Genomic DNA, 57,314 nt, shown 5'->3' with positions numbered 1-57,314 from the left:
AACTCTCCTGTCTTATAAAGCCCTCCGAAAAATCCTTTTAACATTTTTGTTTCCCTCCCTTAAAATTTTTTATACTTTACTAACTAAAATTCTTTTGAGCGAAATTACTCTGTCACCTCCTCGAATCGTTTATAAAATTTATTCATAAATTTTATTTGTATTAATGATAAAATTTAGTTATATAAAAAAATAGTTGGGGAAAGATGAAGTTTTTATTAGGGAAAGCATTGTATTAATGTAAGCAAAATCCCTTACGACATAGATTTTTATTTTTTTTGTATGTATAACTAAAACACATAAATTCCATAAGAATATGTTATAATTGACATTAAGATTTACTACATCATGTAGGTGTTTTTACTTTATTAAAATTAGCTTTTGCCATTACTTATAATTTATAGACAAATAAATTTGAAGGGAGTTTTGGGTTATGGAAAAAACTGCTAGCAGTATCGGGCAGAATATTGAAACGCCAATCGATCAAAAGAAATACGCTACTGTTCTTAAGTGGTCGGCAAGAGTTGGCCTTTTTTCTATTTTGCTTACTTTTTTTATCTATCTTTCTGGATTGATTTCTCCCGTAATACCTTTGGATAAGCTGCCGCGCTTATGGGTAAAAAATTCTGCGCTGCTTAATGAAAGCTTTGGAATTGAAACAGGCTGGGGTTGGATGAATTTAATTTTTAAATCTGATATGATGGCAAAGGCAGCGCTTACTTTTTTGGCTTTTGTGCCAATTTTGTGCTACTTAACAGTTTTGCCAATATATATTAAGAAGAAAGAATTTGCAATGATTTTTATAGTAATATTGGAGATATCCATTCTTGCTTTGGCAGCTAGCGGATTTCTCAAAGTAGAATAGGAGGCATACTGTGAACTCTTCAAAGAATTTAGTATTGTTTTTTTCCTTTTTTATGTTTTTATTTTTTGTATTTTTTTTAGTACCACATGCATTTGCTGCAAAGGATATAATCCTTGCTGAAGAGACATCGGTCGGAATTCCATGGTGGATATGGCCACTGTCTTTGTTTGTTTTTTGTTTTGGTTTAGGCATTGTAGCAGTCTTGGCAGGTGTTGGAGGCGGTGTCCTTTTCGTGCCTATACTTGGCACATTTTTTCCTTTTCATATGGATTTTGTAAGGGGCGCTGGTTTGATGGTAGCTTTGGCAGGATCGCTTTCTGCAGGTCCTGGACTTTTGATGAGAAATCTTGCTTCTCTGAGACTTTGTATGCCTATGGCTCTGATTGCATCAATCTCTTCTATTATGGGTGCTATGGTGGGGTTGGCCTTGCCACAAAACATAGTAAGAATTGCATTAGGATTAGTTATTCTTGCAATTTGTTTTGTGCTTCTTACATCCAAGAGATCTGAATTCCCTGAGATAACCAAGCGTGACAAAATTGCTCAGATTCTTGGTATACACGGTATTTACTATGAAATTACACAAAGAAAAAATATTAATTGGCAAATTCAAAATTCTCACATTGGGCTTGTACTGTTTTTTTTGGTTGGGTTTATTGCTGGTATGTTTGGTTTAGGCGCTGGCTGGGCCAATGTGGCAGTTTTTAACCTGGTTCTTGGAGCTCCTTTAAAGATATCAGTAGCTTCTAGCAACTTTTTATTATCTATTACCGATACATCGGCAGCCTGGATATACCTAAACAATGGCGCTGTGCTGCCCATTATTGCAGTGCCATCAGTAGTAGGCATGATGCTGGGCTCTCAGGTGGGAGTCAGATTGTTAGCTCTTACAAAACCTAGAATTGTAAGGTGGCTAGTAATTATTTTGCTTTCTGTTTCTGGCTTAATGAGCATTCTCAAGGGGTTTGCAATTATATAATCATTTCTTAGGAGGAGTAATGTTTAAGAAGATATTGTTTGCAGTTGATTCGACGCCTAAAAGACATGATGTTATGAGTATAGGCTATGAGTTGGCAAAATTAAGTGGTGCAAAAATAATACTCTTTCATGTTATTGAAATGCCTACACAAGTTGCTGACCTTAACCCTGATGCCGAAGAAGCGGGATATAAAAGGGCTAGTGCTCTTGTAGATGAGCTAAAAAAAGAAATAAAAGACCCAGATATTATAGATGAAATTTCAATCCAAGAAGGGGAGAGCCCTTCAATGGAAATTTATAACGCTGCAAAAAAATTTAATGTTGACCTGATCGTGCTGGGTAGAAAAACTGGCTTTGAGGCGTCTATTATGCACCACTCCATTGCTAGATTCTTGATTGAGAAATCAAAAATCCCAATACTTATAGTTTGACATACCCCTACTACCTACGCTAACGCTTATAGTTTAATTTTATGACTTTCTTTTAAGCAAGAACCTTGATATATTTAAAGCAATTATAATATATATTATCAATCCGACTTCCCATTGCCAAAGCTCGAAAAAGCCTAAACCTTTTAAGATGATGCCTCGTACTACCACCAGGAAGAATGTGGCTGGTGCGATATAGCTTAAATAATATATTATGCCAGGCATAGCCTCTCTTGGGAACATAAAGCCGCTCAGCAAGAAGATGGGCACCATAAGAAAGAATGACATTTGGAGAGCTTGCTGTTGGTTTTTTGCAAGAGTAGAAATTATGTATCCAAGGCTTAAATTGGCAAGTATAAAGGGTAGTGCGAAAATGTACAATAAAAATAAATTCCCCTTAATGTTGAGATTAAATAGCGCCACTGCGGCTATTATAACAAGAGACATTTGAGCATATCCTATAATTGCATAAGGCATAACCTTCCCGATGGTCAGCTCAATTGGCCTAAGCGGGGTAACTATAAGCTGCTCGTATGTGCCTCTTTCCTTCTCTCTCACAATCGCCATTGCTGTTAAAACCAATGTCGATAAGCTTATTAAAACAGCGATTAAACCTGGAACAAGAAAATACGTTGACAGTAGATCGGGGTTATACCATGCCCTAACATCCACTTCAAAGGGGTTTTTATTGGGCAATATTATTCCGTTTTGTTGAAGTTTGTTTGTTAATATCTCTTGATTTTCCATCAGGCCTATCATCTGAGATGCCGATAGGGCAGAGCTTGATGACATAGGATCGGATGCGTCAATTATTACCAATATCTGGCTTGACTTGTTGTCCAATATGTTTGATTCGAGTTTTGGCGGAATAATAATTCCCACCTTTGCTTGTCCATTGTCAATTGCTTTGCCGACTGCATTTGAACTATTTAGAAATCCCTTTATGTCAAAATATTGTGAGCTTTGAAACTTGTATAGTATGTCTCTTGACATCACTGATTTTGATTGATCGTATACTACTGTAGACTGGTGTTTTACATCTGTATTTATTGCATATCCGTATAAAATCAGCTGTATTAAAGGGATAGCAATGGCCGTTATAAAGGTAACCTTATCTCTGAAAAATTGGATGAATTCTTTAATGAATACAGCCCATATTCTTTGAAGCGATGCGCTCATCTAAATGATCCTTCTTTAAAAACGATTGTGCCAGAACTAAATGCAGCTCCTTTTTTTACACTGCCTATAATGTATCCATCAACTCCATTGTCTTTAAGAAATTTTAATACATCGTCTACGACATCTGGATTGTAAGTAGAAAGAAGCCCACCTGAGGTCTGTGGATCATAAATGACGTATTTATAATTTTCATCAATTTTGCCTATTTCAACGACATTTTCTTTATAAAAATCAATATTTGCGAATATCCCAGCAGGGAGCACGCTATCGTTTGCAAGGTTTAAAACTCCTTCAAATATAGGTAGTGATTTAGAAAATATCTCAAATACGACTTTGCTGGATCTTGCTATATTTGCTGCGTGTCCGACCAGGCCAAAACCTGTTATATCTGTGCCAGAAGTTGCTTTAAACCTTTTTTGTGCTTCACCAGCAAAATAATTTAGCTCTTGCATAGATTGAAGAGCGTCTTTCATATCCTCTTCATCTATCAGGTCAATTTTTAAGGCAGAAGTGAGTATTCCTGTACCAAGCGGTTTTGTAAGGATGATTATATCGCCTGGCTGTGCTCTGTTGTGGGCAATCAGCTCATCCTTTTTTGCAATTCCAGTAACACTAAGTCCATATTTTAATTCTAAATCGTCGACAGTGTGCCCACCAAGAATCAATGCACCGGCTTCTTTAACTTTTTCGTGAGAGCCTCTAAGTATTTCGTTTATCACATCGAGTTCAATATCATATCTTGGAAATCCGAGGATATTTAATGCAGTTATCGGCTTTGCTCCAACGGCATATAAATCCGAGAGAGAATTAGCAGCGGCAATCTTCCCGTATAAGTCGGGGCTGTTTACTACAGGAGGGAAAAAGTCAACAGATTGAACAATGGCTAAATCATCTTTTATCACAAAAGCTCCTGCGTCATCAAGGCCATCAGAGCTAAAAATTAGTCCAGGATGCTCAAATTTTGGTAAATCTTTTAAGACCTCACCTAGGTCCTTTGGATTGAGTTTTGCTGCTCAGCCAGCACAACGAACTAAAGAAGTAAGCTTTGGGAAACTGTTCACTTTTTCACCTCCTCTGAGAATAATCTTTATCTATCAATTATACAAAGAAAAAAATAATAATTATAAAATTTATTATAGAAACCATTTTAATATATAATTAATGCATGAACTTACATTATATATCTTTTATCAAATTCAAATATGTTTAGTTTTTCTTACTTAAACATTTTAAACCATCTTTTGGTTTTTGTTTGGCCTCTAATCCCTATGTATTGGCTATTTGTACATTTTTTTACCAACTTTGCAAAAAAAATTAAATTTTTAACTTTTATATTAATATGCATATTATATATTCCATATCTATATTTTTTGATCAACAATCAAAACTTATTAAATATGTACATTCCGATTTCATTTACCTTACAACTGTTTGGTTTTTTTATATTTGTTGTTGGGGCATTTCTTCAACTCTTAACTTTGTCGATCTTAAAGGGCAGAATTCTTGGTTTAAATGAATTCGTATTAGAGGATCCAGGCGACTTGGAAACGAGATTTATATATAAATATATGAGGCATCCAACATATCTTTCGCATTCCTTGCTATTTTTTGGAGTATTTCTTATTAGTGGGGGAACAATGTCTCTTGTTGTGAGCATATTTGATTTTTTAATAAATAATTTTTTGGTAATCCCTTTTGAAGAGAGGGAACTTACAAAGAGATTTGGTTATAAATATGAATCTTATAGGAAGAAGGTTAAAAGATACTTTTTTATCTAATTAGTTTTCCATAAACCACAAAAAGGCATCTTCGAGATTTCCAATTTTGTGTGAGTTGTCATAGTAGATTTTTTTTGCGTTGTTTGGGCTGCCTATAAACTTTAGCTTTCCCGAAATGATGAATCCTATCTGGTTGCAAAATTCAGCTTCATCCATATAATGAGTTGTAACTAAAACTGTTCTGCCTTCTCTTGCGTAACTGTAGATAGCATCCCAAAAGTCTATCCTGGCATCTGGATCTACACCGCTTGTCGGTTCATCAAGGACCAGTATGTCTGGGCTGTGAAGAATGGCTGTGCAAAAGGCGACTCTTTGCCTTAGACCTCCAATATCTCTTACCATAGTGTTTTTTACTTCTGTAAGGTTGTATGACTCCAGCAAAAAATCTATTCTTTTTTCTAAATCTTTTCTTGAATAACCGTAAATAGAACCATAAAAAATCATATTTTCAATTACTTTTAGATCTGGATAGAGCGAGAATTTTTGAGACATATAGCCCAATCTCTCTTTTGTAAATTTCTCTATATCGTCTCCAAAGATCTTTATTTTGCCACTAGTTTTGTTGATAAGTCCCAGAACTAACTTTATAGTTGTCGTTTTTCCTGCTCCATTTGGGCCCAAAAAACCGAATACCGTGCCTTGTTTTATTGAAAAACTTATGTTATCAACTGCAGTGAAATCTCCAAATTTTTTTGTGAGATTTTCAACTTCAATTGCATTTTCTATGCCGAGTGCCATAGATAGATATCTTCCAGGTCGGGGTTATCTCTTTTTATTAAGTCTCTATTTATAGAAATTTTTTCTGACAGCGTATCAATTTCTATATCTTTACGTAATAGGACTCTTATGTGTTCGTTTTTCAACCAGAATTTAAAATCTAGATGTTTCTTTTTTAAGTCAAAATAAAAATCTTGTAAGTTATCTCCATTTACGATGTACGGTATAAAATCAAGATTTTCTAAAAGATCTTTTGGTCTGCCAAACAATACGATTTTTCCATTTTTAATAAAAGTTACTTTGTCTGCCAGATCGCCTTCTAAGAAGTAAGGGGTAGTTAATACAATTGTCTTGCCAGACTTAGTGAGATCTCTTAAGAGTTTCCATACGCTCTTTCTTGAGGCAGGATCTACGCCTACGTTTGGCTCATCCAATAAAAGTACTAGGGGGTTGTGAACAAGGGCGCAGCCAATAGCAAGCCTACTTTTCATCCCGCCTGAAAGTGCTTCTGCAAATCTTTGCTTAAAGTCCTTTAGGCCTATAAAGTCGAGTATAAAGCTCTCCCTTTCATCAAGGTCTTTGCCAGAAAGCGCATATAGACTTCCGAAGAATCTTATGTTTTCACTGACTGTAAGATCTTGATATAGGGAAAATTCTTGTGCTTTATAACCCAATAATTCTCTGGTAGAGGAAATGTCTTTTGTTATGTCTATATCGTTTACTGATATTTTTCCTGAATCAGGCTTTATCATTCCAATAATAATTTTTATTAAGGTTGATTTTCCTGAACCGTCCGAGCCAAGTATTGCTAAAATCTCTCCTTTTTCTACATTTATATTTATATCATCTAATACTTTTTTGTTTCCAAAACTTTTGCATATATTCTCTATTGATATCATTGTGTTTTTTCGATCATGGTGTCAGCTGGCATGCCTGGTTTTAGAACTCCATCTGGATTATTGATTTTTACCTTTACCCAGAACATATATTTTACCCTTTCATCCTTAGTTTGGATAAATTTAGGGGTATATTCTGCTTTGTCTGATATTGCCTCTACATAGCCGCTAAAATTTTTATTTGGGAAGGAATCAACTTTTATTGTGCAGGGCGCGTTCAATTTTACAAAGCCAATGTCTTTTTCGCTAACATATACCTTCACATATGTGCTGTTTAGATCGTATAAAGTTAGGACTGGAGTTCCAGAAGAAACGAATTCCCCTGGTTCTGAATCTTTGGAAAATACGACTCCATCAATAGGCGAATAAATCGCTGTATAGCCTAAAATCGTCTTGGCTTGTTCCACCTGAGAGACGCTTGCCTCATATGCTTCTTTCGCAGACTTAATTTCTTCTTCTCTGTAGCCAATTTGTAATTCTTTGAACTTCTGTTCGCTTGAATTTAGTGCCTCTTTAGATGAGAGATAGGTACTTTTTATGCTATCAAAACTTGATGCAGGTATTGCGTCCTCTTTATATAGTTTTTCATATCTAATATAGTCATTTTTTGCCTTTTCAAATTCTGCGAGCTTTGCGTCTCTATCAGCTTGAGCCATTTTTATATCCTGAGATCTATATCCTGAAAGATATTGATCGTAGAGAGCTTTTGCTTTGTCTTTATTGTGTATAGCTGCTTGAAGAGAATCCGCAAGATCCTTTCTTGAAAGAGTGGCAAGTAGCTCGCCTTTTTTTACCTTGTCGCCTTCATCTACTTTTAAGGAGGATAGGGTTCCATAAACCTGAAAAGAAACGTTGTACTGATCTGCTTCAATGTTGCCAGAAACTTCTAAATAATTGCTTGGCGATTCCCTGTTGAATATAATCCAATATATGCCAACACATACTGCCAATATTAGACTAAAGATAATTAATGTTTTTTTGTTTTTCAACAATACACCTTAATGTTTTATTTTGATTACATTATACCATTCCATGAAGTTTCTTTTTCAACGAGTAATGCATTGTGGATCCCCAAACCTTCAAGCGTCATAGCGAATTCGATTTTGTAACCATTTTTTATCCTGTAATTTGGTTCTTTAGTTTCTGGAAAAGTGACGCATTTAGGAATACCAACAACAGTTGACCATTTAAACTTTTCTCCATTCCTAAATGAATTTTTCATAACAAACTCCTTCCAAAAATTTATTTATAAATAGATGTTATAATTTAGGACAAATCTTGTATATCACTCAAAAGGGGTTATTTGGTTGATTTTAAGGTATTATTTATCCTATCTTACAAAAGAGAGAGTTCACCTCTCTTTTTCATTAGGCTTGTTATTTGTTATTCTATGGCTATTTTTCCTTGGTGGTCCCTTTTTATATGTGGTGGCGGATCGGTGGCAGATTTCACATGCTCTCTTGTTTAGGGTTTTTTTGTTTACTCAGTCCATAACTTTATTATTTATCATTAAATTTTTTGAAAATAAGCATATTCTCTCAATAATTAAATTTTTAAATAAAATTTTTTCTATCCTTTTTTCTACTTTTCTACTTGCGCTATTTTTTGGGCACTCACTGATAAATTTTATTTTTTTACCTATAATTTTGGTTATTTTTTGTTCCATCTTTTTCTCATATTTTTTTGTCTTAATACTCACCACGTTTTTCAAAGAAAAATTTATTTCTTGGGCAATAATATTTGCTATATCAACTCTTTTTGCTACAGTTGCTATGTTTTTATTAAGTGCATTAAACAATAATGCGGCATATTTTATCTTTTCATTATTTCCACTATTTTTATTTATTTTGCCAAAATATGATTTAAATTTATTTTTTTCAAGAAGCTTTAGTAAGTTTAGCTTTAATATTTTTCCCAAAAAGGTTATTTTTCTATTTTTTGGATATTATTGTTGCGGTGGGGCGGTATACAATTATCTTTTAAGTTTTTCTTCCACCTATATTTATTTTTTTACAAGCATAGCTTACTGCCTAACTATTATGTTGTTGCCTTCGATAATTTATTTTAGGAAATTGGAAATCTCAAGCCTGTACAGACCGTCTCTGGCTCTCCTGATAGCTGCCTTTTTTTGGCTGCCGGTTTATTTTGCACATCCATTCTCTAACATAATTTTTGCTATTTTTCAGATTGGATTTGCAATTTTTGATTTTTATTCTCTGTCACTAATACTCTCTTTTGCAATTAGGGAGAAAAATGACATAAGGGTATTGTCTTTTGGCTATTTTATAATCACCATCTCTCTATTTTTTGGAGAAGTTCTCTATTTCTTTATTCATAACATTTCGCAAAATTATGAGATATTTAACTTTGCGTCTTATGCGGTAAGCATAATGTTACTTTTGTTCTTTGTCTTTGTAAAAGCCGATGATTACAATCCTTTTTTGTTCTTCGGACAAGAAATGCCCCCTATCTTGAGTGAAAACGCCTTATTTAAACTGGATTTTGATAAAAGTTTCGCTATTTTTGGATTAACCCCAAGAGAAAAGGAGATTGTTAAATATATATTGATGGGCAGGAATGGTAGATATATTGTTGACAATTTGCACATTTCAGAAAACACTTTTAAGACTCATATGAGAAATATATTTAGAAAATGTAATATTTCTAACAGACAAGAATTGATTGATATTATAAGAAAAAATTAATTAATTTTTTTAAAATCTGATATAATATTCCTATGAAATTTAGGAGGAGTTATGAAAAAAAGAAGTATTGACCATTCGAATAATGACTATAAATTGGAAGCCCTGTCTCTTATAAATTGCACTTTTAAGATGAAACCATTGCATGCCCCTGAGAGTTCTATTTCTGTAGACATAAAGCCTTTGATAAAAAATACAGTAGATAGGACACATGAGGTGGAAATTGTTACGAACATTAGAGGCACAGAGCTAAATGAAGACTTAGAAGAAGTTGGCACCAGAAGAAAAAAACCTTGGCTTGAGTTTTCAGCTACCTACTTTTTGGTAATAACAGAAAATCAAAAAATAAAAGAGAAGGACAGTCTTGTTATTGAGGCGTCCGTTAAGGCCATTTGGCCATTTATAAGAGAGTTTTCACAAAATATGTTTTTCAGAGCTGGCATTCCTGCAATTATAGTCCCTATGAATCTCTTAGAGGTTGAAAAATAAGCTTATTCTTTCGACCTTAATACCTCTTTACCCCTTCTAATAGAAGTTAGAAGCTTGTCAACTTCAGATTCGAGCTTTATCAAGACATTTTCTGAATAGTCTTTGGCTTCTTTCATGAGTTTGTTAGCTTCTTTCCTTGCCTCATTCCTTATTTTTTCTGATTCTTCCTTTGCCTTTATAACCAGGTCGTTCTCGTCTAATTTTTGTTTAGCTTTTAAGTCGGCGTTAATGATTATCTCGTCAGCTTTTTTTTTGGCGTCGTTTATAATATCTTCTTTTTCCTGCAAGAACCTCTGGGCATCAACAACCTCTTGCGGAACGTTCATTCTTATTGAATCGATGATTCTAAAGATTTCTTGTTCATTTACAAAAACCATATTTGTAAGCGGTATCTTCGGAGAGCTCATTACTAGAAGTTCAAGATCTTCAATGACCTTTAAAAAAGTTTGACTCATTATTTTCCCTCGCTTTCGATTAATTTTGTGTTTAGTGCATTTTTTACGATATCAGTTACCCAAGGAGTTACATTTCCATTTAAAGACGCAATCTCCTTTATTATAGTAGAGCTTATATACGAATAATCTTCATGAGTCATCAAGAAGACAGTTTCTATTCTTGGTTCCATTCTCCTGTTGGTGAGGGCCATCTGGAATTCAAACTCAAAGTCAGAGATTACCCTTAGCCCCCTTATTATTGAATTTATGCTTAATGATCGCGCGAAATCAATTGTTAGGCATGTATAGCTCGTTACTAAAACATTTTTTGGCATATTTCTCTCTATTAGTGATTCCTTAATGAGGTTTACCCTCTCTTCCATATTAAAGAGGGCTCGTTTTTTTTCATTGTATGCTACTGCAATAATTACCTCGTCAAATAGATGTGATGCGCGTCTGGCTACATCTAAATGACCAAGCGTTATCGGATCAAAACTGCCAGGATAAAGCGCTTTCTTAATCATCTACAGAAAGTTTTTCTGGAGTATAAAATGTAATTGTATTGCTCGAGTAAGTCCTTGAGTCTGATATTTTCCAGCAACCTACCTGCTCCTTTGGCTTTTTTTTGAAAAAATGATGCAAAATAAATATTGAATTTTCATGGTAACACTTAAAGTCAGAAAAATTATTTAATAAAGCGTCTAAATCATAAGAAAAAGGTGGATCCACATAGATTATATCAAATTTTATGTCATGACAATTAAGCATAAACCTTTCAACAGAATAATTTAATATTGTACATCTGTCTAGCAGGTTAAAATTGCTTAAGTTTTTTTCAAGAAATGATGCGATCTTTGGACTTTTTTCAACACTAATTACGCTCTTTGCGCCACGAGATAAAAATTCTATGGAAACCGATCCTATACCGGCAAAAAGGTCTAACAAGAGACAATTGTCAACTGTGTTACCAAGAATATCCATTAGAGATTTTCTAACCCTAGAGCTAAGGGGCCTAACCTCATTGGTTTTTGGGCTTAGCAAAGATCTGTTCTTAAATTCTCCTCCAACTATTGAAGTCTTCAAATTGCTTTTATTACCTCTCTATCTTTAAATGTTTTTTCCATTTTAAATTTTAATTCTTTGAAGTGTAGCAGATCTGGATCTTTTTGCATAATTACCTCTGCCACTTTTTGTGCCACTCTCATTATGTCTGTATCCTTTAAGGGATTTGCAACTTTTAACGTTTGATCGATACCGCTTTGTTTGGAGCCAATTATCTCGCCCTGACCTCTTAATTCTAAGTCTTTTTCTGCAAGTTCAAACCCATCGCTTACCTTTTCAAAGATTTGTATTCTTTTTGAGGAATATACCTCTTCATCTACCAGGAGATAACAGGTTGAGCCGAGTTTCCCTCTGCCAATTCTTCCTCGAAGCTGGTGCAGTTGAGCTAAGCCAAATCTTTCTGGGTTTTCAATCACCATGATATTTGCCTGAGGTATGTCAATTCCCACTTCAATGACCGTAGTAGAAACCAATATTTTAATCTTTCCTGTCCTAAAATCTTGCATAACTTTATCTTGTTCGCTTTGTTTGATTTTCCCGTGTATAAGACCAACTTCAAACTCAGGAAAAAGGTTCACTAATTCTTTGTGTCTCTTTTTTACTGATTCTAATCTAAGGGAGTCTGAATCTTCTATCAGCGGGCATACATAGAAAACTCTTGAGTCGTAATTTTTCAAATTTTCTTTTATTATTGAGTATAACTTTTTGACATCATTTTTATTTATTATTTTTGTAACTATTTCCTGTCTTCCTTCTGGCATAGTTTTAATCTCAGAATAATCCAGGTCAGCGTAAAAAATTGATGCTAATGTTCTTGGTATCGGAGTGGCTGTCATAACTAACGTGTGTGGACAGATACCCTTTTCTATTAAGCTCAATCTCTGTCTTACACCAAATCTGTGCTGCTCGTCTATTACAACCAAGCCTAAGTTTTTTAATTCAAGGCCTTCGGTAATAAGAGCATGTGTTCCTGTCAATATTAATGGCACGCCTTTATTTATCTCTTCTATTATTAGATTTCTTTCTGATTTTTTGGTTGAACCCGTTAAAAGATAGATTTTTACCCCCATAGGAGCCAGCCATTCTCTAAGTTTTTCAAAGTGTTGTTTCGATAATATTTCTGATGGCACCATAAATGCCGCTTGAAAACCAGAAGAGATCGCACATAGTAGTGCGCTAACTGCAATTACGGTCTTCCCGGAGCCAACATCTCCCTGCAAGAGTCTGTGCATTGGTTTGCTGCTTTTAACATCTGAAAAAACTTCTTCCACTACTCTCTTCTGATCTATGGTCAATTTAAATGGCAATGAAGAGATAAAATTTTTTATTAGTTCGGAATCAGGATTTAATATTGGAGCATTTTTTGAATTGTATTTTTGTTTCTCAGTTAGGATTGTCAGCTTCCACTGCAAAAGCTCATCAAATGCAATTCTCTTTCTAGCCCTTTCCAGATTCGATAGATCTTTTGGAAAATGCATTAAATAAAGCGCATCTTTAAGCTTCATTAGTTTTAGCTTATTTATTAACGACTCTGGTAGCGTCTCCTTTATGATCCCATTATCATCAAATACATTCTTTATGATCGTTCTAACTTCATTGTCGTTAACTTCAAGGCAATATTCCGGATATATCCCAGAATTTTGGTATATGGGTTCTCTCCCGACCATGGGGTGGTAGAAAACAATCTCTCTATTGTTAGCTACTGCTTCTCCGGCAAAATAGGCACTGGGCTTTAATTTTAAAATTTGAATTTTTTTATAGGGTTGATTGAACCAGCAAGCGCTTGCTCTTTTCCCCTCGATGTTTAACTCTACCTTTACTAGCCTTTTCCTCTCTGGATAGTATATAGGCATGCCTATCTGAGCCTTAAAGGCAAGATTTTTCCCTGGGATTACGTCTTCTGCTGATTTGACTACCGTAAATTCTTTATATTTTTTTGGAAATGAATAGACAATATCTTCAATAGAATCCAGAGAGAGGTCTCTTATAAGGTCAGACGGTTCTCTATTTTTTATTGCCATAAATATTGTAGGTTATTTCGTCTAAATCCGAATTAACCATCCATAGACGCTATCTTCAATAGCTGTATAGTTTCAATTAAAGAAAGTGCTGAGTCGAATCCCTTGTTACCTGCTTTTCCGCCAGCTCTATCAAAGGCTTGATCCATGGTGTCAGTCGTGAGTACACCAAAAGAAATTGGGAGCTCTTTTTCGAGAGAAACCAAAGCAACACCTTTTGATGTCTCTGAGGCCACATAATCAAAATGCGGGGTTTCTCCTCTTATTACGGCTCCCAGGGCGATAAGCCCATCAAATTTCTCTAATTTTGCCAGCTTTTTTAGCGTGAGGGGTATTTCCCAAGCTCCTGGCACATAATAAATGCTTATGTCCTTATCCTTACATTCGTGTCTGCCCAAACAATCTAAGGCTCCATCTAATAGTTTCGAAGTAATTATGCTGTTGAACCTACTGACAACTATGCCTATCTTAAGATCTTTTGCAATCAGCTTTCCTTCATTTATTTGCATTAAAGCTCCTCCTAATTAAAAATTGAAATATCTTATTAATTGCCTTTAAAATATGTGTCCCATTTTTTCAACCTTACACTTAAGATAATCCTTGTTGTATGGGTTTGGATCAGTTTTTATTGGCACTCTTTCTGTTATCTGAAGCCCAAAGCCCTTTATACCAAGCAGCTTTTTTGGATTGTTTGTTAGAATTCTTATTGTGGAGAGCCCTAAATCTTTTAGCATCATTGCACCCATACCGTATTCTCTTAGATCTGGCGGAAAACCGAGTTTTATATTTGCTTCTACGGTATCTAAGTGACAGGAATCTTGCAGGTGATATGCTTTAATCTTGTTTGCAAGCCCTATTCCTCTTCCTTCTTGCCTCAGATAAAGTATTACGCCAAGACCTTCTTCGTTTATCATTTTCATAGCGGCATGCAGCTGGTCGCCGCAATCACACCTGAGAGATCCAAAAACATCTCCTGTAAGACACTCTGAATGAACCCTTACGAGTACATTTTCTTTATTTCTTACATCACCTTTTACAACGGCGACGTGTTCACTTTTGTCCATCAAGTATGTATAAGCATAAATTTTAAAATCTCCATATTTAGTGGGAAGATGAGCTTCGGCCATTCTTTGTACCCATATTTCGCTTTGTAATCTATATTTTATGAGATCTGCGATAGTTAATATTTTTATGTTGTGCTTTTTAGAAAATTCAATTAAATCTGGCATCCTTGCCATCGTTCCATCGTCTTTCATAATTTCACATATAACGCCTGCGGGGGACATGCCAGCAATGCTTGCGAGGTCGACTGCTGCTTCTGTGTGCCCTGCTCTTATTACGACTCCACCCTTTCTTGCCCTGAGTGGGAAAATGTGGCCTGGCTTGACAAAGTCATCTGGCGTTGCATTTGGATCAATTGCCATCTTTGCAGTTTGGGCTCTGTCAAAGGCACTTATTCCTGTGGTTGTATTTTTCTTGGCATCAATTGGCATAGTAAAGGCAGTATAAAATGGATCTGGACTGTTTGACTCCAATATCTCAATTCCCAGCTGGTTTAGTCTTTCTTCGGTTAGCGGAAGACATATAAGACCTTTTCCATAAGTTGCCATAAAATTAATATGCTCAGGAGTTACCTTTTCTGCAGGTATAAATAGATCTCCTTCATTTTCCCTATCTTCATCGTCAGTTATAATGATCATTTTTGAATTTCTTATATCGTTTAGGGCCTCTTCCACAGATGAAAATTTAAAATCTTTCAATTTTATTCCTCCTTAGATTTTTGAGAACTTAAAAAATTTTTTCAAAGCTTTTTAAACAAATAATTAAAAGTAGCATATGATTATTATGATAAAATGGCTTATAAATTATTATATATTATTTTTCAATTTTAAGGAGGTTATATGAAAACAATAGTTTTAGCTATTCTATTTCTCCTAATTTTACAAAAGCCTGGAATATCGAAAGAATTGGATAATATTAGTAACGATTTGAGCACAATAGTAAGAAACAATACCACCTTGGAGACTGGGCAGAGGGCGTCAGTCTATATTGTCTATGGTGACAAGAATTTTTCGCAGAATTTTGGTAAAGATTCTGATAGCGTAAACGAAAGTTATGATGTAGGAGACCTTTCCAGATTATTTATAGGGGCACAAATAGTTAGACTTAGCGAGCTTGGAAAGATAAGTTTAGACGATTCGATATTTAAATATCTGCCAGAGCTAAAGAACGAATACAAAACCAATATCAAAATATCCGATCTTTTAAAAGATCACACATATCTTCCTTATACCTACCCATATAAAATAAAATCTACTGGAGATGTATTGAACTTTCTAAAAAGCAATGAAGATATTTTAAAATACGATAACGTTTATAACAGATCCCAAATTGATAGTGATATCTTGCTTTTAATAATTGAAAGAGTTGAGAAGAGCAATTTTAATGATTCTATGGACAGTCTATTTAAAAAATTTAATCTTAGCAATACTAACTTTATTGATAGCCAAAAAAGCAATCGACTTTCTATTTCTGACAGACTTTATAGCTCGCCTGAAAATATTGGCCAGTTTATAAGTAGTATCATGTCAGATAAAAATCTTTCAAAATCGGTCTTCGCAAGGTTTGAGAGCACTTCCTATGATCAAGACCTGTACTTTACCCCATGTTTTGAATCTCAGAATATTACTTTAATAGATCAAAATAATAGTTATGATAAATACACTCTCTTTTATCAATACGATAAAGAAACAAATTCTTTTATATTTGCAATTCCAGAAAAAAAATTTGCTGTTATCTTCCTTTCAAATTTTCCTGTTAGCATTGCCAGGGAGGAATACTTTTCAAAAGAATTGCTAAAGACTACAGTAAAAGATTTTCTTAAAATGGACATTTTTGACTATAGATCTACCTTATCATTGAAAAAAGTTGACGAAAAAGATGATTATCTAAGTTCTTATATGGGGTTTTTTGAAAATAAGAACGGAATAATAGAATTTCATGTCGTTGATAACAATTTGATGTGCAATATGGATAAAAAATTTTACAATGTAAAATTTTATGATGACGGTAGCTTTAGTCTATATCCTGTAGATAGCTCAAATGATTATATTAAAGAATTTAGGTTTAGGTTTACATATATTAATGGAACCAGATATCTTAGTTTATTAGATTTTGGGCAAAGTTTAACTTTTGCAAGAGAAATTGAACAGCCAAAATACGATGATGCATGGGAAGACAGGCTCGGTAAGTGGATTGGCTCTGACAATAACAGTGCTATTAAAGAAATGGATATTGAAAAATTTAGGGGATTTTATATTTTGAAATACGATGAATCAGCAGGGAAAGAGACGAATTTGGTATTGGTGCCGGTCTATGATGACAGTGCAAAGATTTTAGATTTTGGCGATCAGATAGTAACCTTTCGGTCAGAAGACCAAGATAGTAGCTTCAATTTCTTGGGAATTAAATTTATAAAAAAGAAGTAGTTTTATTTATAAATACTATTTCTGATCCCTACTCTTATATGCTGAAACCATAAAATTGGAACATAGCAGCCCTGTAACAAGTGCTATTGCCCTCAAGCTCATATTGAATGCAATCATAATCCCTTCGCTGATATCCTTTGATAAAAAGGATGAAAGGCTTTGATATCCTACAACGCCAGGTACGAGTAGTATTAAGCCTGAGATTAGTGGGATGTACTGAGATCCCTTGCTGAGTCTTGCCCAGGAATTTGAAAATAGCCCAAGGATTAATGCCGCAAAAAAAATTCCAATTTGATCGCTTACAATTCTATTTCCAAAATAAAGACCAATTTGTGCAAGCAGGGAAGAAAGAAGCATTACAGGAGCGTCTTTGAACCTTGCATTTAGTATGGCTATAAAAGTTAAAGGAGCTAAAAATGTAGCAATGTATTGAAGATATATTGGGAGTGATAAATTCTTTATGTTAAAAATGTATGAATTAGTTTGTGGAAAAAAGAAATTGCTACCTAGTGCTACTCCAAACACTATAAACATAAGAATGAAAAGTGCAGAGCTTAGTCTCGTGGTTCCAGATAAAGGATTTCTGTTAGCAATTTCGTCGATTCCTGATATCAGTGTAAGTCCTGGAAAGAGTACTATCAAGCCAGATATGATTGCTATAGACTGATCGTAGGGGCCGATTAGTGTATATAAAATATTTGATAGGGCTCCAACTGAAGCCGCACAAATAAATTCTAACAACCTTGTGAGATTGAACTTATTGGATATTATAAATATTATTCCAACTATTAAACCCAAAAAACAAGAAACAAAAAGTTCTTTCAAACCCCCGCCAATAATAGTAGAAACCATAACAGAAATTGCAGCATATGACAGAATGACTATCCAAAAAGGAAACCTATTTCCTTTGGACATCACTCTTTTTAAGAGATCTAAGCCCTCCTTAGCTGTCGTCTTTTTATCGAGAACTCTGTTTGATATTTCATTTGTCAATGCGATTTTTTCGAGATCAAGAATTCCTGGCTCAACCCTTAAGATGGTAGTGGTAAAGGCATCCTGGTCTTCAAAAGATAAAAAAATACCTGTTGGAGAGGAGTAAACTTGCAATGAAATGTCGAAATTAGAGGCAACTTCCATGAGCCTTTCTTCGAGTGCATAAGATGAGAAGCCGCATTTGTGAAATGATCTGCCAAGTTCTACTATAAATTTTACTTCTGGACTGTTTTTGCCTGGAAAAGTTGCTTTTTTGCTATTCATTTTTAATAGAATCTGATATATTTATTAGTTGAAATAAATATATCAGGAGGTAAAATGAAATTTAAAGACGCACTTATCTTATATCTACCAGCTATCCTATTTTCCTTTATTGGCATTCTATTAGGTTCTCTCCCATTTTGTAAATTGTTAACTTCGCAAAACGTTTTGACACAGAATCTGACTTTTAATGCTATAACAAGCAATCAAACGATATCTTCCCTGATAAATGCACAAAAGACCAATCTTGGCCTTATATCAGAGGTTATATACTTCTCCACTGCTTTTGGAACTCTTTTTTGCTTAATAAAACCAGTTGCAAAACAAACTAGATTGGTGTGCGGAATCTTGAGCGTTGTTCTGCTCGCATCTTTTTTTGTTTTTTCTTTTACCATTGGCATTGTAGCAAAGTCTGCTGGGGTTTCTGTCCAATTTCAGTGGGGGTTTTTTGTGACATTGGCATTTATTGTTGTTGTAAATTCATATTATATGTTTTATTTTTTAAATGCGATTTTACCGGGCAAACCTAAGGCGTAGGATTTGAATACTGAGCTTTTATATTGTCCCACTTGGTGTATTGGTCTTCTAACTTCTGTTTGCTAATTGAAAGCCAAGATGCAAGAGTTGCATCGTCTATTTTCAATTTTTTCTGTAAATCTCTGGTAATGGTGTAGTGGTTTAGGGCAAATTTTACCATTTCTTTATCAAATGGCCCGTTCAATGACTGCAATATTAATCTGAGTTCTTCATAGTTAAACGCACTGTAGTTAAATCCAAGCTGAAAAAAACTTCTCTTTTTGTCTTCTTTTGTGAAGCCTTTTTCCTTTGATAATACACAGCTTTCATAATCATATTCTTCTTTATTGTTTTCAAACCTATTTGTAGATGATTCGAAGCAAGACTTGGCTAAATCATAGCCAGAACTAAACTCCGAAGAAATTTCTTCAGAGTTTAATCGGCTATTGGATAAGAAAACTATTGTGCTTAGAATAAAGATAAAAGAAACAGCTATATATTTATAACTGAAATTTTTCATTTTCTATCTAGGTTTTGCTTGCTCTGCATGAATTCTGTGCCCTTTTATGATTGATTTGTGCAACACAGCAATTATTCTTTCTGATACCTCTTCGGGCACTTCAAGAAAGGTGAACTTGTCAAGTATTCTTATATTCTTTATATCCTTCTTCTTCATATCTCCTTCTTCGCAAATATAATTTAAAATATCATCTTTTGAAATATTTTTTTCCTTGCCAATGTTAATAAAAAGTCTTGACATGCCTTGCTTTGCACCTGTTTTTGCGAATTTTTCTCTGTCAACCTCTACCTTTTCTGTTGGTTCTCCTTCTTGATATAGTCTAATGGCAGCAGCTGCAATTTTTTCTGGCTCAAACTCTTCCGTCATTTCTTCGACTATTGAGATATAATGCGATATATTCTCCTGTTTAATTATTTTAAATATCAAACTTTTTAACTCATCTTTTTGTTTCTCTAAAAGATCTGATATGCTTGGGACTTCTTTTCTCCTAATCGTTACTCTGATGACCTTTTCGATCAATCTTAACTGTCTAAACTCCCTTGGCGTTATAAACGTTATAGCGATACCAGATTTTCCTGCTCTTCCTGTTCTGCCAATTCTGTGAACATAAGATTCTGGATCCTGAGGTATGTCAAAATTTATAACATGACTTACGTCTGAGATGTCAAGCCCTCTCGCTGCTACATCTGTGGCCACAAGAACTTCTAATTTTTTCTCTCTAAAGGACTTCATTACTCTATCTCTCTGAGATTGAGTCAGATCTCCGTGCAAGCCTTCTGCGCTGTAGCCTCTTGTGTTTAGCGATGCTACCAGCTCATCTACTCCCTTTTTTGTTCTACAGAATATGATTGTCTTATCCATATCTTCTGTTTCAAGTATTCTACAAAGCGCTTCAAGTTTATCTTTTGATTCACAATAAAACTGATCCGTTAAAGGTACTGTCAGTTGTTCCTTGCTTATCGAAAAAACCTTTGGATTGTTCATATATTTTTTCGTAAGAGATAAGATCGGACCTGGCATAGTAGCAGAAAACAATAGCGTTTGCCTATTTTCTTTTTGGATAGATTTTATAATTGTTTCTATATCGTCAATGAAGCCCATATCAAGCATTTCGTCAGCTTCATCCAATACCAGGATTGAAATCTTAGATAAAAATATAGTTCCTCTTCTGATGTGATCAAGAAGTCTCCCTGGGGTGCCAATTATTACCTGAGCTCCATTCTTTAGTGCTTTTATCTGCCTTTCAATAGATTGTCCGCCATATATTGGCACAACTCTTAGTCCTTTGTATTTTGCAATTTTGGATATTTCTTCTGCTACCTGTATTGCGAGCTCTCTGGTGGGAGTAAGTACTAAAGACTGGGCCACCTTTTCGTTGGTGGTTTTTTCAACTATTGGTATTCCAAATGCTGCTGTTTTTCCTGTTCCAGTTTGCGCCTGGCCAATTACATCCGCTCCTTGCATTACAATTGGTACTGTTTGTTTCTGAATTGGGGATGGCTCCTCAAATCCCATTTCTTTTAATGCTAAAAATGTTTTTTCGCTTAATTCAATTTCTCCGAAATAAGAACTTTTTGACAATTTATTTCTCCTTTTTTCTTTTTCTTTTTATTGCTAAAATTGTATCATTAAATCTATAAACGTAGAATGGAGGACACAATGAACTTAGAGATCAAGAGGTTAACTTTTCCAAGTGATTCCAACGTAATACTAGGCCAAGCTCATTTTATCAAAACAATTGAGGATCTTTATGAAATTATAATATCCATCAGCCCAAACGCTAAATTTGGCATTGCATTTTCAGAGGCATCTGGAGATTGTCTGATTAGGACTGAGGGAAACAGTAATGACCTTGTTAACGTTGCCGTAAAAAATCTCATCGAGTTATCTTGTGGGCACAGCTTTGTCATTATACTAACAGATGCATTTCCAATAAACATCTTAAACGCCATAAAAAACTGCCAGGAAGTTGCATCTATCTTTTGTGCAACCGCAAACGACGTTAAAGTTGTGGTTTCCTACGATGAAGATGGAAACGGTGGTATATTGGGAGTCATAGACGGGCTCAAGCCTAAAGGTGTCGAAGATTTAGATGATAAGGGAAAAAGAAAAGCATTTTTGAGGAAGATTGGATATAAACTTGTTTAATTTATAGATTCGAGCGTGCTCTCAGCCCAGCTTATTGCTTCCATATAAAGATTGCCCATCCTTTCATGTCTAATCCTAAGATCATAACATATTGCTATCACTTTGTCCCAATCTCCCTTTTCATAGAACTCGACAAGTTTTAGGGCTTGGACATATCCTCTAGTTTGTGGATTATCAACGCCTCTTATAGAATTTGAAACCGTATCGCTAAGAGGCAGATGCACCAAAAGATTATCTTTTGAGAAACCGGTTATGACGTCAAAGAGAGAGAGCAATCCTATGAGGTAATATTCTTCTTCTTTAAATTTTTTTGATGTTTCCTGTGCCAACAGCTGCATAAGCCTTGCTCTTGTCAGCGTAATTTTTATAAGCTCTAAAGGTGCTGAGGTTTTTTCAATAATAAGGATCATCACTATCCACTTTACCATTTGCTTTCTTCCCAACAAAACTATAGCTTGTAGTATCGAATTAACCTCACATCTAAAACCAAAAAAAGAAGAATTGACAAGCTTAAGTATTTTAATTGTTAAATATGCATTTTTCTTTATTTCCTTTTCAACTTTATCCCAATTTAGATCTTCTGATAAGAGCATTTTTAAAATATTCAAGAGTTCAACTTGTGAAGCCGTAAAGTCTTTTTTTGACAACGTCTCTGGCTTTGAAAAATAAAATCCCTGAAATAGTCCGTAGCCTTCTTCCAATGCCTCTTCATAAACTTTATGATTTTCTACCTTGTGTGCAATTAACAGTATATTTGGAGCAATGAATTTGGGAAGAGCTTTCCTTTTATCTTTTGGAGTGGAGGTGAAGTCAATTTTTACGACCTTAAAGAAGTTTATGATTGATGGATGAGGCAGATCTGTTCCTTCATGTGATAGGTTAAATCCTGCATAGAACAGGTCTCTTAAAAAGGCAAAGTCTTTTTGAACGTCAATGTCTTTTTGGTTAATTTCAAAAAAAACAGACTCTTTGGGCGTAGGCGGAATAGATCTTTTCAGGGTATCAAGGGGGATATTTATAAATACAGGCAATCCCTTGCCTATGTAATTTATTCCGTAATTTGTAAATAGATCAACCAGAACTCTTAATGTAGCTTCTTCCGGATTTTCTTGGGCGTATTCATTTTTTGATGAGCTTCTAAATAAAACTTCGTACCCAAATGTTTTTTTATCGCTATTTAATATTGGCTGCCTTGCTATAAAAGAATCCACCGTATGCCTCTTTAAGATATAATTTATTTCTAAATATTTTGCAAATAAATTTAGAAAGTTGTTTAGAGGTTTTCATTATAACACAAAAGAATAATTATTATTTTAAGAGCCAAAAACCTCTTTTTTAAAATTTTCTATGCCAAACTTTTCGATGAATCTTGCACTCCTATCTTTTGGGTTAGCCTTGTCTGTATATATTTTTATAGCCCTTTTAACCAGATCCACTGCATCCTCTTCAGATAGCTCTTCTTTTATGACGTCACCAATCCTGGGAGCCCTGCCAGAATTGCCTCCAAAAATCAATTTCCAACCTTTAACTGTTCCAATCAAACCTATGTCTCTTGTGAAAGCTTCACCACAGTTAAATGGACATCCTGATACTCCAATTTTTATTTTTGCAGCAGTAGGCAAGCCGTATAAAATATTTTCTAATTTCATGCCCATTTCAAGAGAATTTTTTTGCCCAAATCTGCAAACGCTTGTCCCAGGACATGCTTGGACATAGTGTAGACAAGGCTCAAGCGCCCTGCCAATTCCTGTTTTTAGATCTGCCCAGACTAGATCAATTTCGTCAGGCTTGATCCCAACTAACACAATTCTTTGTCCTGATGAGATTTTAACTATTGGTATAGAATACTTTTTTACTACTGATGAAATTGTTTCCATAGTTTCAAGAGAGAGTATCCCACAAGGGATCCTTGCTACTACGGCGTATGTTTCTTTATCTCTTTGTAAAATTGCACCATTTTTTTCAACTTCCATTTTTATCCCCCTTAATTTTCATATGTTTAATTAATTATACAACACCAATCTTGATAATTTTAATTAAAATTTCTCAACAGCATCAACCACTGCAAGCTGTTGTGTTTAGAGTTAAAATTTTTCTAATTGATACCTTATTACTGTGTTTTTTATGAAATTATGCCAATAATTTTAGGAGATTTTCTTTCAGAATAGGTAGCATATTTGCAAATTATGAATAACATATGTTTGGATTAGTTCGTCAGCTATAAAATCACATTCTACTTTCATAATAAAAAACCCCGCTCAATAGCGGGGTTTTTTATGTAAAGCACTTGTTTTTTAAATAAATCTATCTCATAGACATTAAAACTCTTTGGTCGGGGGTTAGCACTTCTAATATTTTAATTCTATAATCTGTGTTCAAATTTAACATCTCAACTTTTGCGCTATTTATCTCCTTTATCTTTGATTCAAGGGTAGACATATCTGCCTTATTAGCTACTAAATTTCTGTAGTCATTGTTTAGATTCCAGAGCTTTGTTCTTACAACCTTAGCTTGGGAATACTTGTTATCGAGCAATGATTTAATCTGTGTAACCTGGTCATCTGTCAAGCTTAACTTTGCTTTCAACTTATCGAGCATAAAGTTTTCTCTTTGCTCGTAATTAAAGCCCTGTCCATTATGAGCCTGATCCATTGCATAACCATGACCCGAACCTGGACCAAAACCTCCTGTACCAAAAGCAAACGAATTTCCCATAAACCAAACAGATGCAAGTAGAGCTAAAGCCATAACGCCTACGAAAAACTTTTTCATTCTTTTCCTCCTAAAATATCAGATTTAAAACTCTCTTGATACTTTTATATACGGTAGCTTTCATTAGAAAGTAACAGAATTTTTTAATCTTTAATTATTGCAATATGCTACAATGTAATAGTTTTTAATCACAATTGTGTAATATAAGGAGATGATTTTTGTGCCAAGACCGAAATTGAAAAGATTTATTCAAATGGAGCCTAAGTATAGCGTATATGCTCCAAAAGGTGCAGGCAAAACAAAAGAAGAGGTTTTGATGGATCTTGATGAAGTCGAAACTCTCAGGCTTGTTTTTGGTGAAGGCTTAGATCAGGATGGAGCCGCAAAGAAGCTTGGCGTTTCCAGACAGACTGTCGGAAGAACAGTAGACATCGCAGGAAAAAAGCTGGCTGACTTTCTTGTCAACGGCAAAGTTTTGAAAATCAAAACTGATGGCAATTATGAATTTATCAATCAGGATGTTGACAAAGAGGTAGCCAAATAGATTTATTTTGTGCCCTTTATTAAAAAAAGAGGGGCGCTTTGCCTGTCTATTACGGCTTCAGGGTCAGAAAGTGCTCTTAGATATCCACGCGAAGTATAGGTGGATATATTTTTAAAGTTGGTTCTTTTGTAATTATCTTGCAAATATCCAAGCCTTTCGAAATCATTTAGCTCGGACCATAAAAGTATTGATTTAGGTTTGAAGTATCTATTTGTAAATATTGTTATAAAGGAACCACCAGGTTTTAAAATCCTATTTACCTCGTTCACAAACTCTTGTGGACGAGGTAAATATTCGAAACAGAAGCTACATATTACAAAATCGAATTGGCCTTCATAATATGGCAGGCGTGGATCTTTTACAATATTTTTATTATTGATTGATGAAATCTTTTTGTCTATTGAGGATATTTCTTTGTTTAAGCCAATTATTGTTATATCAGGATTATTCTTTAAATAGGGAGAGGTTCTGCCCATAATATCTAAAATTTTGGAGCTATTATCAATCATGTTTTCTAAAACTTCGCTTATTTTATTTTTTAGCACAATGTCTACATTTATTATTGAGGAATTATTTTCATAAAATATTCCACCTTCTTCTGTGTCTCTTACTTCAAACGAGTTAGCTGAATAAAAATCAGTGTCAATTTGTTTAAATTTTCCCTGCATTCCTATGCCATTTCCGATGTCAGATATCCAATCAAAACACATTCCGCCTGTGCCAAACTGAACCTCTGGTTGTTGGGCAATCCTCATTACTTTAGCCGTAAGAGTACACTTTATCTCTGATAGTGGGTGATTGAAATCAGCAAAGAACAGATCGTCTCTTTTCTCTATACACCTAAACAAAGGCTTTTTAATAGAATTTTTACCTTCTCTGCCCATTAGAGCCTCTATTCTATAAAACCTGCCAACTTTAAAAATTTGCTTTTCTTCTTCTGAGAACCACTTTATTGGTATTATATTTTTGGATGAGTAAGGTGAAAAAAGCTCTCCTGCACCATAAGTAAACTCAAATACCTCTCCAACTTCTTTTCCGGGTAACCATTCATGTAAATTGTCTGGTAAAGTATTTGCATCAAGCCACATGTGTGGTCTTGCAAAATAATTTTCTACATGCTTAATATTGTTCTCTTCCCATGTTAAATCTATTGATAACGAGATCCTTGAATCTTTATTAATTTTTTCCATTATTTCACCTCTTAGAAGTAATTCTCATTTCTATTGACTTTTATCTATTGTTAACTATAATTTATTATAATAAAAAATGAAAGGGGGAAATTTATGGACGTTGTAACATTGTCAAGACTGCAATTTGGAGCTACTGCAATGTACCACTTTATTTTTGTCCCATTAACTTTGGGCTTGGGCATCCTTGTGGCAATAATGGAAACTCTTCATTACAGAACAAAAAATGAAATTTATCTGAAGATGACAAAATTTTGGGGAAGGCTATTTCTAATTAATTTTGTTTTAGGCATTGTCACTGGTATTACACTTGAATTTCAATTTGGTACTAACTGGGCTCAATACTCTATTTATGTGGGTGATATTTTTGGCGCGCCTCTTGCAATAGAGGCTACACTTGCTTTCTTCCTTGAATCTACATTCTTGGGAGTTTGGCTTTTTGGGTGGAAAAGGATATCGCCAAAGATGCACTTAATTAGTATCTGGCTTGTGGCCTTCTCATCAAATCTGTCTGCTCTATGGATACTCATTGCCAATGCTTGGATGCAAGATCCTGTAGGCTTTGTTCTTAAGAACAATAGAGCAGAGATGACCAATTTTGCTGCTGTGGTGTTTAACCCATACGCATGGCTTAAGTTTACCCACACCATTACAGCAGGCTTTGTTGTAGGTGCTTTTTTTGTAATGGGTATATCTGCCTATCATCTTTTGAAAAAACAAAATGTTGAGTTTTTTAAAAAGTCATTTTACATTGCTGCCACCTTTGGCATGATTTCGAGTTTACTTGTATTTTTTATTGGTGATATGCACGCTGCAGAGGTTGCACATGTTCAACCAACAAAAATAGCTGCAATGGAGTCTCTTTGGAATACTGAAAAATCAGCTCCAATTTACCTTTTGTTGGTGCCTGATGATGCTAAAAAGTCAAATCTGGTAGAGGCTTTTCCTATACCGTCTCTCTTAAGCTTGCTTGCTTATCATGATCCCAATGCTACAGTCAGGGGGCTAAATAGCTTCCCTCAGAACGATATCCCCCCTGTAACTCCAGTTTTTCTGAGTTTTAGGATAATGGTTGGTTTGGGAACGCTTTTTATATTTCTAACGATTTTGGCATGGTGGCTTGCTAAGAAAGACAAATTGCTCAATCATCGTGGTTTTTTGAGAATAATGCTCTACTCACTTCCTCTTCCATATATTGCTACTCAAGTTGGCTGGATTGTTGCTGAGGTTGGAAGACAGCCCTGGATAGTGTATGGTTTGTTGAAGACGAACGATGCTGTTAGCAAAAACTTGACAATTGGAGACGTCATATTAACTCTTGGAATTTTCATTGTTTTGTATACAGCGCTTGCTGTTCTTGATTTTACGCTATTAACTTATTATGCCCGCAAGGGTCCTTTGGAAACGGATTAGGGGGTGAAGTTATGTTAAATATATTGTGGTTTATCATTTGGGGACTGCTTTGGGCTATGTATTTTGCCCTTGATGGTTTTGATCTTGGAATAGGTATGTTATTTCCATTTTTTGGTAAAACAGATCAAGACAAAAAGACTATGCTTGAAAGCGTTGGCCCCGTTTGGGATGCTAACGAGGTATGGCTTATAACTGCAGGAGGCGCTACTTTTGCTGCTTTTCCGACTACATATGCCTATATGTTCAGTTTTCTATACCTTCCGCTTATGCTTATTTTGTACGGCTTGATAATAAGAGCTGTATGCCTTGAATTTAGGTATAAGGTAAATAATCCTTCTTTAGCTTCTTTGTTAGAAAATGGATTGTTTCTTGGGAGTCTTTTACCTGCACTTTTGCTTGGAGTTGCCTTTGGGAATATTTTTCAAGGACTTCCAATCGATCAGACCGGCTATCATGGAAATCTGATAACGCTTCTTAACCCGTTTGGGCTAATTACCGGTATCTTGTTTGTAGTAGCTTTCTTGTTGCATGGCTCTCTTTGGCTTTCTTTTAGAACTGAAGGGGATATCAATCTTAGGGCTAAGGCTCTTGCCAGGAAGCTATGGTTTATCACGCTATTCTTTGCAGTTTTGTTCTTGGTAAGCGCTTACTTTGTAACCAATCTTTATGCCAACTACTTTTCTATGCCATTTCTACTTATTGTGCCCATTCTTTGTGTAATTGGGCTTTTGGGAGCAGGATTTTTTATCAATTCCTCTGAAATTATGGCCTTTCTATCATCGGCGATATGTATAATATTTTTAACGTTTACTGGCGTAGGAGGATTATATCCAAATCTTATTCCTTCTAGCATCAACAATGCTTTTAGCTTAAGCGCTTTTAACTCATCTTCAAGCCAATATACATTAACCGTTATGACAGTTGTAGTGATAATATTCGTACCGATTGTACTTGCGTATAAATTTTGGACATATAAAACATTTAGCTACAAGATAAAAGAAGGTGAAGGAGAGGGCTATTAATTAACAAGAAAAAGGTGTATGCACTTTAGTGCATACACCTTTTTTGAATTTAATGTTAGCTCGTTAATAATATTTATCCGATCAGCTGATCTGTAAAAATAGGTGACAAAAAACTTATAAGCTAATTTTTAATAATTCAGAACGAGATTGGCTTCCATCATCTCCTTGAGAGCCCTTCCTGCCTTTATCATTTGGACACCATCTATTAGCTGGTCCTTTGGTATCTCTTTTGAAATACAAGCAGGGATACAAGCGAGCAGCTTTCCTCCATTTTCAATAAAATTGTCTACATGTTCTTTAATGGTTTCGTGCTCTACAGCCTTTATGTGTTCGTATGCTCCCTTGGTGACGTTATAAATTCCATTTGATTGGAATATCATTGTTACATCCATCTCCATAATTAGAGCAGTGTTCGCCATTATAAAGGCAAAGGTAGCCTTTTCTGGATCATCTGGTCCCACCGTTACTGTTACAACAAGTTTTTCTGACATAGATCCTCCTTTAAATTGTTTTCAATAAATTTATTTTTTACAATCCTTGTAATTATACATTCTATTTCAAATTATGTTAAAATATTTTTAATTTGTATTGGAGGTGTATCAATTGAAAGAAGGAATTCATCCTCAATTTTATGAGGACTGCGTGGTTACATGCGCTTGTGGCAATACTTTTACCACAGGTTCAAACAAGAAGGCTATCAAGGTAGATATCTGCTCAAAATGTCACCCATTTTTCACTGGAACTCAGAAACTTGTTGACACAGAAGGCAGGATAGAGAAGTTTAACAAAAAATATAGCAAGAAATTCAAAGAGGAAGAAAAAAATTAAGATTTCACTTATTTACTGTACTCCAGACCCCGTCAGGGCTATTGCCCTGGGGGCAAGGGTCTCAGTGACTACGAAATCTATCTTTGACGTATATTCTGATCTTAAAGAAGATGAGGCCCAAGAGCTTGTAAAGAGATTGTATAAGATGGGACATCATACTCCTTTTGAGCATGTTTCTTTTACGTTTGGAGTTGAAAATATCTCCAGATCCTGCTCTCATCAGCTTGTAAGGCACAGGATAGCGTCCTTTACACAAAAGAGCCAAAGATATACCAGGTTTGGCATGAGGAGTCGAGATTCTGAATCTAACAAAAGAGTTGAGATAGAAGATTTATACGTATTCCCGCAAACATTCCAGAAACATCCATCAATTCTTACGAAATACAGGGACTATCTGGAGCTTGGGAGGAGATTGTACGAGGATCTTTTGTCTAAGGGAGTTCCTGCTGAGGACGCAAGGTATATTCTGCCAAATAGCGCTCATACCTCTCTTGTTATGACTATGAACTTCAGGGAGCTTATGCATGCATCCAATCTTAGGCTTTGTCAAAGGGCACAATGGGAAATACGTTCAATATTTGAGGAGATAAAGGTAAGAGTTTTTGAGGTTTCTCCCTTCTTGTCAGAATTTTTATACCCAAAGTGTGAAATTACAGGCTATTGCAATGAGGAGAAATCTTGCGGCAGAAAGCCTAAAAAAGAGTCTTAGAAGAATTGCTTATTTCAGACTTTGATGAAATAATAGACGGTTTTACCGCTGATTCGTATTTTCTAAGAACTTTGAAAATCCTGAACGAAAAAGATATCAACAAGAGTGTTTTGGTTGAGATAAAAGCTTCTTCATTGCCGACAGGCTATGATTGGGGGATTTTTGCAGGCATTAATGAAGCCAGGATGATACTTAATAATATAAGAGGCATAGAAGTATTATCTATGCGAGAGGGCAGCTTATTTTATCCTGACGAGCCAGTTTTGTCTATTAAAGGTAGATATGTAGATTTTGCTCTTTTTGAAACTGCAGTATTGGGCATTCTTTGCCAGGCATCGGCGGTAGCCACTAAGGCTGCCAGAATTAAAAAGGTCATAGGTTCCAAGCAGCTTATCTCATTTGGTTCGAGGCGCGCTCACCCTTCTATTACAGCTCATCTTGAGAGGAACGCATATATTGGAGGTTGTGATGGGGTTTCAAGCATTATTGGCGGTAAAGTAATCAATCAAACCCCAAAGGGGACTATGCCTCATTCTTTGGTGCTGCTTATGGGGTCCTTGAAAGATGCTCTTAAGGCATTTGACGACGTGATTGATAAAGCTATACCTCGTATTGCCCTTGTCGATACTTTTTGTGATGAAAAATTTGAAGCTATTGAGGCTGCCAAGCTTTTGGGCGAAAGACTTTATGCCGTAAGGCTGGATACGCCGTCCTCAAGGAGAGGCAATATTAGAAAGATTCTTGAAGAGGTTAGGTGGGAGCTCGATTTGCGCGGTTTTAATAAGGTAAAGATTGCCCTTTCAGGGGGCATTGATGAATATGTGGCCAAAGATCTTAGCGATGTGGCAGACATATTTGGCGTGGGCACTGCTTTGACAAATGCACCAATAATAAACTTTTCAATGGATATTGTGGAGATCGAAGGAGAACCCATTGCCAAGAGGGGCAAGAAGTCAGGGCAAAAGGATTTGATATATTGCTCGCATTGTGGCAAAAGATTTGTCGTTCACAAAGACAAAAATAACCAAAGTGTATGCCCAGTTTGTAAATCACAGACTGTATCTTTACTTTTGCCTATTGAAGAGCCATACCCTGACAGCCCAACAATAAGAGCAAGAACCTTAGAAAACCTTTCAAGTATAGGATAATATAATCTAATCTCAGTTTACGTTTACAAATACGCTTACTGCTGCACAGCAAATAATTACTTCATCGCTGAGGTCTTTTAGCTCTTCTATTTTAAGAGCCTTTATCTTCATACCTCCATCTTTCACATCTATCTTTATATTCCCCTGAATTGGAAAGGCAGTTTTTAGCTCTTCAATATCTATCATGTCTGGATTTGGAACTCCTAATTCTGCTAAAATTTCGATTTCTTCCAGATTCTTAATGTTAAATATTTCTATTAATCCAGTTATGTAAACGTTCTGTATTGCGTTTTTAATAGCTTTAATTGCTGCCTTTGTAGGAGACTGTCCGTGCTGGTCTATGCCCATACCCATTTCAATTAACAGTCTTTTTCTCATAAATATCTCCTTTTTTAACTTTTAGAATTTTTTTGCTGTGTTTGTGTAGGGAAAAATAAACATAGCCAAATATAGAAATTGTGATTACGAGAATTAAGGATGCTAATAGCGAATTTTCTTTGAACATCTTTATGCTCTCCATTCCTGAAAAGCCCACTATTAATACAAAAATAGTCCATATTGAGCTGCCTATGCTAGTTGGGATTAAAAAATCTTTTAGATCAACTTTCGAAATCCCTGCGATGTAGGAAGAAAAATGTCTTATTCCAGGTAGAAATCTGACAACTATAAGAATTACAAAGCCCTTCTCTCCCTCAATGAGATATAAGATATGTTCTAATATGTTTAGGTACCTTGGACCTAATTTTGTAGTAAATGGCTTTAGTTTTACGCCGATTAAGAAAGATAAACATGCTCCAAAAATTGTTGAAAATATTGTGAGTGCGATAGCTTCTACTGGGTTTATGAAACCAGCGCCTACAAGAGCGCCTGTAATTAATAGCATTCCTTCATAGGGCAGGGGTAATCCCATTGAATCTAAAAAAAGCCAGAAAAATGCGATAGAGCAAAAGACCCATATGTTCATATTCATGCTCAGTACGCTTGAATAAATTACATTTAGCAAATTTGAAATTTGTTCCAAAACTTCACCTCTTTTATAGTTTAGAATATTATATCAATTATAGTTTGGTATAAGTTATATTTTAATTAGATTGATTTAATTATTTAATGTCAGGAGGATAAAAAAGTTATTTTTACTATAAATGCCTTTGCAAAAGTTAACTTAAGCCTTGATATTTTAGGCAAATATCCAGATGGTTATCACGAAATTGCTTCTGTTTTTCACAGTATTGATTTTTTCGATTCATTGTCTTTGAGGCCTATTGATAATAAAAACTTGATTCTTGATTCTAACATTAAGATTGAAAACAACATCTTACACAAAATTTGGCATTATATTTCATCAAACTATGATGTTAAGAGTGGAGTATACGTTAATTTAGAAAAAAACATACCCCTGATGGCTGGTCTGGGAGGCGGTTCAAGCGATGCGGCAGCTTTTCTGTACGCTATCAACTTAATTTTTTCCTTAGGTTTAAAGAGAAAGGATTTGCTCGATCTGTCTCTCAATTTTGGTTCTGATATAGCATATTTTTTTTATGGGGGAATGTGCCTGGTCGAAGGGAGAGGAGAAAAGGTCTCTAAATTAGAAGAGTATTTAGAAGAAAAAATAATATTGATTTTGCCAAACAAAGGAATATCAACATCCTTTGCGTATAACCTGTACGATAAAGATCCGAAAATTACTAACTATACGAAACAGTTTTGTGATGAAAGAAGGAGAGGTTTTATTAAAACAGGGAATGTTTTTGAAGATTTGATTTTGCCAATAGATTCTGATTTAAAAAAAATTAAAGAAGTATTAAATGGACTGTCTGATTGGAATCTGATGAGCGGATCTGGCTCTGTCTTTTTTGCAAAATCAGAAAATGAAACCCTGATCGGAAAGGAGCTGGAAGGACTGGCTCAGGTAAGGTCTTCAGTTTTAAAGCCACTAAATATGGATCTTATCGAACTCTAACTGCTCCAAAATACCTGGTTTTCCAATAAGGGTCATCAAGAGAGCTTATACTAACCCCCGTGCTAGTATTCGCAGCTATAAATTTTCCATTACCAATATATATCCCATCGTGTGAAGCTCCTGGCAGATAAGTTGTAAAAAATACTAAATCTCCTGGTCTAAGCTCTGAAACAGATATTGGAGTTCCCGAGTCATATTGGAGATCGGCCGTTCTTGGAAGGCTTATCCCATTTAATCTAAAGACATATTGGACATATCCAGAACAGTCAAACCCTGTAGAGGGCATTTCTCCGCCCCACCTATATGAGATGCCCATAAATCTTACTGCAGTTCTTATTATGGGGTTCGAATTAACGTCCATCTGTCTTGAAAGGGACGCAAGGTCGAAGGTTTTGTATTTTTCTATTACTGTCATTCTGCCCATTGTGAGACATTGATAGGTAATGTCATCTATGATTCCTGTGACAGGGAGTTTGGCTTCTTTTTGATAAAGCTTTACTGCATTTTCGGTCTTTTCATCGAAGTTTTTGTTTACCGTTACGTTGTATCCTAGGTCGTAAAGCTTTACTTTTATATTTTGGACCTCGTCAGAGCTATCTCCTGGCCTGAGGGTGACAGCAAAAGAGTAACTGCTCGCAGAAGAAACTATAAGAAAAAGCACCAATATAAAGAAAATTTTCCTTTTCACTAAGACCTCTTTTACAATAGTAATTGATCTATTATAAACTATGAGATTAGAAAAAAATTAAAAATTAACCAATCTCCTGACTAAGGATTAGGTTAATTAATAATTTAAGTGGCGGGGTGGACGAGATTCGAACTCGCGATCTCCTGCGTGACAGGCAGGTGTGTTGGGCCGACTACACCACCACCCCTTTGAATGAAAAGTATATTATCACATTTAAAAATTGTTTGCAAGTGTCATTTTGGTTTATCTGTCATTTTACTATTTTATAAGAACTTCTTCTTCCGACAAAAAATAACTTTTCTTAAATTTTTTGCACAATTCTTTGCATATTTTTTTAATTTCCGAAACCTTTTCGGTCATATTTTCATAATTTGCGATCTTCTTGTTATTTACAGATGCTATTGAAATGCTAATCATTGGGAAGTGCTTTTCTGTAACATCTCTGTCGATTGATGTTATGTAACCCTTGTTTATATCTTCTTCGTTATAAAATCTCTTGATATTAAAATCAAATTCTTCAGTAATGTTGCAGCATAACCTTTCTATCTCATAAGCCCCTACAACTGCTATGAAGTCGTCTCCTCCTACGTGCCCTAAAAATGCATCTTTATGAAAACCAATATGTCTCTCTAATATGTTTGCAGTATATTTTATAACTTTATCGCCCCTTTCAAAGCTGTAATAGTCGTTGAAAGATTTGAAATTATTTAGATCGAAATAAATTAAAGAAAATGGCACTTCTTTATCTATAAATTCTCTAATCTTTTCTTCAATTATTAGGTTTCCAGGCAGTCCCGTAAGAGGATTTGAGTATTTGGCTACATTTAGCTCTAATTCCATAGATTTTTCTAAAAGACTTATTATTGGGACTACTCCAAAATACTTTTCATCCTTTTCTACAATTACATAGTCATACAGTTTATTCTCTTCTCTATTCGCTATCTTTTTTATTACTTGGTCAATTGGAATTGAGTAGTCAAGTATTAGGGGCTCCTGGTCCATTATCTTCTCTATTGGTTTGTTTAGATACAATTCTCTTCCGAATTGTGTACCCAGTTGAGTGAAAAATTCTCTTCTTGTAATCAGTCCCGCAGCCTTGTCTTCATCTAATAGTACTATGCCATGCAGGTTAACATTGCTTAAAAATATTTTCTCTATATCCTTTGATAAGTTTGAACATTGTTTGCCTTCATCTCTTCTCGCTATTTTTCCTATTTGTGATTTAAATGCTGATGTAAATTTCATTTTTTCTAAGGACAACTTTGTCTCTTGAATGAAGTTTTGCAATACATTATCCAAAACTAAAAGCTCTTTTGATGGCTTCCCTAACAAGAATCCTTGTGCCATAGTAATTCCTAATTCAATCACAGTTTTTAGCTCATCTAATGTCTCTATTCCTTCAGCTATGAGCTTTAGATTTGAGTTGTTGGCGAGTTCTACGAGTGCCTTTACTATAGATTTTTTGAAATTATTTTTATCGATGTCCCTTATAAGAAACATGTCAATTTTTATAAAGTTTGGTCTTACTTCAGAAATGGTGGTAAGACCAGAATATCCTGCTCCCACATCGTCAATTGCAATTTTGTAACCTTGCGTTTTATAGTTTTTGATAATTTCTTTGAACTCTATATAATCTTTTATTGCTGTTTTTTCAGTAATTTCAAATACTATATTGGACTGCTTAATTATATTTTCGAGTAGATGTTTCGTAGATCCCTTAACAAATTTTTCATCCTTTATTATATCTGGATCCACGTTTAAAAATAGCATTTTATCTGATTGAAAGCTAAGAAATCTTTCTATAGCACTTGATCTTGTAGATAATTCCATTTCCCATAATAAGCTTTCATTTTTTGCACTTTCAAATAGCTTTTCTGGATTATACAATATAGATCCTTCTGGACCCCTTGTAAGAGCTTCATAGCCAACCACATTGCCGTTTGAAAGTGAAAATATAGGTTGGAACAAGGTTGTAAAATGTTTATTCTCTATTATCTCTCTTAACAATTGTTTCATATTTATCACCTCTTCTTAAATATTAAACATGAAGAATGTTAATTTTTTGTAAATAATTAGTTTAAAATAAAACCACTTATACAACTTTCAAGACTTATTTTTGTGTTTGGTGTTAAAATATAAAAAATTTTAATAGGGAGCACCTTTATGAAAAACGTATTTATGAATAGGCATAAAATTTCTTTGATCTTCTTTTGTTTATTTTTATTTTCAAATCCTCTCAGCAATGCCGTTGATTATCTGTTTTTAACTTTGTCTTTGTTAACATGCCTGACCAAAGAAAACTTGTCTATATTAAAAAAGGGCATACTGCCTTATGCGCTATTTTTGTTCGGATCGGCCGTTCTCTCTGGCATAGCAGCTGCTGATAAAGAACTGTGGTTGAGATGGACTAGCACCTACCTTGAATATGCTATTGTAATATTTGTTACATACTGTATTATAAAATCCAAAAGAGATGTGGTTTTCTCTTTTATTGCTTTGACTTGTTCTTCCCTGCCCATTACAATATATGCATTTTTCTTCCAATGGCTAAGAAATCGCGAGGTTGTCGGTAGCTTTCATTACTACACCGCTTATAGCGCCTATCAGGCTCTTGCACTACTGGCTCCCTTTATCCTTGCAGTATATAACTATAGAAAGAAATCTTTTTATTTTTGGTTTGCCATCTACTTTTTTGAGCTTTTTGTGTTGTATGTATCAAGTGCAAGAGGGAGCTTTATATCCAGCATAATAGGGCTTTGCTTATTTGTGATATTGATTTTCAGGACAAAGGGCCTGATTGCTTCGGCAATTATTTTCGCTATTGGCTTGCTCGCTCCTATTAAAAGAAATGTGGGTATAACGAATTTTATTGATTTATTAAACTTTACATATACTGCGAATCACGAGAGGATAATGTTCTGGAAGGTAGCTATCTTTAAAATATTTCCTCTTAGTCCAATAATCGGTGTAGGCGCGGGACACTTTGCTTATCACTATAGATATCTCAACCCAAAAGACCCACTTGCAAACTCGGTAGCTCACGCGCATAACACCTTTATTCAAGTTTTAACTGATATGGGAATAGTTGGCTTAATTTGTCTTGTGGCATTGCTTTATCAGTATTACAAACAGACTATAAATTTGCTCAGAAATTCAAAGGGTTTTCAATGGGCCCTATGTTCTGTTCTCGTTACTTTTATAACGGGGTATTGGCTTGGCGAGGGACTTACTGGAAATATGTTTTACGGTAGAATGCAGCTTGAAATATTGGCATACTTTATGACCCTCTCAACAATAAAGCTTACTGATTAGAGAGGATATCCAATGCTTTTTCATAAACCTCATCTGGGCTAATCTGCTTCATGCAAAGGTTTTCCTGACACTCTTTGTCAATGCATCTATCCGAGCAGGGAAGATTTTTGTATATTGCCCTGTGATCTGTTTCCTCTGGGAGGGGGCCATATATTAGAGGTGAAGTTGGTCCAAAAAGGCTTATTGTTTTTGTGTCAAGCCCTCTGGCTATGTGAAGACTTGCTGTATCTGGGCAGATTAATAGGCTTGAGCTTTCTATTATCTTGCACAGATCCAAAAGGTTTTTTGTTTTGTTTACCATATTTATAACGTTCGATTTTGAAATAATAACGTTTGCTTTTTCTATATCTTTTTCAGATCCGACCAAGATTACCTCAAAACCATTTTTGTCAAGCATATTCGCAAGCAGGGCAAAATACTCAGGCGGCCATTCTTTTCGATACCAACTAGAACCAATCGAGAAAACTATCCTGTTCTTTACTCTTTCTACATTTTGCCGTATTATCCATGGTCTTGTGTCAAATATATTTATCCCCATAGCTTTTAGAACATCAGCATAATAATAAATAATATTTTGATTTTCATTTGGTTCTACATATTTTGTTAGAAAGATTTTGTTTATTCCATAGTCTAACCCTATTCTGTTTTTAGCGCCAGAGAGAAAAGAGACGATAGAATTTCTTGGTGAGTGGTGCAAAACTATAGCGTGATCAAATTTCTGACCTCTTAAAGAAGTACATAGCCTGAGAAAGGATAAGTTACCTTTGTGTTCGCCGTTTTTATCATAGAACACAACTTTTTCACAGGAAGGGATAATGTTGAAAACGCTGTAAAGTGAAGAAATTTTCCTTGCAAAAAGGGTAAATTCTACGTCTTTATAATAGCTATTTAATGCTCTTAACACTGGCGATGCCAATAATATGTCACCAATACCGGGATAGCCAAATATTACAAGTATCTTAGTTTTCTCTTTTGAAATCATTTTTATATTATATACTTTAACTTAAATTATTTTTTACAGTCAAAGCTATAAACGGTCTTATTTAACATCAAACTTTTATTCTATTAACTCTAAGTCTATTTTATGTTATACTCTTATAAGTTCCTGCGGTGCTCGTGATACTCTTGAGATCTTGAGCTAACACCGAACTTCAAGGGCAGATCGCTTCTGGCGTTGTGTTTGCATATCGCAAACAATTAGCAAGAAGGTATGCCCATTACTGTATGAGGATTGGGTTCAAGACTCTTGGCACACGGCACTGCGGGAGTACTTTATTTAGGAGGTTTTATCTGGAGAATTGCGTATTTTGCCTTATAGCAGAAAAAAAGCTTGACTCTCAGATAATATATGAGGATGATAATTCTTTAGCTTTCAAAGATATCAATCCTGTAGCTCCTTTTCATGCCCTTGTAATACCAAAGAAACACATAAAGAGTCTTAATGATGTTTCTGATTTTGGGCTAGTTTCCCATTTGTTGTATGTGTGCGATTTGATTGCCCAAAATGCAGGACTTGTTAAAGGATACAGAGTTGTTACAAATGTTGGAGATGATGGAGGACAGACAGTGTTCCATCTTCATTTTCATGTGATTGGTGGCAGGCCAATGGAGTGGCCACCTGGATGATAATTTTGAGGAGGTTGTTAAACTTTGCCAGAAATTCGTATTAACAAAGATGAATCAATAGACAGTGCATTAAAACGTTTCAACAAGGTAGTTCAGCAAGAGGGAATCCTTTCCGAGGTTCGAAAAAGGGAATTTTATGAAAGTCCAAGTGTTAAGAAAAAGAAGAAGAGAGCTGAGGCTGCAAAAAAAAGAAAAAAAAGATAACTTAGATTAAAATGTATTTCACTCGCTTTGGCTCTCTATTCGGTCAGCTAAAGCCTTTTTGGTTGCGATTCAAAGGGGAAGAGCTCTTTAGTTACCTGTTAATCGCGCTTATGTTATCAGCCCTTCTTTATAATATGGGAGGGGTTTATCCTTCTTTATCTGTTGGGAAGATGGTTCCGTTTGATGTGGTTTCTCCAAAAGACGCCCAAATTGTCAATACAGTTGCTACCGAGGCTCTTAAACTACAACGGGAGAGATCTGTCCCAGATGTCCTTGTGGTTTCAATTAGCAAATTTGTTTCTGTTCAGGAGTCTGTCAACCTTTTTCTTTCAAATTTGCAATCTACTAAGGATTTGTCTGAATCTCAAAGATCTACCAAGCTAAAGGATCTGGCACCCTTTTTAACGCAAAGAGATATCACTTCTCTTATGAGCGCTAATCCAAAAGAATTGGAGATAGACCTTAACAAAGTTTTTGCTGTTTTGCCCAGGGAAGAAAGGCTTGATGTGTTGTCCAATGAAGTGGCAGGGGTAATAAATTCATTGAATCTCGATCCTGGCACATCTCAGTCATTTATGAATTTGATTTTGGGATATTTTAGAATAAATGCAACTGTAGATAACGGTCTAACGAACGAGCTCAAACAAAAGGCAATCCAAGACATAGTACCAGTAGTAGTCGATGTGAAAAAGGGTCAGATTCTGGTGAGAAGCGGAGAGATTTTGACTCCTGAAAAGGCATATGTACTTAAGGAATTGGGCATTATGGACAATCTTTCGGGGATTAGAAATTTTGTAAGTCTATTTTTCTTTTCAGGACTTCTATTGTTGGCATTTAGGTTTATTATAGCTAATTTCTCTCCAAAGATAGTTCTTGACAGGGGGCATATGATAGTCCTTGGAGTATTATCTTCTGTTTATATACTTTTTGTTTTTGTATTGTTCCCTATTTCTCCGATTATCGTTCCACTTGCCAGTGTTTCATTGCTCTTGTCGTTGATTTTTACACCTGCTATATCTCTCCTTTATTCTGTTGTATTGGCTATATTAGTGTTCTTTTTTGGCAATTTTAGTTTGCTTGGGTTTTATATGGCAATTATCAGCGCATTTGCTGGAGCATTTTTCGGTAGAGGCATACAGAGAAGAGGCGACTTGTCCGATACTGCCTTCCTATTTTCTCTGACCTTTTTCTTGGCTGTTTTGCTTTGGGATATTTGGAGCGGTATAAACATACTTGATTCTTTGGGTCAGTTTGCTTTTGCTATTGCGAATGGATTTTTATCATCGATTGCTGCAATGGGAGCCCTACCTTATATTGAGAGCACTGTGGGAGTTCTTAGCCCATTGAAATTGATAGATTTATCGAATCCTAGCCATCCGCTTTTAAAGAGATTGCAAATAGAGGCTCCTGGTACATATCATCACAGCGTGATAGTTGCAAATCTGGCGGAAACGGCTGCTGAAGAAATAAATGCCGATCCTTTATTGGCAAGAGTTGCCTCTTATTATCATGATATTGGGAAGCTGAAAAGGCCTCAATTTTTTGTAGAGAATCAGAAAAACGGCGTGAATTTGCATTCTGAAATATCGCCCTGGCTTTCTGCCACAATATTGATTTCACATGTAAAAGATGGTGTGGAAATCGGAAAATCTTATGGCATTCCTGAAAAGATATTGGATATAGTTTCACAGCACCACGGCACAAGCTTGATCGTCTTCTTCTACCATAAGGCTTTGCAGTCTGGCTTTTCTGAGGTTGAAGAGAAGGATTTTAGATATCCTGGCCCTCTGCCAAAAACTAAGGAGGCTGCTATAGTGATGCTCGCAGATGCGGTAGAAGCTGCTGTGAGGGCTTCTTCTGGATCGGTATTCCCGAAGATAGACAGTTTAATTGATAGAATTTTTAAGAATAAGCTTGAGGATGGTCAGCTCAGCGAATCTCCTATGACACTTCAAGAGCTTCTAAGGATCAAGGAAGTCTTTATAAGGCTGTTTATGGGTTCTTTTCATCAAAGAATTGAATATCCAGATTTAGCAGAACTTAATAAAAAATAAAGTTATACATTATTTAAATAATTTTGGAGGATTTATAAACTGGGGATTATTATGAGACATTTCAAAAATTTTGGATTTATAATTCTTACATGAGTCTTGTATTATCTAAAAGAAAACGATATAAAATAAATTACAGTGGTTTAAAAAAAGCTATTAATGGGGCTATGAAGTTTTTTGATGTGGGAAAGCTCGAACTTAGTTTACTCTTGACAGATAATGACGAGATTTCCCAGTTAAATAAAGAGTATCTTGGAAACGATTATCCTACAGATGTTTTGTCTTTCGAAGGTGACAGAGACTTTGGTATTTTGGGAGACATTGTAATTTCTGTTGAAAAAGCAAAAGAAGATTTTGTGTCTGACTCTTATGGGGGATGGACTCAGGGTATTGCAACAAGTAGCTTTGAGAACTACTTATTGTGGTTGGCTATACACGGAATTTTGCACAATTTAGGGTACGATCATGACAATGAAGTTAGTGAAGGAGAAATGAGATCTAAGGAGAAAGCTTGTCTTGAAAAGGTCTCACAGTATTTATAGGAGCTTTTATTTCGCTATAAAGGGTTTTTTAAGGGCTCTTAAAGAGGAGAGGAATCTAAAAATTCAGATGTCTATGTTTTTATTTCTATTATTCTTAGGATTTTTAATTAGGTTTAGACCTTATGAATGGGCTATGGTTTTACTCTCTTCTTCTATGGTTATAGTTTCTGAGATGATCAATTCTGTGATTGAGAGGATTATGGATTTTGTTAAACCAGAATTTGATGATAGAGTTGGAATAATAAAAGATATGTCAGCTTCCTTCGTCTTAATCGCATGCTTTTTTTCTGTAATCATCTTTTTAATTTTAATCTTCAACAGAATTTCTCCACATATTGTAGGTTTTGGCAACCTTGTTAGTCATTCGTTTAAGGTGTTAACCTAATATGATGCCATATTTTTTGTTATCTTTATTTTTGATTATCTGTTCTGCCTTTTTGTCTTGCACTGAGACTGTTTTTACAAAAGCCAGCAGAATCAAGATAATGCAGTGGATCAACGATAAACAGTCGGGGCATGAAAAAGCAGAATACCTCTTGATACATCCTCAAGAAGTAATAACAACTCTTCTACTGTTGAACAACTTTGTTAATATTGCCCTTTCTACCCTGATAACTTCTTTTATGATAGAGCTCTTTTCTGTCAACAATATTGGCTCTATTGCAATAGCTGCTACATTTTCAATTGTAATATCTTCACTTTTTATCATTGTAATAGGGGAGATAGTTCCTAAGACTATCGGTTATTATATGGCTGATAAAATATTTTTTGTTCTAATATCTTTCCTGTATCTTATGACACATATTAGCAAACCGTTTGTCTTTATGTTTACTTCAATATCGGGGACCTTTTTGATGCCATTTGGAATAAAAAATATTAAGGGATTACCCTCGATTACAGAGAGTGAATTGAAATATCTTGTTAACGTAAGCGAGGAAGAGGGCGTAATTGAGAAAGAGGAAAAAGAAATGATTAGCGGTGTCTTTGAATTCAAAGACAAGGTTGTAAGGGAGATAATGATTCCAAGAATTGATATGGTATGTATAAAAAAAGGCACTACTTTGAGCGATACGTTAGAGATTATCAGAAATGAAGGGCATTCGAGGTATCCTGTTTTTGATGAGGATATAGACAATATAGTAGGCATTTTATATGTAAAAGATATCCTTATGAATTTAGGCCCGTCGACCGACTATTCGAAAAACATTGATTCATCCCTTCGAGAAGCATATTTTATTCCAGAAGGCAAAAATATTAGCGAGCTTTTCAGAGAACTTCAGACCAAAAGGCTGTACATGGCTATTGTAATAGATGAATTTGGAGGTACTGCGGGACTTTTGACGGTAGAAGACCTGGTTGAGGAAATAGTCGGTGAAATTAGAGATGAATATGATTTCGATGAAGAAGCATTGGTGAAGGATTATACAGAGGATAGTTTTGTAGCCAATGGGAGATTGAGTTTGAGAGAGTTTGCAGCTAAAATAGAACTCGATTTTGAAGACTTTATCGATGATTATAATGAAGAGACTCTTGCAGGACTTTTGTTCGCTTTATTCGGCAAAATTCCTAAAGAGGGTGACAAAATAACATTTAAAGGTATAGAATTTAAAGTTTTAAAGGTAGATGGCAAGAGGATAAAGGATGTACTGGTCAGAATAGAGAAAGGAGAGATCGATGAAGTCAAACAATAATACAAAGTTTGTTTTTGTCACAGGTGGGGTTACCTCATCGCTTGGTAAGGGTATAGTAGTTGCATCCTTAGGGAGGATCCTTAAGTCTATGGGGCAAAAGGTAAACGTTATCAAACTCGATCCTTATTTAAATGTGGATCCGGGGACAATGAATCCCTATCAACATGGAGAAGTATTTGTAACTGATGATGGGGCTGAGACAGATCTTGACCTTGGACACTATGAGAGATTTATAAATACGAGTCTAACCAAATCATCGAACCTGACATCTGGCATGGTCTATCAAGAAATTTTATTGAAGGAAAGGCGCGGAGATTTCTTGGGAGGTACCGTGCAGGTTGTCCCACACGTAATAAACGAAATAAAGGCAAAGGTAAAAGAGGCTGCAGAGCTGCTTACAGATGGAGGCATCCTTATTTGTGAGGTCGGAGGCACAGTAGGAGATATTGAAGGCGAGCCGTTTTTGGAGGCAATTAGACAATTTAAGAAAGATGTTGGCAGGGATAACACCCTTTATATTCACTTAACTCTTGTCCCTTATTTAAAGGCTGCAAAAGAGCTTAAAACAAAGCCCACTCAGCACAGCGTTAAAGAACTGAGAAGTATTGGGATTCAGCCTGATATTATAATTCTTAGATCAGAAAAGTCCATTAATAGCTCGATAAGGGAAAAAATATCTTTGTTTTGCGACGTAGAGCCAGAAGCGGTAATCCCATTGCAAGACGTGAAGGACGTCATTTATGAGGCTCCAATAATGCTCGAGTCAAACAAGCTGAGCAAGCTCGTGTCAAGCAAGTTAAAAATTGAGCCTTATGTAGAACCGCAATTGGAAAGCTGGGCAAGGATAGTCGAAATGGCCAGAAGCCTAAAGGGTTCGGTTGAGATAGCTATCGCAGGAAAATATGTAGGCCTGCCTGATTCCTATATTAGCGTTGTTGAGTCTTTAAGACACAGCAGTCTACATTTAGGATATGATCTAAAAATTAGATGGATAAATACTGAAGATATTAATTCTTTGGATGATGCGAAGAAGATGTTTGAAGGCGTAAAGGGCATCGTAGTGCCTGGGGGATTTGGCGTAAGAGGAATAGAAGGGAAGATCTTGTCAGCAAGATATGCCCGTGAAAATAACATACCTTATTTCGGACTGTGCTTGGGTATGCAGATTATGTGCATCGAATTTGCTAGAGATGTGCTTGGGTTGGAAGGTGCTAACAGCACAGAATTTGATGAAAATACAAAGTTCCCAATAATAGACCTAATGGAAGAACAAAAATGTGTAATAGATAAAGGTGCTACAATGCGACTTGGAGCTTTTCCATGCAAGTTGGCCGACAATACTATTGCAAAACGTGCTTACAATCAAGAGCTGGTATTAGAGAGACACAGACACAGATATGAGTTTAACAACCTTTTCAAGGAGGCTTTTGAGGGCGCTGGTATGGTTACTAGCGGCTTATTTGAAGAGAAAAACTTAGTTGAAATTGTAGAATTGAAAGATCACAAGTGGTTTTTAGGTACTCAGTTTCATCCCGAATTTAAATCAAGGCCAAACAAACCACATCCACTTTTTTTTGACTTTATAAAAGCAGCAACAACCGATTAGATTCGATATTTAAATGCGCTATAATTAGCTTATGTGCATTTAGTATTTTTAGTTGGATATAATTATTAATTGTATGGGGTAAAAAATTTGAATATGGAAGATAAGATAAATTTACATTTAAACTCTAAATGTAAAACAAATGAAAACTTAATAGAAAAACTTATAAATGGGGCTAAAAAAGCTTCATTGTTTTCTTATTCGCCTTATTCTAAATTTGCTGTCGGCTCTAGCTTGTTGATAGATAAGGGAGATATATTTTTAGGATGTAATGTAGAAAATTCTTCTTATGGCGCTACTATGTGTGCTGAGAGGGTGGCCATATTTAAGTCTGTTTCATCCGGAAATAGCAATTTCCTTTGTCTTTGCGTTTACAATAAAGATGTGCTGCCATATCCGTGTGGTTGTTGCCTTCAGGTTTTGTCTGAATTTGTGAGCGGCGATTTCCCAATTATCCTTGTTTCAGAGAGCGAAAGAAAGATTGTATTGTTGTCAGATCTATTAGGACGCCCTTTTAAACTGACTTAATGATATACAGGGGTATCTTTTTAAGATCTTTTCCTATAAGAGAGAACAGTTTTATCGTAAAGATTCTAACAGATCAAGAAGGCTCAGTTCCGGTTTTTCTAAGAGGCAACAAAAAAAATATTTTTAGAAAATTGGTTTTTCCTGGCACCCTTGTGGACATAGAACTTGTCAAGACAAAGAGTGAAGTTGCAATTTTAAATGAATATAATATTATAAGATCGCCTGAAATAAAATCTTTCAATCAGTCTATCTTGTTACTGTCATACCTGGACATAATAGATAAGATTGCAAGAGGTGCTTTTGAATCTGTGGAAAGAGTAGCTGAAAATATAATTTCTGATGGAGAAACGCAATTTAAAGACTTAGCCTGGTTGGTAAGGTGTTTGAATGAAGAGTTTTATTGCGCTGGCTTCTTAGATACAACCGTTTGCAATGATGATGTAGAGGATTATAAGAATATAAAGAGAAGAATTATCGACATTTTGGGCTACCTGCCAAAATCGATAAAACTTGTGGATAAGGAAGTCTATGGGAAAAATTTGGATTTTTGAAGATAAATATTTTTTGAGACTGTGGATTGCACAAATCTTTTCACAGTTTTCAGATAAATTTTTAATGGCAGCCTTAATGATCGCAGTTTCTAATATTACCAGTACCAATATTAGCGTTTCTTCTTTGATGGTTGCTTTTGCCCTTCCTTCTGTAATAATAGCGCCCTTTGTTGGAGTTTTTTTGGACAAGATGGATAGAAAGGTTATTTTGATAACCATAAATGTTTTAAGGAGTCTTTTATCTACTGCTTTAGTATTTTTTTTGAATAACCTTTTTGCAATTTATCTGTATAGCTTTCTTATAGCGTCCTTGATTGTTATATTTGCTCCTGCAGAATTCGCCATGATACCAAAAACTGCATCAACGAAAAACTTGCCTGCTGCTAATTCGCTTTTTAACGTTACATGGGTAATGTCATTTATACTTGGTTTCGCTGCTATTAGTCCAGTTGTTTTGTTTTTTGGCATAAAGATAGCGGTGCTGTTCGCAGCAATATCATATTTGATAGCGTCATTCGTTTCTTCAATTTTGCCAAATGACAGACCCCACCCGGATATTAAAACCTGCTCTTTCAAGAAGGCACTTTTTGATTCCTTTAGTTATATAAAGTCTTCAAAGCTAATTCAGGTATTAATACTCCAACAATCTATTGCTACCTCTTTAATGGGTATGGTAAGCGTTCTGGCAGTGGGATATGTTAGAGAGGTCTTGCATCTTAGCGAGGCTAATTTTTCTATAATTGTCGTCCCTGCTGGCCTTGGGATGGTTATAGGATCCTTAATTATAGGCCATATTAAAACAACTGCGTTCAAAAACTCTGTAATTGTAAGAGCAGGAATATTGTTTGCAAGTTTGTGTCTGGTTTTAATGTCTGTATTTACTCAGATCTTTATTATTCCGATTGTTTCATTCTTCTTAGGAATTTCAAATGCGCTTGTAAACATCCCAATTCAGTCTATGATACAGAAGGTGGTAAAAGAATCTTTTAGAGGGAGAGTTTTTTCCATCTTAAATATGTTTATCAGTTTTACTTCGACCTTTCCCATTCTTTTTACTGGCGGACTGGCAGACATGTTTGGCGTAAGAATATGTTTTCTGGTGCTTGGCGTTTTAACCTCGTCATTATATTTTTCTATGAAATCTGTTGCATTGGAGGCCGACAGTGTTGGATAAGCTTAAAATATTGATTCTTGGTAGGCTTTCCCCGCTTGATGGAAATTCGGTTTATGTTCAGGAAATTAAGGAAAAGCTTGAAGAAAGAGGACACAGCATTCACCTTCTACTTTTCGATGAAGGCGAAGACGAGGCCGACAGAAGCTTTTTACCATATCTATTTAAGACTCAGCCATACATTATGATAGCGCCATCGACGATAAAAAAATTGAAAGATATTGTGAAGTCGGTAAAACCAGATTGTATACACATATCTTTGACACTGTCTTTTTTAGATTTTTTTATACCAGATCTGTTTGATGAAATTCCTGTGGTTGCTACATTTCATCCTCCTTTTGACAAAAATAAAACCTTATGGGGCGTGTTTTCACAGCTCGTTTACAATGTTTATGCCCCATTTCTGAACAATTATGACAAAATCGTTACCCTTTCATCAGTGCAGAGTGAATTCCTTATTGAAAAGGGCGTAAAAAAAGAAAAACTTCAGATTATACCAAATGGGGTTGACCCGATAAGATATTCGCCAGGTTTTTCCGATCTTAAAGAAAGGCTTGAGGCGGATTTTTTGTTTCTTTTCTTGGGGAGAATAAGCCCTGAAAAAAATGTAAGAGTATTGTGCGAGGCATTTTTGGAACATAATTTTCCTGAGAGAGTTAAGCTTTTAATTGTTGGCGACGGTATTGAGCTTATTAAGCTAAAAAAGGATTTTGAGCACAAAAACATAATTTTCTTTGGCGAGGCAGACTTAAATTTAAAACAAGACATATACAGATCCAGCGACGTTTTTGTTCTACCATCATCAATAGAGGGGTTGTCTCTTGCTCTCTTAGAGGCTATGAGTTCTGGGGTTATGTGCATAGCTACCGACGTAGGAGCCACAAAGGATGCGCTGCACGGTTTTGGAATACTTTTAGATCCTATGAACCTAAAGGATGAGCTTTCGCGCGCATTAATGGATAGCTACAGGGATAGAGTTATGCGAGAAGAGTGTTCTAAGAGATCAAGGGAAGAGATTATAGATGATTTTAATATATTTAAGCAAATGCAAATGTTGGAAAATGTTTATTATAATGTAGTTAGTTCAAGAAAATTATTAATTAATAATAGGCTTTGAACAATATTTTTATTAAAAAATTGTGAGGTGTAGATAATTAATTCTAAAAGCAAAGATATTGAATGCAAAAATTATATAGGAGCCAGATCACGGGTTATATCAAATATATTTTCTTATCTTGCGACCCACAGATCTGTCCTAACTGTTGTGTTCGTATGTTTGTATTTTCTAATTTGGTTTTTTATAAGAGAAATAATGATAGTATTTTATATATTTTTTATTTTTATCTTTTTTATCTATCTTTCCTATCTCATTAAAAAAGTTGAAAGTGCTGGTAATTTATTTGATTTGAACTTAACAAAGGGCAAAAATGATGGCTCACATTGTAAATTTAGTATTTTAATTTGTGCGCACAATGAAGAAAGTGTAATAGAAAAGACTCTAAAAGAGATTTTAGGATTAGCTGGAAATTTTGAAATTGTTGTAGTCGATGATAGATCGAGCGATAAGACTGGAAAAATTGTAGATGAATTTGTCTCTATTTATAATAAAAAATTTGATAATAAAAGAAGTGAGATTTCTAATATAAATAGCTACCGAGAAATTAAAGTTTTACACAGAGATAAAGATTCTAAGCCTGGCAAATCAGCCAGTTTAAACGATGGCATAAAACTTTGTTCAGGCACACATATTGTTATGTTAGATGCAGATTCATATTTTTCTGATAAAGACGATCTAATTAGAATTTCGAATTTTGTCAGCGAATTTAAGCCTGATGCTATTCAGTTGAGAAAAATTTCATCCAATCCAAACTATAATTTAATTTCATACCTATCTTCCCTTGAGCTGTGCTTGGATTCCTTTATGCAAAAGTCCAGAAATGCTTTTGGTGGTGCGGTCGAACTCAGGGGGACAGGGATGGTAATCAAAAGCGATGTGTTGAAATATGTCGGGGGGTTTGACGAAGATTCTATTACAGACGATCTCGAGATGTCTTCCAGATTGTTCTTTAATGGCAAAAAGATAGTGTTTCTTGAGTACCCATTTGTCTATGAACAAACTGTTTTTGATTTTTCTTCATGGTGGGCGCAACGGTTTAGGTGGCTTGAGGGATCGCTAAAGAGATATATTAAGTATTCTGCACTTATAATAAAGAGGTCTTTTACCAGAAAGCCAAAAGATGATTGCGCAAAAGGTTTGAGTGAATCAAAGAAATCTAATCTGGACTTCTTTCTTTTTTTTATTTCGGAATTTTTAGTTCCTTTTTTTGCTATACTCTCTATATTTGAGGAAATAGGATTGTTAATATTGGGAAAGGGTAACGTCATAATTTTTCTAATTATGTTTTTTTCATACTCTTTTTTAATCTTTCCAGTTTCAATATATTTTCTGAAAGATTATTTTAAAATAGGCTTTTTCAGAAGGTTATTGATATCTGTATTTTTTTCTTGCTATATGTTGACTTGGATGTTTATAATGTTTTTTGTTTTTAAAAGATTATTGTTTGATAAAAAACCTACCATGTGGGTTTCCCCAAAACGTTTAGGAGGTGTTTGAGATTAAAAAATTAAATTTTCAACAGATTATATTAAAACTTCAGGATTTTTGGACAAAAAATGGTTGTGTAATGCTTCAGCCCTATGATGTGGAAAAAGGTGCTGGGACAATGAATCCATCAACCTTTTTAAAGGTTTTGGGGCGAGACACTTGGAATGCCTGCTATGTAGAGCCATCCAGGAGACCTACTGATGGCAGGTATGGTGAGAACCCAAATAGATTGCAGCACTATTATCAGTTTCAGGTTATATTAAAACCTGCTCCGATATTCACTCAGGACATATATATCAGAAGTCTTGAGGCTCTTGGCCTGGATATTAAAAAACATGATATAAGATTTGTAGAAGATGACTGGGAATCACCAACCTTAGGCGCATGGGGAATTGGCTGGGAAGTGTGGTTGGACGGTATGGAGATAACTCAGTTTACATATTTTCAGCAGGCTGGCGGCATTGATCTTGATCCGATTTCCCTTGAGATAACCTATGGTCTCGAAAGAATAGCCCTTTATCTTCAGGATGTAGACAATGTGTTTGATATAAAGGTGAACGATAAGGTAACATATCGTGACGTGCACTTTAACAGCGAAGTTGAGTGGTCAAAGTTTAACTTTGAAGAGGCTGATGTTCCAATGCTTAGAAGGCATTTTGATGATTATGAACAACAAGCTCTGCGATTGGTAAATCTGGGTTTGGTTAGACCTGCTTATGATTATGTCTTAAAATGTTCTCATAACTTCAACCTTCTTGATGCGCGAGGGGCGATTGGAGTTCTGGAGAGAACACACTACATTTCAAGGGTCAGAAACCTCGCGAAAGAAGTAGCTAAGAAAATGGTAAATGTTGAAGAAAACCATATAGAGCACAAGAAGAAAAATGCATAACCTAATGAACACTATTCTAAAGAAAGCGAGGAAGTATAGATAATTTTATGAGATATTTATTAGAAATAGGCTGTGAGGAAATGCCCTTCAATTTTGCATCCAGTGTTTACGCAGACTTTAAAGACGTTTTTTTAAATAAATTATCAGAGATATTTAGTGGCGAAGATCTTGAAATGATCAAGCAAAAAACAGAATGTTATGCTACCCCAAGAAGAATTGTTTTATTAACTCAACTACCAGATTCGACTCCAGTAAAGAAACAAAAGATAAAGGGTCCACCTGTAAGGTTTGCTTATGATTCTGATATGAAGCCATTGCCTGCTCTATTTAAGTTTGTGGAAAAGTTTAATATTTCTATTGAAGAGGTAGAGATTGACAAGACCGATAATGGCGAATATGTGGCATTTTATAAAAGTGATAAGGGCATAAAGGCCTCAGATGTTATTCGTGATCTCGTGCCAAGGATAGTCTCAGAGTTGAAGATGCCAAAGAATATGAGATGGGGTGTAGGCATAAGATTTGTCAGGCCCATTAGATGGATATTGTCAATGTCTGACGAAGGCCCCGTGAAGCTGAGCCTGGGAGAGATGAGCTCAGATGAATTTACATATCTTGAGAGATTTACTCCATCTGAAAAATATGAAGTGAATTCAATTGAAGATTATTTTAAGATTATGAAAGAAAGAAATATTATCCTTAATCAAGACGAAAGAGCTAAACGCATAGATCTTGAAATTAAAAATATCCTGGGCAAGGACAAAAAAATTGTTTATGATGAAGATCTTCTCAGAGAAGTATTGTTTTTGGTTGAGAGTCCAAAGGCATTTTTAGGGTCTTTCAATCCTGATTTTTTAAAACTTCCTAAGGAAGTGCTCATAACAGTTATGGCAAGGCATCAGAGATATTTTGCTGTGGTAGATGAAAATGACAAAATAATGCCAAATTTTGTCGGGATAATAAATGGGGTGGACAAGGACACGAAGATTGTTTGTGCCGGAAACGAAAAGGTTTTAAAAGCAAGACTTTCAGATGCGATGTTCTTTATGAAAAAGGACTTAACAAAAAAGCTTAGGGACAGATTGGACGATCTTGGTACCATCTCATACCTGGAGGGCCTTGGAAACTATCTTGATAAGACTTTTAGAATTAGAGAACTATCACTTGCTTTTAATAGATTTTTTGATATAAATTTAGACGAAGACCTTATAAAAAATTCTTCCACTCTCTTAAAATGCGATCTTGTTACGCAGATGGTTTTCGAGTTCCCAGAATTGCAGGGCATAATGGGCAGGATTTATGCTGAAAAAGAGGGGATGAACCCTGAGATTTCCACTGCGATAGAAGAACACTATCTGCCGATAAATATGCGATCTCCATTGCCGACAATTTTGTTGGGGAAGCTTCTTTCTTTTTCTGATAAGTGTGATCACCTTTTTATGTCTTTTTTAAATAATTTAACTCCAACTGGCTCAGGGGATCCCTATGGTCAAAGAAGAGCAAGTGCCGGCGTTTTGAGAATACTGATGGATAGCGAATATGAAAACGAGCTTGAAGAAATATTTAATTTTGCTCTAAATTCCATATCATACATTACCACTCTCCCCTCAAGGGATATTAGTGCCTTAATTAACTTTATGAAAAATAGGATGTCTTCAATATTTATCGACATGGGTTATAGATATGATTTAGTTGACGCCGTGCTGGATGTCACCTCATCTCCTGTGAAGGCAAAGAGAAGATTGGCTGTTCTAAATGAGTGGTCAAAGAGGGACGACTTCTTTGACATTGTGAGCACCATTATTCGCCTTGGCAGAATTATTTCAGATAAAGAAGAGATAATCTCATTCGATCCATCGATTTTAGTTGAGAAAGAGGAAAAAGAGCTTTTCGAAAGATTTTCTAATCTAAAAGGCAGCTTGGATAATGCAATATTAAATAAGAATTATGATGAGATTCTTGGTATTATCGTCGCCCTATCAGGCCCAGTCCACACATTTTTTGAAAAGGTTCTTGTCAATGTGGATGACAGCAAACTAAGGGACAACAGGAAGGCTCTATTGAATTCAATTTCACTGCCATTTTTTAGGCTGTGGAATTGGAAAAAGATTGTAAGAAACCAATAGTTTTAGATAAATTTTAAGGAGACATAATGAATATTCTTATATTATCTGATTCGACGGGCCATACTGCACAGGCTGTTGCAGTGGCTGCTACAAGTCTTTTTCCTGATAACGGTGTAGATTTTAGAATTAAGAGAATTCCTTATGTGACCGATGAAAAAAAGCTTATTGAAATCTTAGAGAATATTGATGCAGAAAATACCTTGATACTTTATACTATTGTAACCAGTCAGCTCAGATCGCTGTTAAGGGATGAGGTAGAAAAAAGATCCATAAAGGCTATTGACGTGCTCGGTCAGACAATTGACGCTATGAAGATGTTCACAAAACAAAGTCCAATTGAGAAGCCTGGAATATTACACAAGCTTGATACTTTGTATTTTAGTAGAGTAGAGGCTATAGAATTTGCTGTAAGGTGTGATGACGGAAGGGCAAACATTGGCGATTTGCTAAAAGCAGATCTAATTCTGATAGGCGTATCAAGAACATCTAAGACTCCACTTTCAATGTATATGGCACATCAGGGGTATAAGGTCGCAAATATACCTTTGGTTTTGGGCATAGATCCTCCAGACGTGCTGTTCGAATTGCCCAGAGAGAAGATAATAGGCCTAACTATTGAACCGAGCGCCCTGGCTGCTATAAGGGCAAAGAGGTTGGAGAAGATGGGCATTACAGGTATGAAGGCATATATGGATATGCGGTTTGTGGAAGAAGAGTTATTTTACTCAAATAATATTATGAAAAAAATTGGCTGCAGAATTGTGGATGCTACAAATAAAGCGGTGGAAGAAACTGCCACAGAAATATTAAATATCATAAGCAATAATAGGATTTCTTAAATTTAGAATATTTTCTTTGTGCTAAAATTAAGTTAGCTATTGTAAGGAAAAGGCTTAAAATTTTATCTTTTTTAGGAGGAGAGACTATGGGGAAATGGGTATATTTATTTGAAGAGGGCAGCGCTTCTATGCGAGACCTTTTAGGTGGCAAAGGTGCTGGCCTTGCTGAGATGACAAACATTGGCTTACCTGTACCCCCTGGATTTACTATTACTACTGAGGTATGTAATCTGTACATGGAAAAAGGGGATAAGATTATTGAAGAGCTCTGGCCTACGGTGCTTGAAAAGGTCAAGATAGTCGAAGAAAAGACTGGGAAGAAATTTGGTGCCCAGTCAGGATTGCCTCTTCTTTTTTCAGTAAGATCTGGTGCAAAGTTTTCAATGCCAGGAATGATGGACACCGTTTTAAATATCGGCCTAAACGATGAAACAGTAGAATTATTCAGCAAAGAATCAGATAATCCAAGGCTTGCGTATGACTCTTACAGAAGGCTCATACAGATGTTTGGTGATATTGTGCTGGATATGGGAATTCACCCTTTTGAGAACGAGCTTGAGAATATGAAATCAAAAAAGGGCGTAAAAAACGATGTCGAATTGAACGCTGACGATCTTAAAGAACTTGTCAAAAGGTATATGAAAATATATGAAAATTCCAAAAAAGTTTTTCCGCAGGATCCATTTGTCCAACTAAAGATGTCAATTGAAGCTGTATTTAGATCTTGGAATGCCCCACGTGCAATTACTTACAGGAGAATAAATAATATAGCAAATGACCTTGGCACGGCTGTAAACGTGGTTGCTATGGTCTTTGGCAATATGGGAGACGATAGCGCTACTGGCGTGGCCTTTACGAGAGATCCGAAAAAAGGCGATAAGGGAGTATTTGGCGAATATCTCGTAAATGCCCAGGGCGAGGACGTGGTGGCTGGCATAAGAACTCCTAAACCTATTATTAAGCTAAAAGATGAGATGCCAAATGTATACGAAGAATTTTTAAATTTCTGTAAAGTTCTTGAGGATCACTACAAGGACATGCAGGACATAGAGTTTACTATAGAAAAGGGAAAGCTTTATATGCTGCAGGTAAGGACTGGCAAAAGAACTCCGGGAGCTGCTGTAAAGCTGGCTATGGAATTTCTGAAAGAGGGCATGATAGATGAAGAAGAGGCGATTCTGAGAGTCGACCCTTCACAGGTAGATTTTCTGCTACACCCAAGGATTGACGTGTCTTCGAAACTACAGAGCATAGCAAAGGGTTTGGGAGCATCGCCAGGAGCCGCAACTGGTAAGGTCGTTTTTGATGCCGATCTGGCTGCGAAGATGAGCGAGGAAGATGTAATACTTGTAAGATCTGAAACCGTTCCTGACGACATACATGGATTGGCTGCTGCAAGGGGAGTCCTTACAGCAAGAGGCGGTATGACCAGCCACGCTGCTGTGGTGGCAAGGGGCATGGGAAAGCCCGCTATAGTAGGAGCTGAGTCAGTCAAGATAGATCTAAAACAAAGACTTTTCACTGTAAACGGCGAGACTGTTAAGGAATTTGATATCTTAACGATAGATGGGACTTCTGGCAATATTTTCAAGGGTATTGCACCTCTTGTAATGCCAGAATTGAGCGAAGACCTTAAAGACTTGCTAACTTTGTCGGATAAGATAGCAAAGATTCAGGTTCGCTCGAACGCAGATACTCCAGAGGATGCAAGAAGGAGCTATGAATTTGGCGCAAAGGGAATAGGACTTTGTAGAACTGAACATATGTTTATGGCTCAGGATAGGCTCCCTGCTATGCAGGAAATGATTGTAGCTGAGACTATTGAAGAGAGAAAAGCAGCGCTTGAAAAGATTTTGCCTATGCAAAGAGAAGATTTTTATGGAATATTTAAAGAAATGAAGGGATACCCTGTAATAATCAGACTTCTTGATCCGCCTCTTCACGAATTTTTGCCAAAGAGGGAGATCTTGAAAGAGGAGATTGCCCAACATGAGAAAAACGGTGAAAAAGACCTATTGGAGAAGAAAAAGAGGCTGCTAAGAAGGGCAGAGGCTCTGAAAGAATCCAATCCAATGATGGGCTTTAGAGGTTGCAGGCTGGGACTTGTCTATCCTGAGATAAACGAGATGCAAGTTAGGGCTATATTGGAAGCTGCATCAATGGTTATAAAAGAAGGCGGATTGGTATTCCCGGAGATTATGGTTCCTCTTGTAGGCCACGTAAACGAAATAAAGCTGGTTAGAGAAAAACTTGATGAAGTTGTAAAAGAAGTTCTCTCAGAACAGGGCGTTCAAATACCATATCTTTTTGGAACTATGATAGAGCTTCCGAGGGCTGCCCTGAGAGCTGAAGAGATAGCACAATACGCTAAGTTTTTCTCCTTTGGCACAAATGATCTCACACAGATGACATTCGGATTTAGCCGAGACGATGCAGAAAGCAAGTTCCTGCCAGTTTATCTTGAACGAGGCATATTGGCAGTGAACCCATTCCAGACTTTGGATAGAGATGGGGTAGGCGAACTGATGAAAATTGCTGTGGAAAGAGGCAGGCGAGCAAACAAGGGACTGGAGATAGGTATTTGCGGTGAACATGGCGGAGATCCTGATTCTGTAGCTTTTTGTTATGAAATAGGCCTTAACTATGTTAGCTGTTCTCCATTTAGGGTGCCAGTGGCAAGGCTAGCTGCAGCAAGAGCAACTATTCTTGCAAGGATGAAATATGAATCTGACAAATAAAGTTTAACTGTAACTTAAAATGTAAATGTTAGTTAATAGAATTATCCAGGAGGAAAGAGAAAAGAAGTATCTTTCAAGATTGGCGGCTCTAAGTTCTAATACTATGGGTCGCCAATTTCCTGAGCCTGAGTGTGAGTATAGAAATGCCTTTCAAAGGGATAGGGACAGGATTCTTCATTCAAAGGCATTTAGGCGATTGAAGCATAAGACACAGGTATTTATCTCTCCTGAAGGTGATCACTTTAGGACAAGACTTACTCACGTGCTTGAGGTGTCTCAGATTGCAAGAACTTGTGCAAGAATCCTTAGCTTGAATGAGGATTTGGTAGAGGCTATTAGTCTGGGTCACGATTTAGGACATACACCATTTGGCCATATTGGCGAAGACGTATTGAACAAATTGCTGCCGCCTTTTAGTCACGAGGAACAAAGCTTACGAGTTGTGGATATTCTAGAGAAAAGAGATGGCAAGGGTTTCGGATTAAATCTCACTCGGGAGACAAGAGACGGTATCTTGAGACACAGCATAAATGACGAAATTCGGCCTATTACCCAGGAAGGTCTCTTGGTAAGATATTGCGATAAAATTTCTTATATATGTCACGACCTTGACGATGCTGTTAGAGCTGGCCTTTTGAAATATGATGACTTGCCCCTGTTTGTAAAGGAAATTGGCAAGACTCATAGTGAGAGGATAGACACGCTGATTAGATTGATAATTGATGGCTTTGATCAAAAAGAGGGCTTTCTTGAAAATGAAAAGTTTATTGAGATAATCAAAAATTTAAGAGACTTTATGATGCAAAAGATATATTCTGCTGAAGTTTTAAGAAGAGAAGAAGAAAAAGTGACGAGAATGTTTAATTTCATAATCGAATATTTAAAGTCGAATTTGAGTCTGATTCCAAATTTGCCAGAGGTTTATGGGAAAAGTGTTTTTGATTCAGAAACGGTCGATACTGCAATAAAGGATTATATTTCCGGAATGACCGATTCTTACATAGTGTTGTATTTTGAGAGAAATTTCTTGCCTGCAAGCTGGCCTCTTAACCCATCTTCGTCACTTTAGTGCAGAATAAGCTGTCATTGTAGGATCTTGGATCCTTTCACAGCCACTATGGATTTTTCCTTAGCTTTAAAGCTTGGATATTATTTGGG

The 57,314-nt window shown here is 35.7% G+C and carries 61 protein-coding genes, 1 tRNA gene and 1 other RNA gene (1 of these 63 running past the window's edge); 35 read left to right on the top strand and 28 right to left on the bottom strand.

The genetic code is table 11. The features are described from left to right. Nucleotides 1-44: the beginning of a sulfite exporter TauE/SafE family protein gene (locus tag V4762_RS04585; protein ID WP_347314601.1), read on the bottom strand. 1,258 nt of this gene lie to the left of the window's left edge; 44 of the gene's 1,302 nt are visible here — the first part of the coding sequence; its start codon is at nucleotides 42-44; the stop codon falls past the left edge of the window. 386 nt (nucleotides 45-430) lie between these two features. Here V4762_RS04585 and V4762_RS04580 point away from each other — a divergent pair, with 386 nt between their 5' ends. From V4762_RS04580 to V4762_RS04570, 3 genes are read left to right on the top strand one after another with little or no spacing between them, the layout of a single operon-like run. Next, nucleotides 431-862 (top strand): hypothetical protein, encoded by a 432-nt coding sequence (locus V4762_RS04580; RefSeq protein WP_347314600.1) that lies wholly within the window; start codon nucleotides 431-433, stop codon nucleotides 860-862. Nucleotides 863-914: 52 nt separating this feature from the next. After that, the gene (locus V4762_RS04575; RefSeq protein WP_458646939.1) at nucleotides 915-1,841 is read left to right on the top strand and encodes a sulfite exporter TauE/SafE family protein; all 927 of its coding nucleotides are present in this window, start codon (nucleotides 915-917) and stop codon (nucleotides 1,839-1,841) included. A 19-nt stretch (nucleotides 1,842-1,860) separates the two neighbouring features. Next, on the top strand, nucleotides 1,861-2,271 hold the full coding sequence (locus tag V4762_RS04570; protein WP_347314598.1) for a universal stress protein: 411 nt from the start codon (nucleotides 1,861-1,863) through the stop codon (nucleotides 2,269-2,271). A gap of 39 nt (nucleotides 2,272-2,310) precedes the next feature. Here the strand turns inward: V4762_RS04570 and V4762_RS04565 are convergent, their stop codons facing one another. Both V4762_RS04565 and selD read right to left on the bottom strand, forming a co-directional pair. Continuing rightward, on the bottom strand, nucleotides 2,311-3,447 hold the full coding sequence (locus V4762_RS04565) for an ABC transporter permease (protein WP_347314597.1): 1,137 nt from the start codon (nucleotides 3,445-3,447) through the stop codon (nucleotides 2,311-2,313). Continuing rightward, nucleotides 3,444-4,508 carry a selenide, water dikinase SelD gene (gene selD / locus V4762_RS04560; RefSeq protein ID WP_347314596.1) on the bottom strand — a complete coding sequence of 355 codons (1,065 nt, stop codon included), beginning with the start codon at nucleotides 4,506-4,508 and terminating at the stop codon, nucleotides 3,444-3,446. Before selD ends, V4762_RS04565 begins: the two co-directional genes overlap by 4 nt. 141 nt (nucleotides 4,509-4,649) lie before the next feature. On the opposite strand from selD, the gene V4762_RS04555 reads away from it, so the two are divergent. Further along, nucleotides 4,650-5,225 (top strand): methyltransferase family protein, encoded by a 576-nt coding sequence (locus V4762_RS04555; protein ID WP_347314595.1) that lies wholly within the window; start codon nucleotides 4,650-4,652, stop codon nucleotides 5,223-5,225. Here the strand turns inward: V4762_RS04555 and V4762_RS04550 are convergent, their stop codons facing one another. From V4762_RS04550 to V4762_RS04530, 5 genes are all read right to left on the bottom strand, one after another. Then, the gene (locus V4762_RS04550; RefSeq protein WP_347314594.1) at nucleotides 5,226-5,963 is read right to left on the bottom strand and encodes an ABC transporter ATP-binding protein; all 738 of its coding nucleotides are present in this window, start codon (nucleotides 5,961-5,963) and stop codon (nucleotides 5,226-5,228) included. Beyond that, nucleotides 5,948-6,841 (bottom strand): ABC transporter ATP-binding protein, encoded by an 894-nt coding sequence (locus tag V4762_RS04545; protein ID WP_347314593.1) that lies wholly within the window; start codon nucleotides 6,839-6,841, stop codon nucleotides 5,948-5,950. Before V4762_RS04545 ends, V4762_RS04550 begins: the two co-directional genes overlap by 16 nt. Beyond that, the gene (locus V4762_RS04540) at nucleotides 6,838-7,827 is read right to left on the bottom strand and encodes an HlyD family secretion protein (RefSeq protein ID WP_347314592.1); all 990 of its coding nucleotides are present in this window, start codon (nucleotides 7,825-7,827) and stop codon (nucleotides 6,838-6,840) included. Before V4762_RS04540 ends, V4762_RS04545 begins: the two co-directional genes overlap by 4 nt. Before the next feature lie 26 nt (nucleotides 7,828-7,853). Then, entirely contained in the window at nucleotides 7,854-8,060 is a 207-nt protein-coding gene (locus V4762_RS04535) for a hypothetical protein (RefSeq protein WP_347314591.1), read from the bottom strand. Nucleotides 8,061-8,321: 261 nt separating this feature from the next. Further along, nucleotides 8,322-8,756 (bottom strand): hypothetical protein, encoded by a 435-nt coding sequence (locus V4762_RS04530; protein ID WP_347314590.1) that lies wholly within the window; start codon nucleotides 8,754-8,756, stop codon nucleotides 8,322-8,324. 154 nt (nucleotides 8,757-8,910) lie between these two features. Here V4762_RS04530 and V4762_RS04525 point away from each other — a divergent pair, with 154 nt between their 5' ends. Both V4762_RS04525 and V4762_RS04520 read left to right on the top strand, forming a co-directional pair. Next, nucleotides 8,911-9,543 carry a response regulator transcription factor gene (locus V4762_RS04525; protein ID WP_347314589.1) on the top strand — a complete coding sequence of 211 codons (633 nt, stop codon included), beginning with the start codon at nucleotides 8,911-8,913 and terminating at the stop codon, nucleotides 9,541-9,543. Nucleotides 9,544-9,594: 51 nt separating this feature from the next. After that, nucleotides 9,595-10,029 carry a hypothetical protein gene (locus V4762_RS04520; RefSeq protein WP_347314588.1) on the top strand — a complete coding sequence of 145 codons (435 nt, stop codon included), beginning with the start codon at nucleotides 9,595-9,597 and terminating at the stop codon, nucleotides 10,027-10,029. 2 nt (nucleotides 10,030-10,031) lie between these two features. Here V4762_RS04520 and V4762_RS04515 read toward each other — a convergent pair whose 3' ends face one another. From V4762_RS04515 to V4762_RS04490, 6 genes are read right to left on the bottom strand one after another with little or no spacing between them, the layout of a single operon-like run. After that, nucleotides 10,032-10,484 carry an ATP synthase subunit B family protein gene (locus V4762_RS04515; RefSeq protein WP_347314587.1) on the bottom strand — a complete coding sequence of 151 codons (453 nt, stop codon included), beginning with the start codon at nucleotides 10,482-10,484 and terminating at the stop codon, nucleotides 10,032-10,034. Further along, the gene (gene coaD, locus V4762_RS04510) at nucleotides 10,484-10,987 is read right to left on the bottom strand and encodes a pantetheine-phosphate adenylyltransferase (protein WP_347314586.1); all 504 of its coding nucleotides are present in this window, start codon (nucleotides 10,985-10,987) and stop codon (nucleotides 10,484-10,486) included. The genes V4762_RS04515 and coaD overlap by 1 nt, the downstream gene beginning before the upstream one ends. Further along, nucleotides 10,980-11,546, bottom strand: a complete 567-nt coding sequence (gene rsmD / locus V4762_RS04505; protein ID WP_347314585.1) for a 16S rRNA (guanine(966)-N(2))-methyltransferase RsmD — start codon at nucleotides 11,544-11,546, stop codon at nucleotides 10,980-10,982. The genes coaD and rsmD overlap by 8 nt, the downstream gene beginning before the upstream one ends. Continuing rightward, on the bottom strand, nucleotides 11,543-13,546 hold the full coding sequence (gene recG / locus V4762_RS04500) for an ATP-dependent DNA helicase RecG (RefSeq protein ID WP_347314584.1): 2,004 nt from the start codon (nucleotides 13,544-13,546) through the stop codon (nucleotides 11,543-11,545). Before recG ends, rsmD begins: the two co-directional genes overlap by 4 nt. Before the next feature lie 32 nt (nucleotides 13,547-13,578). Next, nucleotides 13,579-14,052 (bottom strand): 6,7-dimethyl-8-ribityllumazine synthase, encoded by a 474-nt coding sequence (ribH, locus tag V4762_RS04495; protein ID WP_347314583.1) that lies wholly within the window; start codon nucleotides 14,050-14,052, stop codon nucleotides 13,579-13,581. A 45-nt stretch (nucleotides 14,053-14,097) separates the two neighbouring features. Continuing rightward, entirely contained in the window at nucleotides 14,098-15,303 is a 1,206-nt protein-coding gene (locus tag V4762_RS04490) for a bifunctional 3,4-dihydroxy-2-butanone-4-phosphate synthase/GTP cyclohydrolase II (RefSeq protein WP_347314582.1), read from the bottom strand. Nucleotides 15,304-15,444: 141 nt separating this feature from the next. Between V4762_RS04490 and V4762_RS04485 the strand changes: the two genes are divergently transcribed. After that, nucleotides 15,445-17,031 (top strand): serine hydrolase domain-containing protein, encoded by a 1,587-nt coding sequence (locus V4762_RS04485; RefSeq protein ID WP_347314581.1) that lies wholly within the window; start codon nucleotides 15,445-15,447, stop codon nucleotides 17,029-17,031. 15 nt (nucleotides 17,032-17,046) lie between these two features. Here V4762_RS04485 and V4762_RS04480 read toward each other — a convergent pair whose 3' ends face one another. Next, nucleotides 17,047-18,288: a threonine/serine exporter family protein gene (locus V4762_RS04480; RefSeq protein WP_347314580.1), complete on the bottom strand. Its 1,242-nt coding sequence runs from the start codon at nucleotides 18,286-18,288 to the stop codon at nucleotides 17,047-17,049. Nucleotides 18,289-18,342: 54 nt separating this feature from the next. Between V4762_RS04480 and V4762_RS04475 the strand changes: the two genes are divergently transcribed. Continuing rightward, a complete protein-coding gene (locus V4762_RS04475) occupies nucleotides 18,343-18,822 on the top strand; it encodes a hypothetical protein (RefSeq protein WP_347314579.1) in 480 nt (159 codons plus the stop codon). Here the strand turns inward: V4762_RS04475 and V4762_RS04470 are convergent. Beyond that, the gene (locus tag V4762_RS04470) at nucleotides 18,812-19,321 is read right to left on the bottom strand and encodes a hypothetical protein (protein ID WP_347314578.1); all 510 of its coding nucleotides are present in this window, start codon (nucleotides 19,319-19,321) and stop codon (nucleotides 18,812-18,814) included. The genes V4762_RS04475 and V4762_RS04470 overlap by 11 nt on opposite strands. Before the next feature lie 3 nt (nucleotides 19,322-19,324). Then, complete coding sequence (locus tag V4762_RS04465) at nucleotides 19,325-20,902, bottom strand: DEAD/DEAH box helicase (protein WP_347314577.1); 1,578 nt, start codon at nucleotides 20,900-20,902, stop codon at nucleotides 19,325-19,327. 78 nt (nucleotides 20,903-20,980) lie between these two features. Between V4762_RS04465 and V4762_RS04460 the strand changes: the two genes are divergently transcribed. Beyond that, nucleotides 20,981-21,469 carry an adenosine-specific kinase gene (locus V4762_RS04460; protein WP_347314576.1) on the top strand — a complete coding sequence of 163 codons (489 nt, stop codon included), beginning with the start codon at nucleotides 20,981-20,983 and terminating at the stop codon, nucleotides 21,467-21,469. Here the strand turns inward: V4762_RS04460 and V4762_RS04455 are convergent. The 3 genes from V4762_RS04455 to V4762_RS04445 all read right to left on the bottom strand — a co-directional run bounded on the left by V4762_RS04455 (nucleotide 21,466) and on the right by V4762_RS04445 (nucleotide 24,241). Then, nucleotides 21,466-22,680, bottom strand: a complete 1,215-nt coding sequence (locus tag V4762_RS04455) for an EAL and HDOD domain-containing protein (RefSeq protein WP_347314575.1) — start codon at nucleotides 22,678-22,680, stop codon at nucleotides 21,466-21,468. The genes V4762_RS04460 and V4762_RS04455 overlap by 4 nt on opposite strands. 102 nt (nucleotides 22,681-22,782) lie before the next feature. Next, a complete protein-coding gene (locus tag V4762_RS04450; RefSeq protein WP_347314574.1) occupies nucleotides 22,783-23,442 on the bottom strand; it encodes a nitrite/sulfite reductase domain-containing protein in 660 nt (219 codons plus the stop codon). Between the two features lie 331 nt (nucleotides 23,443-23,773). After that, complete coding sequence (locus V4762_RS04445; protein WP_347314573.1) at nucleotides 23,774-24,241, bottom strand: Spy/CpxP family protein refolding chaperone; 468 nt, start codon at nucleotides 24,239-24,241, stop codon at nucleotides 23,774-23,776. 160 nt (nucleotides 24,242-24,401) lie between these two features. Here V4762_RS04445 and V4762_RS04440 point away from each other — a divergent pair, with 160 nt between their 5' ends. Beyond that, nucleotides 24,402-24,725: a DUF134 domain-containing protein gene (locus V4762_RS04440; protein WP_347314572.1), complete on the top strand. Its 324-nt coding sequence runs from the start codon at nucleotides 24,402-24,404 to the stop codon at nucleotides 24,723-24,725. A gap of 2 nt (nucleotides 24,726-24,727) precedes the next feature. On the opposite strand, the gene V4762_RS04435 is transcribed toward V4762_RS04440, so the two are convergent. Then, the gene (locus V4762_RS04435) at nucleotides 24,728-25,915 is read right to left on the bottom strand and encodes a class I SAM-dependent methyltransferase (RefSeq protein WP_347314571.1); all 1,188 of its coding nucleotides are present in this window, start codon (nucleotides 25,913-25,915) and stop codon (nucleotides 24,728-24,730) included. A 93-nt stretch (nucleotides 25,916-26,008) separates the two neighbouring features. On the opposite strand from V4762_RS04435, the gene V4762_RS04430 reads away from it, so the two are divergent. Further along, a complete protein-coding gene (locus V4762_RS04430) occupies nucleotides 26,009-27,325 on the top strand; it encodes a cytochrome ubiquinol oxidase subunit I (RefSeq protein ID WP_347314570.1) in 1,317 nt (438 codons plus the stop codon). Nucleotides 27,326-27,336: 11 nt separating this feature from the next. Then, nucleotides 27,337-28,347: a cytochrome d ubiquinol oxidase subunit II gene (gene cydB / locus V4762_RS04425; protein ID WP_347314569.1), complete on the top strand. Its 1,011-nt coding sequence runs from the start codon at nucleotides 27,337-27,339 to the stop codon at nucleotides 28,345-28,347. A gap of 128 nt (nucleotides 28,348-28,475) precedes the next feature. Here the strand turns inward: cydB and V4762_RS04420 are convergent, their stop codons facing one another. Further along, nucleotides 28,476-28,838, bottom strand: a complete 363-nt coding sequence (locus tag V4762_RS04420) for a DsrE family protein (protein WP_347314568.1) — start codon at nucleotides 28,836-28,838, stop codon at nucleotides 28,476-28,478. A 112-nt stretch (nucleotides 28,839-28,950) separates the two neighbouring features. On the opposite strand from V4762_RS04420, the gene rpmE reads away from it, so the two are divergent. The 3 genes from rpmE to V4762_RS04405 are packed head-to-tail and all read left to right on the top strand — an operon-like array spanning nucleotide 28,951 to nucleotide 31,032. Then, nucleotides 28,951-29,175: a 50S ribosomal protein L31 gene (gene rpmE / locus V4762_RS04415; RefSeq protein ID WP_347314567.1), complete on the top strand. Its 225-nt coding sequence runs from the start codon at nucleotides 28,951-28,953 to the stop codon at nucleotides 29,173-29,175. Then, nucleotides 29,141-29,884: an FAD-dependent thymidylate synthase gene (gene thyX, locus V4762_RS04410; RefSeq protein ID WP_347314622.1), complete on the top strand. Its 744-nt coding sequence runs from the start codon at nucleotides 29,141-29,143 to the stop codon at nucleotides 29,882-29,884. Before rpmE ends, thyX begins: the two co-directional genes overlap by 35 nt. 5 nt (nucleotides 29,885-29,889) lie before the next feature. Continuing rightward, nucleotides 29,890-31,032: a nicotinate phosphoribosyltransferase gene (locus V4762_RS04405; RefSeq protein ID WP_347314566.1), complete on the top strand. Its 1,143-nt coding sequence runs from the start codon at nucleotides 29,890-29,892 to the stop codon at nucleotides 31,030-31,032. A gap of 12 nt (nucleotides 31,033-31,044) precedes the next feature. Here V4762_RS04405 and V4762_RS04400 read toward each other — a convergent pair whose 3' ends face one another. After that, entirely contained in the window at nucleotides 31,045-31,410 is a 366-nt protein-coding gene (locus V4762_RS04400) for a Lin0512 family protein (RefSeq protein WP_347314565.1), read from the bottom strand. Beyond that, nucleotides 31,388-32,053 carry a DedA family protein gene (locus V4762_RS04395; protein ID WP_347314564.1) on the bottom strand — a complete coding sequence of 222 codons (666 nt, stop codon included), beginning with the start codon at nucleotides 32,051-32,053 and terminating at the stop codon, nucleotides 31,388-31,390. The genes V4762_RS04400 and V4762_RS04395 overlap by 23 nt, the downstream gene beginning before the upstream one ends. A 108-nt stretch (nucleotides 32,054-32,161) precedes the next feature. On the opposite strand from V4762_RS04395, the gene ispE reads away from it, so the two are divergent. Then, nucleotides 32,162-32,992 (top strand): 4-(cytidine 5'-diphospho)-2-C-methyl-D-erythritol kinase, encoded by an 831-nt coding sequence (ispE, locus tag V4762_RS04390; RefSeq protein WP_347314621.1) that lies wholly within the window; start codon nucleotides 32,162-32,164, stop codon nucleotides 32,990-32,992. Here ispE and V4762_RS04385 read toward each other — a convergent pair. The 3 genes from V4762_RS04385 to V4762_RS04375 all read right to left on the bottom strand — a co-directional run bounded on the left by V4762_RS04385 (nucleotide 32,979) and on the right by V4762_RS04375 (nucleotide 35,696). Then, complete coding sequence (locus V4762_RS04385) at nucleotides 32,979-33,680, bottom strand: C40 family peptidase (protein ID WP_347314563.1); 702 nt, start codon at nucleotides 33,678-33,680, stop codon at nucleotides 32,979-32,981. The two genes, ispE and V4762_RS04385, sit on opposite strands and share 14 nt — an antisense overlap. Before the next feature lie 109 nt (nucleotides 33,681-33,789). Continuing rightward, nucleotides 33,790-33,867: transfer RNA gene (locus V4762_RS04380), tRNA-Asp, on the bottom strand. Between the two features lie 71 nt (nucleotides 33,868-33,938). After that, nucleotides 33,939-35,696: a GGDEF domain-containing protein gene (locus V4762_RS04375; protein ID WP_347314562.1), complete on the bottom strand. Its 1,758-nt coding sequence runs from the start codon at nucleotides 35,694-35,696 to the stop codon at nucleotides 33,939-33,941. A gap of 147 nt (nucleotides 35,697-35,843) precedes the next feature. On the opposite strand from V4762_RS04375, the gene V4762_RS04370 reads away from it, so the two are divergent. After that, nucleotides 35,844-36,992 carry an O-antigen ligase family protein gene (locus V4762_RS04370; protein ID WP_347314561.1) on the top strand — a complete coding sequence of 383 codons (1,149 nt, stop codon included), beginning with the start codon at nucleotides 35,844-35,846 and terminating at the stop codon, nucleotides 36,990-36,992. Here V4762_RS04370 and V4762_RS04365 read toward each other — a convergent pair. After that, entirely contained in the window at nucleotides 36,982-37,974 is a 993-nt protein-coding gene (locus tag V4762_RS04365) for a glycosyltransferase family 9 protein (protein WP_347314560.1), read from the bottom strand. The genes V4762_RS04370 and V4762_RS04365 overlap by 11 nt on opposite strands. Nucleotides 37,975-38,091: 117 nt before the next feature. On the opposite strand from V4762_RS04365, the gene ssrS reads away from it, so the two are divergent. The 18 genes from ssrS to V4762_RS04280 all read left to right on the top strand — a co-directional run bounded on the left by ssrS (nucleotide 38,092) and on the right by V4762_RS04280 (nucleotide 57,225). Continuing rightward, a non-coding RNA gene (gene ssrS / locus V4762_RS10045) (6S RNA) lies at nucleotides 38,092-38,264 on the top strand. An 18-nt stretch (nucleotides 38,265-38,282) separates the two neighbouring features. Next, nucleotides 38,283-38,618 (top strand): histidine triad nucleotide-binding protein, encoded by a 336-nt coding sequence (locus V4762_RS04360; RefSeq protein ID WP_347314620.1) that lies wholly within the window; start codon nucleotides 38,283-38,285, stop codon nucleotides 38,616-38,618. 24 nt (nucleotides 38,619-38,642) lie between these two features. After that, complete coding sequence (gene rpsU / locus V4762_RS04355) at nucleotides 38,643-38,822, top strand: 30S ribosomal protein S21 (protein ID WP_013756837.1); 180 nt, start codon at nucleotides 38,643-38,645, stop codon at nucleotides 38,820-38,822. 11 nt (nucleotides 38,823-38,833) lie between these two features. Next, nucleotides 38,834-40,876 (top strand): HD family phosphohydrolase, encoded by a 2,043-nt coding sequence (locus V4762_RS04350; RefSeq protein ID WP_347314559.1) that lies wholly within the window; start codon nucleotides 38,834-38,836, stop codon nucleotides 40,874-40,876. 164 nt (nucleotides 40,877-41,040) lie between these two features. Then, nucleotides 41,041-41,415: an rRNA maturation RNase YbeY gene (ybeY, locus tag V4762_RS04345; protein WP_347314558.1), complete on the top strand. Its 375-nt coding sequence runs from the start codon at nucleotides 41,041-41,043 to the stop codon at nucleotides 41,413-41,415. Continuing rightward, complete coding sequence (locus V4762_RS04340) at nucleotides 41,390-41,800, top strand: diacylglycerol kinase (protein ID WP_347314557.1); 411 nt, start codon at nucleotides 41,390-41,392, stop codon at nucleotides 41,798-41,800. Before ybeY ends, V4762_RS04340 begins: the two co-directional genes overlap by 26 nt. Before the next feature lies 1 nt (nucleotide 41,801). Then, on the top strand, nucleotides 41,802-43,106 hold the full coding sequence (locus tag V4762_RS04335) for a hemolysin family protein (protein ID WP_347314556.1): 1,305 nt from the start codon (nucleotides 41,802-41,804) through the stop codon (nucleotides 43,104-43,106). After that, entirely contained in the window at nucleotides 43,090-44,712 is a 1,623-nt protein-coding gene (locus V4762_RS04330; protein WP_347314555.1) for a CTP synthase, read from the top strand. The genes V4762_RS04335 and V4762_RS04330 overlap by 17 nt, the downstream gene beginning before the upstream one ends. 93 nt (nucleotides 44,713-44,805) lie before the next feature. Continuing rightward, nucleotides 44,806-45,237, top strand: coding sequence for a cytidine deaminase (gene cdd / locus V4762_RS04325; RefSeq protein ID WP_347314554.1), 432 nt, complete (start codon nucleotides 44,806-44,808; stop codon nucleotides 45,235-45,237). Then, nucleotides 45,237-45,788, top strand: coding sequence for a recombination protein O N-terminal domain-containing protein (locus tag V4762_RS04320; protein ID WP_347314553.1), 552 nt, complete (start codon nucleotides 45,237-45,239; stop codon nucleotides 45,786-45,788). Before cdd ends, V4762_RS04320 begins: the two co-directional genes overlap by 1 nt. Further along, nucleotides 45,766-46,962, top strand: a complete 1,197-nt coding sequence (locus tag V4762_RS04315; RefSeq protein ID WP_347314552.1) for an MFS transporter — start codon at nucleotides 45,766-45,768, stop codon at nucleotides 46,960-46,962. The genes V4762_RS04320 and V4762_RS04315 overlap by 23 nt, the downstream gene beginning before the upstream one ends. After that, entirely contained in the window at nucleotides 46,955-48,076 is a 1,122-nt protein-coding gene (locus V4762_RS04310) for a glycosyltransferase family 4 protein (RefSeq protein ID WP_347314551.1), read from the top strand. The genes V4762_RS04315 and V4762_RS04310 overlap by 8 nt, the downstream gene beginning before the upstream one ends. 195 nt (nucleotides 48,077-48,271) lie before the next feature. Then, a complete protein-coding gene (locus tag V4762_RS04305; RefSeq protein ID WP_347314550.1) occupies nucleotides 48,272-49,573 on the top strand; it encodes a glycosyltransferase family 2 protein in 1,302 nt (433 codons plus the stop codon). 1 nt (nucleotide 49,574) lies between these two features. After that, nucleotides 49,575-50,456 carry a glycine--tRNA ligase subunit alpha gene (locus V4762_RS04300; RefSeq protein ID WP_347314619.1) on the top strand — a complete coding sequence of 294 codons (882 nt, stop codon included), beginning with the start codon at nucleotides 49,575-49,577 and terminating at the stop codon, nucleotides 50,454-50,456. A gap of 47 nt (nucleotides 50,457-50,503) precedes the next feature. Next, nucleotides 50,504-52,579, top strand: a complete 2,076-nt coding sequence (glyS, locus tag V4762_RS04295; RefSeq protein WP_347314549.1) for a glycine--tRNA ligase subunit beta — start codon at nucleotides 50,504-50,506, stop codon at nucleotides 52,577-52,579. Between the two features lie 26 nt (nucleotides 52,580-52,605). Then, on the top strand, nucleotides 52,606-53,418 hold the full coding sequence (locus V4762_RS04290; protein WP_347314548.1) for a pyruvate, water dikinase regulatory protein: 813 nt from the start codon (nucleotides 52,606-52,608) through the stop codon (nucleotides 53,416-53,418). 86 nt (nucleotides 53,419-53,504) lie between these two features. Further along, complete coding sequence (ppdK, locus tag V4762_RS04285) at nucleotides 53,505-56,156, top strand: pyruvate, phosphate dikinase (protein WP_347314547.1); 2,652 nt, start codon at nucleotides 53,505-53,507, stop codon at nucleotides 56,154-56,156. Between the two features lie 25 nt (nucleotides 56,157-56,181). After that, entirely contained in the window at nucleotides 56,182-57,225 is a 1,044-nt protein-coding gene (locus V4762_RS04280) for a deoxyguanosinetriphosphate triphosphohydrolase (protein WP_347314546.1), read from the top strand. The last annotated feature ends 89 nt before the right edge of the window (nucleotides 57,226-57,314 follow it).

Source organism: Thermodesulfobium sp. 4217-1 (assembly GCF_039822205.1).
In the GTDB taxonomy this organism is placed as follows: domain Bacteria; phylum Thermodesulfobiota; class Thermodesulfobiia; order Thermodesulfobiales; family Thermodesulfobiaceae; genus Thermodesulfobium.
This window is presented reverse-complemented; position numbering and strand designations above follow the sequence as displayed.

What these genes read in the sequence shown, in the direction of transcription:
- V4762_RS04580 (WP_347314600.1), top strand. Translation starts at nt 431, where the DNA reads ATGGAAAAAACTGCTAGCAGTATCGGGCAGAATATTGAAACGCCAATC.
- V4762_RS04575 (WP_458646939.1), top strand. Translation starts at nt 915, where the DNA reads ATGTTTTTATTTTTTGTATTTTTTTTAGTACCACATGCATTTGCTGCA.
- V4762_RS04570 (WP_347314598.1), top strand. Translation starts at nt 1,861, where the DNA reads ATGTTTAAGAAGATATTGTTTGCAGTTGATTCGACGCCTAAAAGACAT.
- V4762_RS04565 (WP_347314597.1), bottom strand. Translation starts at nt 3,447, where the DNA reads ATGAGCGCATCGCTTCAAAGAATATGGGCTGTATTCATTAAAGAATTC.
- V4762_RS04555 (WP_347314595.1), top strand. Translation starts at nt 4,650, where the DNA reads ATGTTTAGTTTTTCTTACTTAAACATTTTAAACCATCTTTTGGTTTTT.
- V4762_RS04550 (WP_347314594.1), bottom strand. Translation starts at nt 5,963, where the DNA reads ATGGCACTCGGCATAGAAAATGCAATTGAAGTTGAAAATCTCACAAAA.
- V4762_RS04545 (WP_347314593.1), bottom strand. Translation starts at nt 6,841, where the DNA reads ATGATATCAATAGAGAATATATGCAAAAGTTTTGGAAACAAAAAAGTA.
- V4762_RS04535 (WP_347314591.1), bottom strand. Translation starts at nt 8,060, where the DNA reads ATGAAAAATTCATTTAGGAATGGAGAAAAGTTTAAATGGTCAACTGTT.
- V4762_RS04520 (WP_347314588.1), top strand. Translation starts at nt 9,595, where the DNA reads ATGAAAAAAAGAAGTATTGACCATTCGAATAATGACTATAAATTGGAA.
- V4762_RS04515 (WP_347314587.1), bottom strand. Translation starts at nt 10,484, where the DNA reads ATGAGTCAAACTTTTTTAAAGGTCATTGAAGATCTTGAACTTCTAGTA.
- coaD (WP_347314586.1), bottom strand. Translation starts at nt 10,987, where the DNA reads ATGATTAAGAAAGCGCTTTATCCTGGCAGTTTTGATCCGATAACGCTT.
- recG (WP_347314584.1), bottom strand. Translation starts at nt 13,546, where the DNA reads ATGGCAATAAAAAATAGAGAACCGTCTGACCTTATAAGAGACCTCTCT.
- ribH (WP_347314583.1), bottom strand. Translation starts at nt 14,052, where the DNA reads ATGCAAATAAATGAAGGAAAGCTGATTGCAAAAGATCTTAAGATAGGC.
- V4762_RS04485 (WP_347314581.1), top strand. Translation starts at nt 15,445, where the DNA reads ATGAAAACAATAGTTTTAGCTATTCTATTTCTCCTAATTTTACAAAAG.
- V4762_RS04480 (WP_347314580.1), bottom strand. Translation starts at nt 18,288, where the DNA reads ATGAATAGCAAAAAAGCAACTTTTCCAGGCAAAAACAGTCCAGAAGTA.
- V4762_RS04475 (WP_347314579.1), top strand. Translation starts at nt 18,343, where the DNA reads ATGAAATTTAAAGACGCACTTATCTTATATCTACCAGCTATCCTATTT.
- V4762_RS04470 (WP_347314578.1), bottom strand. Translation starts at nt 19,321, where the DNA reads ATGAAAAATTTCAGTTATAAATATATAGCTGTTTCTTTTATCTTTATT.
- V4762_RS04460 (WP_347314576.1), top strand. Translation starts at nt 20,981, where the DNA reads ATGAACTTAGAGATCAAGAGGTTAACTTTTCCAAGTGATTCCAACGTA.
- V4762_RS04450 (WP_347314574.1), bottom strand. Translation starts at nt 23,442, where the DNA reads ATGGAAGTTGAAAAAAATGGTGCAATTTTACAAAGAGATAAAGAAACA.
- V4762_RS04445 (WP_347314573.1), bottom strand. Translation starts at nt 24,241, where the DNA reads ATGAAAAAGTTTTTCGTAGGCGTTATGGCTTTAGCTCTACTTGCATCT.
- V4762_RS04435 (WP_347314571.1), bottom strand. Translation starts at nt 25,915, where the DNA reads ATGGAAAAAATTAATAAAGATTCAAGGATCTCGTTATCAATAGATTTA.
- V4762_RS04430 (WP_347314570.1), top strand. Translation starts at nt 26,009, where the DNA reads ATGGACGTTGTAACATTGTCAAGACTGCAATTTGGAGCTACTGCAATG.
- cydB (WP_347314569.1), top strand. Translation starts at nt 27,337, where the DNA reads ATGTTAAATATATTGTGGTTTATCATTTGGGGACTGCTTTGGGCTATG.
- V4762_RS04420 (WP_347314568.1), bottom strand. Translation starts at nt 28,838, where the DNA reads ATGTCAGAAAAACTTGTTGTAACAGTAACGGTGGGACCAGATGATCCA.
- V4762_RS04400 (WP_347314565.1), bottom strand. Translation starts at nt 31,410, where the DNA reads ATGAGAAAAAGACTGTTAATTGAAATGGGTATGGGCATAGACCAGCAC.
- V4762_RS04375 (WP_347314562.1), bottom strand. Translation starts at nt 35,696, where the DNA reads ATGAAACAATTGTTAAGAGAGATAATAGAGAATAAACATTTTACAACC.
- V4762_RS04370 (WP_347314561.1), top strand. Translation starts at nt 35,844, where the DNA reads ATGAAAAACGTATTTATGAATAGGCATAAAATTTCTTTGATCTTCTTT.
- V4762_RS04365 (WP_347314560.1), bottom strand. Translation starts at nt 37,974, where the DNA reads ATGATTTCAAAAGAGAAAACTAAGATACTTGTAATATTTGGCTATCCC.
- V4762_RS04350 (WP_347314559.1), top strand. Translation starts at nt 38,834, where the DNA reads ATGTATTTCACTCGCTTTGGCTCTCTATTCGGTCAGCTAAAGCCTTTT.
- ybeY (WP_347314558.1), top strand. Translation starts at nt 41,041, where the DNA reads ATGAAGTTTTTTGATGTGGGAAAGCTCGAACTTAGTTTACTCTTGACA.
- V4762_RS04335 (WP_347314556.1), top strand. Translation starts at nt 41,802, where the DNA reads ATGATGCCATATTTTTTGTTATCTTTATTTTTGATTATCTGTTCTGCC.
- V4762_RS04330 (WP_347314555.1), top strand. Translation starts at nt 43,090, where the DNA reads ATGAAGTCAAACAATAATACAAAGTTTGTTTTTGTCACAGGTGGGGTT.
- cdd (WP_347314554.1), top strand. Translation starts at nt 44,806, where the DNA reads ATGGAAGATAAGATAAATTTACATTTAAACTCTAAATGTAAAACAAAT.
- V4762_RS04320 (WP_347314553.1), top strand. Translation starts at nt 45,237, where the DNA reads ATGATATACAGGGGTATCTTTTTAAGATCTTTTCCTATAAGAGAGAAC.
- V4762_RS04315 (WP_347314552.1), top strand. Translation starts at nt 45,766, where the DNA reads ATGGGAAAAATTTGGATTTTTGAAGATAAATATTTTTTGAGACTGTGG.
- V4762_RS04305 (WP_347314550.1), top strand. Translation starts at nt 48,272, where the DNA reads ATGATAGTATTTTATATATTTTTTATTTTTATCTTTTTTATCTATCTT.
- glyS (WP_347314549.1), top strand. Translation starts at nt 50,504, where the DNA reads ATGAGATATTTATTAGAAATAGGCTGTGAGGAAATGCCCTTCAATTTT.
- V4762_RS04290 (WP_347314548.1), top strand. Translation starts at nt 52,606, where the DNA reads ATGAATATTCTTATATTATCTGATTCGACGGGCCATACTGCACAGGCT.
- ppdK (WP_347314547.1), top strand. Translation starts at nt 53,505, where the DNA reads ATGGGGAAATGGGTATATTTATTTGAAGAGGGCAGCGCTTCTATGCGA.
- V4762_RS04280 (WP_347314546.1), top strand. Translation starts at nt 56,182, where the DNA reads ATGTTAGTTAATAGAATTATCCAGGAGGAAAGAGAAAAGAAGTATCTT.